Raw genomic sequence first — 57,671 nt, 5'->3', positions numbered from 1 at the left:
TAGATTAAGCCACTAAGCTTGGTGGGCCTTTGTTGGCACAGGATAAGATGTAGGCAATAGGGTGCCCCATTAGGTAAACAGCGCGGTTGCTTCCTACTTCGTTTAAAGGTAACAGCGATAGGGTTGGAATGGGCAATTCGAAAAAGTGCGACCTGTGTTTAACCACTTCGCAGAGTTTACATTTTAGCTTCGCCGTGTTTAATTGTTGTACATCTTTTTGCTTGAAGCCCTGCTTGCTGTAAGTGGTTTTTTCTGCCTCGTGGTGGTGGAGGCTTTCAATCAGCATGGCATTTAAAAATACAGCCAATAGCAATATAGCCCATAAACGGGCAAAAATTTCACTGCGGTATCGAGATGCGGAATTTTTCAATGCAACAAAGTTACATTTAATCGTGTGTAAATAAAAATTTTTAAGTTGATTTGCTTCCTCCAGCTTTGAACTGAATGGACTTAACTGTATTTTTCAGAATTTGATTGCAACGTTAGGATGGTAGCAAATGGCATTTGTGTCCATGCTCTTGATGATCTTAATCTATTAATGGTTATAAGGTAAATTTGATGGCCATTTAGATAATCATTCTCTCCATAGACCTAGCTCTCCGTATTTCTAAATGGTTAATTGCACCCATCCGACCATGATTATTATACCGAATTGTTAAATACATCCCACTCATTTGCCAGTTCACCCTATCTATTTAAAAAATATGTAAATTGAGCCGCTATTTTAGCCCGGCTAAAAATCGCTATTCCCCTAACTGAATGAAACCAGATAATTTACAACTATGGCCTGATAGTTTGCTTGTTAGCGATATGCAAAGCAATGATAGGTCGGCGTTTGAAAAAATCTACAATAAGTATTGGAGTAAGCTATACCTATCGGCCTATCACATCTTAAGGAACAAAGAAGCTGCAGAAGATATTATACAAGAAATATTTGTAAGTCTATGGTTAAAGCGGGCACATACAACGGTTGATAACCTGAACAATTATTTATTTACGGCTGTTCGTTTTCAGGTATTTAAGGCTATAAGAGATGGTAAATTGCGTACTGATTTATTAAACGAAACGGAAGAACTCTTGAGTTATCAAAATGCAGAAAATGCTTTTGCGGAAAAAGAAATTATCAACCACTTGGATAAGAGCATTGAGCAGCTGCCACAAAAATGCAGGGAAATTTTTATCCTCAGCAGAAAGGAACACCTCAGCGTAAAAGAAATTGCCGACCGGTTGAATATTTCGCCAAAAACTGTAGAAAACCAAATTACAATAGCCTTGCGACGGTTGCGTACCGATATGGGCGAATTTTTGTTCTGGGCTATTTTATTGTTGGCTGGTATTTGGGGTAAATAGTTTTTTACCTTATAGTTTATTTAAAGCTGGTGTTTAAATTTTTAACATGTAAGGCATATAAGTTCGCTTAAGTTTTGGTATTCTATTTCCTTTAATTACTTATATGGTTAGTTTAATATTTACAGGCTAATAAATCACTGTGCCACCTAAAATTTATTAAAAATAAAACGCTGTTTATTAGTGTTTTACATAATAATTAAATTTCTTTTGGGGGATAGCCCCCATTTTTGGTACATACACCAAACCATAAGCAATTGAAAAAAGTAGAACTAACCAATTTAACAGAAAAATATATAGCCGGTATTGCCAGTGGAGAAGAACGCCTCGAACTCGAATCTTGGTACGATAAACAATTAAAATTAACCGGATTACCTCCTAATGAAGCCATAGCCGAGCAAGAACACACTCAAACGGGCGAAAGGATTTTCGATAAGATTAACCTGCAGATTTATCAACAGGAGAAAAAGAAACCAAGCAGATACTTCTACCGTGTGGCAGCTGCTGCATCCTTACTATTGGTATTGGGTTTAGGCTGGTATATTTTTAAACAAAGATCCAATACCGCTTCACATAACCACATGGCCTCGTTAATTAAGCCTGGTGGTAACAAAGCTACTTTAACCCTTTCCGATGGCACAAAAATTAATTTAGATCAGGTTAGTAACGGTACCATAGCCACACAAGATGGGATAAGCATTAGCAAAACAGCTGATGGGCAACTGATATATACAATTTCAAACACCAAACCGGCTACATCTAAAACCGGTTTTAATACCATTAACACACCGGCCGGCGGACAATACCAGGTGAGCCTGCCCGATGGTACAAAAGTTTGGCTAAATGCACTGTCATCATTAAAATACCCAACCTCATTCAACGGGGCATACCGAAGGGTAGAGCTGAGCGGCGAAGGTTATTTCGAAGTGGCCAAAAACAAAAATAAACCCTTTAAGCTAAAAACAGCCAAGCAGGAAATCAGTGTGCTGGGTACCCATTTTAATGTAAGTGCCTATGCAGACGATGCCAACATTAAAACCACTTTGGTAGAGGGCAGCGTAGCCGTCAACAATTTTAATCCACAGGCCTCGGGCAAGCTAAAGCCAGGTCAGCAGGCTGTTTTTCAGCGGACTGGTTTTGCCATTTCAAATGTTGATGTAGAAGAATACATTGCCTGGAAAAATGGCTTTTTTGTTTTTAATAACGAAGGCATTAAAGAGGCCATGCAAAAACTGGCACGGTGGTACGATGTTGATATCGAGTATGTTGGTGATTTTGACGGGATTTATTTCGGAGGGTCTTTTTCTAAGCACAACAACCTGCAGCAAACACTGAACATATTAGAATCTACCGATAAGTTTAAATTTAAAATAGAGGGAAGGAGGATTAAAATCTTAAAATAACACCTTAAATTTTAATCTGGAAAACGGATTTCGACTGCAATCGAAACCCGTTTAAAGCTTTAGATTAAAATAGTTCCAACGATAACCAAATAGTTAAAACAAATTAAATGTAATAGCTACTGCTATAAGCATTTAACTAATCTAAAAACCTAACAAATGTATGAAAATTTACGATTTTAATTTATACGGCGCCAGCTGTATGAAGAATAAAATTCTATTATCTATGAAGCTAACCATTCTATTGCTTTTAGTAGCTTTTTTACATGTTAATGCGGCCAGTTTTGCACAAAAGAACATAACGCTTAACGAGAAAAATGCATCGCTGCAAAAAGTGCTTAAAGCAATAAAAAATCAAAGCGGCTATAATTTATTTTTTATCCAGAGCGATTTAAAAAAGGCAAATGCTGTAAATATCGATGTAAAAGATATGCCCCTTACCGAGGCTTTGAACCAGTGTTTTAAAAACCAGCCTTTAACCTATTCTATACAGGCCAACACCATTGTGGTTAAAGAAAGGCCGGCAAACCTTAGCCCTGCCAACAAATCAACAGAAAATACACCTGTAAATAGGGTAATTGATGTAATCGGTACTATTTTAGATGAACTTGGCAAAGGGATACCCGGAGCCAGCATTAAAGTAAAAGGCAAGGAACAGGGAGCTGCCAGCGATGAAAATGGAAATTTTAAACTGGTTGGCGTAAGCGATGATGCCATATTGGTTGTTTCGTATATGGGCTATCAAACCCAAGAGGTTAAAGCAGCAGCTAGCTTAAAAATTACCTTGGTACCACAGGCCAATAATTTAAATGAAGTGGTTGTGGTAGCTTATGGTACACAAAAGAAAGCCAATTTAACCGGCGCCATTGCAACCATTACGCCAAAACAATTAAAGGAGCGCCCGGTAACTTCGCTTCAAAATGCCCTTCAGGGCGTTTCTCCGGGCTTAACCATTTTACAAAGGCCTGGCGATGTAAGCGCAAGTGCTACCGGAAGTACAGCAGTGACTATAAGGGGCAGAAGCAGCTTGGCTGGCGGAGGTACACCATTGTATATTATTGATGGTATTCCGGCCAGTTCGCAAGAATTTGCCTCTTTAAACCCTAACGATATTTCTGGCATGTCGGTGCTAAAAGATGCATCTTCAGCAGCTTTATATGGATCGCGTGCGGCCAATGGCGTAATTATGGTAACCACCAAACGGGGCGGTGGCGAGAAAACCACTATCGAGTTAAATGCCAATTATGGCTGGCAAATGCCCACCCGTATTGCCAAATATCTCGGTTCGGTAGATTATGCCAACCTTTATAACGAAGCTTTGATCAATGTTGGCCGGCCGGCACTTTTTACAGCTGCCGAAATACAGAAATATCAGAGCGGAAGCGATCCTGATCGCTATCCGAACACCGATTGGTATAAAGAAATCCTCCGCACTTCTGCACCACAGAGCGATATTAACCTGAACATCAATGCACCGGGCAAATCCACCAGCAGTTATCTGTCTGCAAATTATATTACCCAAGAATCGTTAATCCCAGATAGGACCCAGCAAAGATTTGTAGCCAAACTGAACACCGATACCAAGGTGATACCTGAGCTTTTAAAAATTGGGACCAACCTTTCGTACATTAACCAGAGCTTCGATCGCAAAGGCAATATGTCGTGGACGGAGCTGAACAGATCGCTTCCAACTACGGTTTTTAAACAAAGCAACGGGGAGTGGGGATCAATAGATAACGGAAAATCGAATGCTTCATTGGCAGGGCGTAACCAGGCCCGGTTAATTGAAGAAAGCAGCAAAGGTTGGAATAGGAACAACTATTTCCAATCGGCAGTTAATGCATCGTTAACCCCACTAAAAGGGCTTTCTATTAATGGATTAGCCTCTTTAAAATTTACCGATGGAAATAATTGGGCCTTTAACAATACCATGGCCCCAATCAACGATTTCATTACCGGACAGCCTTTAACTTCTACACAAAGATTACAGAACGACATGTCTGAGTACTTTTCGAAAAGAAGGGAACTTTTGGTACAGGGAACGGTTGATTATGAGCGTACTTTTGGTAAGCACTTCGGTAAAATTACGGTTGGTGCTACGCAAGAAAGCAACATCATAAGAAGCTCGTTTGTTGGCCGCAGGAATTTTGTAAATAACGATCTCACTACCGTAATCAATGGTTCATCAAACGGCGAAGATATTATTTCGGATACTGATGGAAGTGATGTAATAGGAGGCATCTATGGCTTAGCCAATAGATCGGCTTCGGAAGAGTGGGCGATGAGATCGGTATTTGGCCGTTTAAACTATGCTTTTAACGATAAATATTTATTGGAATTAAACACCCGTATTGATTATTCTTCCCGTTTCCGTGAAGATGTAAGAAGAGCGGTTTTCCCTTCTGCATCTGCGGGCTGGGCAATTTCGAGAGAAGATTTTATGCAGAATGTGAAATGGGTTGATAACCTGAAGCTGCGTGCCTCTTATGGTTCATTGGGTAATCAGGATGTGGTACGTGTCGGAAATTATTTCGATCTGCTGAATACCGGTTATCAATACAGTTTTGAAGGTACTGCTCAGGGCGGTGTATGGCAATCGCAAGGATCTTCGCCAACTACAACCTGGGAGCGTGTGTACATGACCAACTTTGGTGTAGATATGACTTTGTTTAAAGGAAAACTTGATGTAACTGCAGAGTATTACATTAAAGACACCAAAGATTTGTTGCTTAGCAACGCAGCACTGGCAACTTATCCTTTAACCACACCTTTTACCAACTCGGCTTCTACCAGAAATAGAGGTTTTGAGTTAATGGTTACCCACAACAACAAAATCGGGAAAGATTTTAACTTCTCTATCGGTGGTAACTTATCGCTTATCAAAGCAGAAATTACCAAAATTGGCGACAATAACAACGATAGGTTTGATGGTAACTTCATCCAAAGGGTTGGCGAATCAATAGGTTCATTTTATGGCTACGAAGCCGATGGACTTTTTGCAACCGATGCAGAAGTAGCTGCACATGCCTTTCAGAGTGCCAATACTAGAGCGGGCGACATCAAGTTTAAAGACCTGAACGGGGATAACAAGATAGATGCCAACGACCGCACCATTATCGGAAACGACGTACCCTACATCAACTATGGCTTTAATTTTAGTGCAAATTACAAAGGTTTTGATCTAAACGTGCTTACCTACGGTGTGGCCAAGGTTAAAACCAATTTAGGACAGGAAGCTTCTACGCCATTTTTTAATGGTGCAAATGCTAAGGTTCAAATGTTAAACAGGTGGACAACGAGCAACCCTGATCCAAATGCAGATTTTCCGCGCACATTGCTTTCGGCAAACTCTACGCATAATATCAACCAGCTTTCTTCCTTTTATTTATTTAGTGGCGCTTATTTCAGGGTGAGGGGCATTACGCTCGGTTACACCGTTCCACAGTTGTTCAGCAAAAAAATCGGTTTAAATAAATTAAGGATATACGGTACGGCCAATAATCCATTTACCATTATGGCCGATAAACGTTTAGCCGATTATGATCCAGAATCAGCTTCGGGCCGTGGTGGTTATCCGGGTATTAAAACATGGTCGTTTGGATTAAGTGCAGGGTTTTAATAGCATTAATCCTTATGATTTGCCAATCAATTAGAAAAATTACTGAAATGAAGATCGCGATCAATAAAAACAAAGGGATAAGTACAAAAGATTGCGGTCGATAATTAAAAACAGATGAAAAAGATATATATAATTTTAGGGATACTGTGCTTAGCAACAGTTTACTCCTGTAAAAAAGATTTTTTGGAAAGACCTCCCCTTAATCAATTATCAGAGTCAACCTTCTGGAAAAGTGAAAATGATGTTTACTTAGCGGTAAATGGCGTTTATAATCAAATGCCGGGAGAAGGAATTGTGTATGATGACGGAGCAACTGATAATGCTTATGCGCAATACCCTTGGGAAAGTACAGCTACCGATGCCTCATCTGGCGCGTTAAATGCAACTGGCGATGCGGGTTGGAGCTTTGATGCCATAGGGCGGGCCAATTATTTTTTAGATAATGCCGATAAGGTAACCGCGATTGATAAGACCTTATTGGAAAGGTATAAAGCCGAAGTGCGTTTTATCAGGGCGCTTACTTACTTTAACATGCTCAGTAAATTTGGAGATGTTCCATTACTTACCAAAACAGTAAAGCTGGGTGAAGAAAATGTGCCCCGTACCCCAAAAGATCAGGTATTAAAATTTGTTATTGACGAGTTAGAAGCCATATCGAAAGTTTTACCACAAACGTATGCAGGCGGTAAACCCAACGAAAAAGGCCGTGTTACCAAAGGTGCTGCCTTGGCATTAAAAGCAAGGGCACATTTGTATGCAGGCCAATGGGATAAAGCTGTAGAATCATCAACCGCAGTAATGGGCTTGGGTTATAATTTGTTCAAAGTAACCAGCGAATCGGCCTTAGATACCAAGGATGACTACAGCCAATGGGTAAATTTTGCCGATCAGGCCGATCAGACTAAATTCAGGTTGGGGCTGCGCAGTTACGAGGCACTTTTTCAACAGGCTAATGAAGGTAATGTTGAAGTTATTTTGGACAGGCAACAGATTCCGTTGCAGGATGTGAATTCTTTGAACACCTATTTGCCAACAGCCGATTTAGGTGGCTGGGCATCTATTGTGCCTACCCAGGAGCTGGTAAACAGTTATGGCAGTTACAAAACTGGCGAGCCCGTAACCCCGGTTGATGCGGCACAAAGGGCAACTTTATACCTGGCCAACGATCCGGCCTTTGCCAATGAATTTAAAAATAGAGATCCAAGGTTTTACGCTACCATTCTGTTCCCCGGAGCACCATGGAATGCCATTGAAGATGATTTTAGCTTTGTTTGGACTGAAGGTACTTCGAATTACTCTCAAATAGGATATGGTTTCCGCAAATTGGTAGACCCTAAAATTTACAGAGAGCAAATAGATAACCATGCCAATATTATTTTAATCCGTTATGCTGAAGTATTGCTCACCTACGCCGAAGCCAAAAATGAATTAAGCGGCCCAGATGCCAGTATTTACGATGCATTGGATAAGATCAGAAGCCGTGCAGGCATGCCTTTGGTTGATCGTACCAAATACGCCAGCCAGGCCACACTGAGAGAATTGATCAGAAGCGAAAGACGAGTAGAATTGGCACTGGAGGGACAAAGGTACATGGATATCCGCCGTTGGAAAACAGCACCTCAGGTAATGAAATCGATCAACAGCATCAAAAATAAAGAAGTTCAAAAACGGGTTTGGACAGATAAACTTTATTTAATGCCGATACCACAAGAGGAAATAGACCTGAGTAAAGGTGTTTTAAAGCAAAACCCTGGATATTAAGATAAACACAACACCTAATGAATAATTGATAAATAGCGGCCGGTTTTTCTGGTCGCTATTTTTTTTAAAATGGGTTAAGGGTTTAAATCGGTTAGGTGAGAGCTGCAAATTGCCAACTGCAAATTTCCAACTGAGAACTATGTAGAAGTAGGGGCAGTGGGCACCGTGAGTCAGGATTCGAACGATATCCACCTCATCCGCTACGCTGAAATACTTTTGATACTTGCCGAAGCACGTTTTGAGCAGGGTAAACTTACCCAAACGGATATTGATAATACCATTAACAAACTGCGCGACAGGGTGGGGATGAAAAAGATGGTGATTAGCGAACTCGTGGCAGCCGGACTTGATTTAAAAACAGAAATAAGACGCGAGCGCAGGGTTGAACTGGCACTCGAAGGGCAGCGCTATTACGATATTATGCGCTGGAAACAGGGCGCTTTACTGGCAGAAGATGTAAAAGGAATGAAAAAGAGCCTGGTAGAAAGCTTTAATCAGCAATATGTGGCCACCATTGCTACCGATGCAAAAGGGTATTTTGTGGTCAATACAGGGCGTAAATTTATCGATCCTAAAAATTACCTATGGCCTATTCCCATTACGCAGGTGCAGCGCAACCCGGTATTGGGACAAAATCCGGGATGGTAAAATTTATACAGCGCTTCTTTTAGAAGTGCTGTATTTTAAGCATATTTAGCTAAATCTATCAACATGAAATCTTATCATTCACTTATTTTAATCACCGCTCTGCTCTTTTCTGGCTGTTCGCCCAAAATTGGTAGCAATACTGCTACCAAAAGTATCAGCCGTTTCAGGGTAATGAGCTACAACATTCACCACTGCAATCCACCTTCTAAAGAGAAAGCCGGTACCATCGATTTAAATGCTGTGGCAAAGGCCATTGCCGCACAGCACCCCGATCTGGTGGCCCTGCAAGAGGTTGATGTAAATACCAAACGCTCGGGCAATATTAACGAAGCGGTATTGCTGGCCCAAAAGCTTAAAATGAACTTTTATTTCGGTAAGGCCATCGATCATGACGGTGGTGATTATGGAGTAGCCATTCTTTCGCGGTTTCCACTATCTGAGCAGAAAACCTATATGCTGCCTAAAAATAGGGATGCCAAGGCCGAACAGCGCGTAATGGCCATTGCAACAGTAGAAGTGGCACATGGCAAGTACATTCGCTTTGCTTCTACACACCTGGATTCACAGCGCCCTGAAGAAAACAGGATTATGCAGGTAAAAGAGCTGGTTAAATTAACTGCCAATGAAACTTTACCCCTGATATTGGCCGGCGATCTGAACGCTGAACCGGCTTCAGAAACGATCAGGATATTCGATGCCGCATTTACCCGTAGCTGCGGCAATTGCGGCTTCACCATTCCGGTAATCAATCCTAAAAAAACAATCGATCACATTGCCTTTAAGAAAGGTAATCCCTTTAACGTAATTTTTCATGAGGTAGTGGCCGAAAGATACGCTTCAGATCACCTGCCGATTTTATCGGTAATCGATCTTAAGCCTTAACCTTATTCATACCTGCAATGCATTGCCTTTATTGGGTGGTGCATTGTAGGTTTTAAACAATAATTTTGCACTATTAAAATTGGATAAACATCATTAGGGCAATTGCTTTTTTGTAAAACAATAAAATTATTTTCTTCGGGGCCTGTTTATTATTTTTAAATTTAAGGGCTTCATTAATTTTATAGTCTTGCATCCTTTTTTTTTCACCGTTATCGGTGCAATTTTTATTCTCTCGGTAGTTATTGCCAAACTCCTGCTTTACGGAAGGGATAAGTTCTACCTCAATTTTTTGTTAACGCTCGCTATTGTAGGGGTAGCATGGTATGCACTTATTTATCTTTTAACCAATTCGGGGCAGATTAAAAATTATCCCTATCTGTTTAACAAAGGGCTGCCATTCTATTATGCAATTGCGCCCTGTTTGTACCTGTATTTCCGCGGTTCGTTACAGCCACAACATTCGCGTTTTAAAAAAAACGATCTCTTCCATTTTCTGATCGTTATCCCTGCCATCATTTCAATTATACCTTATAACCTGCTCAGCCTGCAGGCGCAGCAGGCAGTTGTAAACCGTGTTGTAGCCGATGTGCAGTTTGCCTTTTCCAATAGCGCGTATATTGTGGAGCCCTGGCACTGGTTTACCTTTCCACTATCGGCCTGTGTTTATACATTTTTTCAGATAAGGTTAACCTATCAGTCGGCAAAGCAGGAAGCACAGCATAAACAGACCATTAACTGGATTTATTTTTTCAGTGGAGTGTGTGCGGTTATTTATTTGGGGATGTTGGTTATTAACATTACTATTTTACAGAACCGTGCCCATATCTGGTTTATACTGCACGAAGGATCGCTTGTACTTTTTTTATGTTTTTGCCTGCTGATTTTGAGCTTCATGTTTTTTATCAATCCCGAACTCATTTACGGCCTCAGCAAAAGAGCCGCGGTGGCGGGCAATAACCTGGAGCAATACCGGCCCCTTTTAGCCGGCGAAAAAGCAAGGCCAAAAACGGTTGATACCAAACTGGCGCAACAGGTAACATTGGCCATTAAAGAACAGGAACTTTTTAGGCGGCCTGGACTAAACCTGAGCGAGCTCGCTTCTGTGCTCGATATCCAGAACCATAAACTTTCCGAACTTTTCAATAACCACTATCAGCTTAATTTCAGTACCTACATCAATAACCTCCGGATTGAATATATCAGGGGCAGGCTGGAGCAGGGCGATTGGAAACAGTTTACCCTCGAAGCCATTGCACTCGAAGCTGGTTTCTCTTCGCGCAATACTTTTTTTAATGCCTTTAAGAAAGTAATGAATACCACTCCATCCGCTTATCTCGCCTCTTTAAAAGCGCTTCAGACTGCATAAAATGTAACGATTTAAGAAATTGATACATCTTAACAGGGGCTAAACTACCACAATGGAAGTAGATTGACCAGATTTGCGGCGCAGCCTTAAACAGGATGTAGATTTTCAGTCTGCAGCATTTCATGTGCCGCACAAAACATTTTTTTATGGAGAAAAGAGAAAGCAGATCGGTAATGATTTTTACCCTTGCAACGAGAAAGTTTAACGAACTGGTTAACTTTATTGATCATGATACCAAATCGCTAACCGTTTTAACTGCTGTACAATCGGTTTCGAGCGGTGCCATTTTTCAGCGCGAAACAGATACCGAAACCTACAGTACCAATATACAATAGCAGATTTGCTGTTTTAAGATAATTAACCCTCAACAGTTTCAGCCGATCAGATTTTATTCATGCCCGTACATTTAACCCCCGGCTTAGATATTCTTGATGCCATCCAACGGATAGATTTTTTTTTAAAGGAAATGAACATTGTACCCGTACTCGAGTACCGGAAAATACGCTACAAATTGAGTATATGCAATGTACCCTTCATGACTATTGCACTAGCTGCAAACCACATTACCAGCGAAAAACTTAGTCAGTTAGAAAATGACGAAAGGCTTAGTGCCGCCTATTACAAAATTGAATCTTTTGTACATTCATTTTCCAATGCAAACGCTGCGGTAAATCTTGGCCATTTGCCCACCTGATTTTTATTGATTAATGCGCTTAGCTAGAAGGCGGACTCATTGGCTGTTCGCTTTCTACTAATATTACCTTATGCATAAAATCATCATGTGCCATTTTTCCCTTTCTTAACTGGCTAATGTTTTTTAAAACCGTTAAGCGGTCCAGCTGTTTCAGGTAGGCTGCTCCATCTCCTGGTGTTAGGGGATTACCGTAAAGTTTCATCCGTATAGCATAGCGGGAAATTTCTTCATCAAGCCGCTCTAACGGACAGTTGGAGAATTCTTTAAAACTGAGTTTTGAAAAACTGATGCGTACCATATGGTAATAATACCACAACAGTATTAGCATCGTTTGAGCTGAATATTAAATGATTGCTAGGTTCCAGTACTCTGTTTTTTAGCAGAATAACAATCGTGGCTGCCAAATTTAAGTCCGAAAGTTTACACAACCATAATATTAACTTAAACCATACGAGTTGCAAAGTGGATAATTTTGCCGCATTAATGGATAAGAACATCATTTCAGAGATTAAATCAGAAAATGTTGCTGCATTTAACGGGGCCTATGCCTGCTACCACAGGCAGATTTATGGTTTTGTACTTAAGAAAACACAATCTGATTATATTGCTACGGAAGTAGTTCAACTCTGTTTTATCCGCTTGTGGGAAAAAAGAAGTACCCTAAATGAAACACTTGACTTAGATATCCAGCTTTTTGGAATGGCCAGGCAGGTGATGATCGATGAGCTGCGGAGAGAATCGATCAGGCTCAAATACAACAATAAATCTGCACAATATCCATTTACCGATAATCTCATGAAAATGATTGAGAGTAAGGATTTACTTAAAAGATTTGAGCAGGAAATTGAAACCATGCCGCCCATGCGCAAAATGGTTTTTAATTTAAGCCGCGATAATGGGATGTCGTATGCCGAAATAGCCGAAATGCTTGGCATCTCTACCCGCACCGTTGAAAGCCATATTGGAAAAGTGCTCTCCAGGCTAAAACACTACATGTTTACTGTATTGCTTTAACGCATATTAAGTTATTGTTAAGCCGTAAGGGTAAAGCCCGCGGCGTACGTAATAACTATATGAAACCACAAAAGGGAGATAGGCGCAAGCTAAATACCAAAACATTCATCCGCGAAAAATTTAGCGATCAGGAATGGAAGTCTTTTAAAAGCAATGAAGAAGAGCTATCTGCAGCTAAATCTGAACAGATGCGGAGCCTCATTTTTGGCCATATTGCCGAAAAACAGGAAAGCAGGCAAGCATTAAAAATTAAGATCGTTCAATTTACAAAATACCTATCTGCAGCCTGTGTGGTAGTATTGTTGGGTATTGCCCTGTTTGTTGGGCTAAACCATAAGCATGCCCAACCTGAGCAGGCTTATGTTAACCGAAAGGTAAATGCCCCGCTGATTGAAAACGCCTGGAAAACAGTCACTAATCCAGGCAGAACGGTTATTAAATATCAAATGCCCGATTCATCACTCATCAGTATATATCCGCACTCGACCATCAAATTTGAAAAACTGTTTAATCAAAAATTCCGCGATGTTTATTTAACCGGGAAGGCAAAGTTTAAGGTTAAAAGAAACACAGAACGGCCTTTTAGTGTGTATTCGGGGGCTTTGAAAACCACAGCTTTGGGTACTTCTTTTACCATCAGCACCATTGGGCCTAATATTTCGGTAAAACTCCATACCGGTAAAATTGTGGTAGCCAATATCCAAACCAAAAAGCCACTCGCTTATATCTCAGAAGTGGGTACAACTTTAGTTTACAATCCATCTGCATCAGCAACCCGGATAATTAAAGCACCTGCAGCAATTATTCCGCCTGCCGAAATTATGAAGAGAACGGGCAATCTTATTAGTATGAAAAATATTCCATTGAGCAAGGTTTTCCATCTTTTAACCGAAGCGTATGGAATTAAAATCAGCGCCGACCAAAAGGAAATTGGCAAAATTACTTTTACAGGCAGCGTAGATACAGCTAAAGATGAGCCTGAAGCTATACTCAATATGATCTGCCTGATCAATAACATGACCTTGAATAAGGTATCAACACAAGAATTTATTATTCAAAAATCCAATTAATAAAACCAAACAGTATCAACACAATTTATGATGTACAGTAAAAGGCTCAAAATGCTCAAAACGATTTTATGCTCAGGCATAATCGGTTGGGCAAGTCAAAGTTTTGCACAGGAACAGCCTGTGAAAGGAATGGTATTGGATATCTCCGGACAGGGAATACCGGGGGTTACCATAAAGGCCGAGCATGAAAAAACGCTTAAATCAATGGTTACCACCTCGTCTGGCAGCGGATTATTCGGTTTTACCAAGCTTGCACAAGGCGGTCCGTACCGTTTTATTTTTAGTGCAATTGGATATAAAACAGATACGCTTTCGGGCTACAATCTTACCACTGGCCAGCAAATAGCACTGAGCATAAAATTAAAGGAAGCAGCAAACGATCTGCAGGAGGTGGTTATCGGTTATGGAAGAAGCAAACGAAACCAGATTACCGGCGCAGTTACCTCCATTAAGCCAGAAGAATTTAACCGTGGGGTGGTTAGCAGTCCGGGGCAATTGCTACAGGGAAAAGTTGCGGGTTTAAACATTACCAGAAGCGGTAACCCTACTGATAAGCCTGCTGTAATTTTACGTGGTCCATCGAGTTTTAGAGAGGGTGCGCAAGAGCCTTTCTATGTAATTGATGGTGTACCGGGTGCATCAATCGATTTGGTGGCGCCAGATGATATCATGAGCATGGAGGTGCTTAAAGATGCCTCCTCAACCGCTATTTATGGCTCGAGGGCTGCAAACGGTGTAATTATGGTAAACACTAAAAATGCGGGCAAAGGACTTGCAAAACTATCGTACAGTGCTTATGCTGCAGCAGAAACCATTTCTAACAGTATTGAAATGGCCAGTGGTGATGAGCTGAGGACATACCTAAAGGATAACGGCAAAACCCTTGATAAAATTAGCGACGATGGAAGCAGTACCGATTGGTTAAAAGAAGTAACCAGAACAGGTATTTCACAGAGCCATAACCTGAATTTTAACGGGGGCGGCGAAAATTCGTCTTACGGTGCAAGCCTTAACTATTTCGATAACCAGGGGATTATCAAAACCTCAGGCATGGAACGCTTTATTGCCAGGGCAAATATGGAGCAACGGTTATTGAATAACCGTTTGAAATTAAATTTAAACCTAACCAACAGCAATACGACCAATGATAGGATTGCAAGCCAGGTTTACAACAATATGTTTACCTACCTGCCTACCGTGGGGGTAAGAAAAGCCGATGGCAGTTTTTACGAAGACCCATCAAGAACCACAGGTACAGGTGGTTATTACAATCCAGTGGCTTTGTTAGAAAACAATACCTTTCAGGGAAAAACAAATCTTTATCTGATTAATGGCGCTGTTAAAGCCAATATTTTAAACGGATTGGATTTTAATGCAATGGTTTCGGTGCAGAGCGAGCAGATTAACGAAAATCTGTACAACAACCGTGCATCTATGTTAAAGCAGGGGTTTAATGGTTATGCAGAACGCTCATCTATCAAAAACACGCAAAAGGTTTTTGAAGGATATTTCAACTACGATAAAAATTTTGGCGATCATGGCCTGAAATTGCTGGCCGGTTATTCATGGCAGGAAAACCGTAATGGCGATGGATTTCAAACTTCAGGACAGAATTTCGTTTCCGACGATCTGTTATGGAACAACATTGGCTTAAGTAATGGCAACGGTTCAACTGTGGTAAACTACGGTAGCATTTACATTTCTACTTTGCGCTTAATCTCCTTTTACGGAAGGGCCATTTACGATTATAAAGGCAAGTACCTGTTGCAGGCCACCATCCGTAGAGACGGATCTTCCGCATTCGGTATCAACAATAGATGGGGAATGTTCCCATCCGTATCGGCAGGTTGGAACATTGACCGGGAAACCTTTATGGAAAATTTATCTTTTGTGGATAACCTTAAACTGCGTGCAGGTTATGGCGTTTCCGGAAATTCAGTAGGTTTTGATGCTTACACCGCCAGATTGGTTTATGGTGCACAGAGCGGATCTTATTTTTATTCAAATGGAAAGTGGTTAACTGCAATCGGGCCAATTCAGAACGATAATCCAAACTTAAAATGGGAGCGTACGGCTACTTTGAATATCGGTTTGGATTTCAGCCTTTTTAAAAATAAAGTATCGGGTTCAATCGATGTTTACAACAAAAAAACAACCGATCTTATTGCACCATATTCGGTATCTACAACCCAGTATCCTTTTAACGTGTTAACGGCTAATGTGGGTGCCATGACCAATAAAGGGATTGAGTTTACATTGAACACCACACCGGTAAAAACCAAGAACTTTAGTTGGAATACGGCCATCAACTTATCGCACAACAAGAACGAAATTACTTCAATCTCGAACGATTTATTCCAGGCGAACGAGTTTTATACCGCCAATGTGGGTGGAAGAGGGCAATCGGGTGCATTGGGCTATCAGATTATCAGAGAAGGGTTACCATTGGGGTCGTTTTACACCCTGAGGTATGCAGGCAAAGATGCCAACGGAAAATCGATGTTTTATGATAAGGCCGGAAACGCCTCGACAGCGAACACAGGTTTCGAAAATTTCGAGGTTACCGGATCGGCACAGCCAAAACTATTATACGGATGGAACAATACGTTCAGGTATAAACAGTTCGATTTCAATTTCTTTATCCGCGGCGTTTATGGCAACAAAATACTAAATGCTACGCTGGCTGATATGACTGCACCGATTTATGCCTTTCAAACCAATATAGCGAAAGATGCTTTAACCGAATCTATTAATGATGATAAGGCACAGTTCGTTTCAGACCGTTACATGGAAAGCGGCTCTTATCTGCGTTTGGATAATGCTACCCTTGGCTATACCTTTAAATTAAAAGGCACCAAAAGCCTGCGTGTATATGCATCGGGCAATAACCTTTTCATTATTACCAAGTATAAGGGCGTAGATCCTGAAATTAGCATGGCCGGCCAAACGCCGGGTATCGATTATAGAAATTTCTATCCAAAAACACGCTCTGCAATTTTTGGGCTAAACTTTAACCTATAAATTAATTCAACAACAGATCATGAAAAAATATATAAAAGTAGCAGCCTTAATGGCCATAACCCTGGCTAGCTGCACTAAACTGGATGTGAATGTAGAATCGCAGCTTACCAGCGAAAACTTTCCGGTAACGCCAGATGCTTTCGTAGCGGCTACAGGTACGGTTTATCAGAAATTTAATGCCGGCTTCGGCGTCGATATCTGGAGAATGTACGAATTAACCAGTGATGAAGCCATCATTACCGCACGCAACGGAGGTTATTACGATCAGGGCCGATACCAAACCCTGCATAAACACAACTGGTTACCCGATCATCCCATTATTCAGGCAGCATGGCAATGGGGCTATGCCGGTATCAGCGATTGTAACAGGGTACTTAACCTGTTAGAGAAATCGGCAAACAGTCCAACCAAAACGCAGTTCTTAAATGAGATCCGTACCATGCGCGCCCTGTATTATTTCTATGTGATGGATATGTTCGGTAATGTTCCAATTACCAGTTTCGGTACTTCCGAAAGTCCAAAACAAGCCACCAGGGCCGAAGTGTTCAGTTATATCGAAAAGGAACTTTTAGCGGTTTCAGAAGGACTGTCGGCACCCACAACGGTAACTGCAGAATATTATGGACGCCCAACCAAATGGATGGCTTATGCCTTATTGCAGAAGCTTTATATCAACGCCGAACAATATATTGGTAAACCCATGTATGCCGAATCTATAACCTATGGCGATAAAATCATCAATGGTACGGCAATGGCTTTGGTAAGCGATTATAATACACTTTTTTCTCCAACCAATGGGGCCAATACCGAAACCATTTTTGCGGCCATTTACGATTCGAACTATTCTGCCGGAAATGCAATTACCCGTTACACTTTGCATGCAAGTTTAAGGGCGAAGTATAATCTTCCATTCAGTCCGAGTAATGCACAATGTACCTTAAAAGAGTTTTATGATACTTTTAACTTACCGGGCGATATCCGCAATGCAACCTGGTTGGCCGGTAAACAATTTCTGGCTGATGGTACCACTCCAATCCTCAACGGTTCGGTTCAATTGAACTTTACACCCGAAATTATCCTTACCAATACCGAAACAATGGATGTGGGTGCAGAGGTAAACGGGATTTCGAGGGGCGTACGTTCCATTAAATTTTACCCTGATCCAAATACCAACAGCAGTACGCGTTTTCAAAATAACGATATGCCCATATTTAGGCTCGCCGATGTTTACCTTTTAAAGGCAGAGGCTTTGTTAAGAACAGGAGGTTCTACAACCGAGGCGCTTAAGCTGGTAAATAAAGTGAAGGCACGTGCCATGGCAGCAGAAGTGACCAGCATTACCTTGGATGGCATTTTGGAAGAAAGAGGACGCGAGCTGGCCTGGGAAGGATGGAGACGTAATGATTTGATCCGTTTTGGCAAATACCAGGGGAAATGGGGCTTTAAAGCAGGGAACGAAGGCGCCACGCGCGATATTTTTCCTATCCCTGCCACCGAAATTGTATTGAACAAAAACCTTAAACAAAACGCAGGCTACTAGAAATGAAAAGAAGAGATTTTGTAAAAGGTACTGCACTCAGTGCAATTGGTGCTAGTGTGCTATCGCCGCTACAATCGTTAGCCGAAATACCGCAAACCCATTTGGAAAGCGATGATGTTGCCCCTCGAAATGACCTTAAGGATGATTACCCGGTTCATTTTATGGCAGTTGGAGATTGGGGAAGAAATGGGGCCGACCATCAAAAGCATGTGGCCGCACAGATGGGCAAGTGGGCTACAGAAAACCCCAATGATTTTATTATCTCGCTAGGGGATAATTTTTATCCAAAGGGCGTAACCAGCGAGCACGATCCACTTTGGCATTATTCTTTCGAAAATATCTATACCGATTTTGCATTGCAATGGGATTGGTATCCTATTTTGGGCAATCACGATTACATCTCAGATCCCGATGCACAGGTGCGGTACAGTAAAATCAGTAGGCGCTGGAAAATGCCTGCCCGCTATTATTCAAAAGAAGTGCCGATTAAAGGCGGTGGAAAGGTTTTGATGGCTTATATCGATACCTGTCCACTTATTCCAGAGTTTCATGAAAGCGAACAGTACAAGCCTTGGGTTCAGGATCAACAGCCCGAAAAGCAACTTGCATGGTTGGATGAAACCCTGAAAAATGCCGGACCAGATGTGAAATGGAAAATGGTAATGGGGCATCACCCGATATATACAGTGGGCCCAAGGATTAAGAATTACGATACCTTGGCGGTAAGAAAGGTACTTGCCGGTATTTTCGAAAAGAATAAGGTGGATGTGTACCTATCGGGCCACGACCACTCTTTGCAGCACCTCAGTACCGGTGGTTATACCCATCAGTTTATTTCTGGCGCCGGGTCTGAAGTTACCCCGGTTACCTCGGGCATACCTTATAGTAAATTCGAAGCCTCCACCCACGGTTTTATGTACTTTTCAATTGATCAGAACCGGTTGAATGCAAAGATCATCGATCATACCGGTAAGAATATTTATGAAACAACATTACGCAAAGCTTAATGGTAAATTATTTTAGAGTTGTAGTAGGGTGGGGTAATAAAATAACCCAATTGTAACAAAACATAAAGAGGCTGTCTCATAAGTACAGAATCTGATTCGGATTTGTCACATTGAGCCTGTCGAAATGCTTTCCAACGCATTTAATAAAGTCCTTCGACAGGTTCAGGATGACATTTGTACTTATAGAACAGCCTCTTTCGTTTAACATCAATCATTTAATCCTTTACAACCGTGTTTCCTTCGTTCCGGCCTTGTAGTACAGCTCGGCCATTGCTTTTTGGTACCCCGCAATCATGCTTTCCTGTTTAATTTTCATATCGATCAGTTTCGTTTCCCTACTGTTGATCAAAAAAAGCGTGCTTTCGCCCAATGTAAATTTTTGATTTTCCCCGTCAACCAGGATCTGCTGATTTTCGATGCTTTTAATCTGAACCGCTAGCTGGGCAGCATAGGCAGAAAGATCGTTATATGCCGTAATCACGTTGTTTTTGATTTCCCTACCATACTGCTGTATATCGTAATCCAGCTCTTGCTGTTTAATCTTTACCGCCCTCAGTTTTCCTCTTTCGGCCCGCAAAAAAAGCGGAAAGGCAAATTCGATACCAAACTTATAATTACTCCAGTTAAAATCGTAATAACCCGGAACATTGCTGTTAAAACCTGTACGGTTAGAAATGAGGTTCCCAATAACATTCAGTTTGGGTTTTAGCATTTCCTGTCGGTAACTTTTCTCTATTTCCAACTGTTCGCCCTTGCTGCGCAGTTTTAACAATTCGGGGTGCTGGTTGGCTGCCTGGCCCAAAAGCGTATCGAGCAACAGCGGACTCGGTTTGCCAATGGCTTCGGCCGTATACTGTGGAAGCGCATCTACCGGAAGTTCCAATGGTTGTCCTTCATCATTCCAAAGGTGATTAGAAAGCACCAACCTTGCATTTTGGAGTTCGATTGCGGATTTTTCTTTTTGAATAATCCTCTCCTGAACAGTAATTTTGGCTTCAACCGAATCGATACCTGGTTTATCGCCCATTAGGGTTTGCGTGCTCAGTGCCCTGAACCTGCGCTGCGCCAGTTCAAGTCCTTCGTTAATCAGTTCGAACTGTTTGTGGGCGTAATACCAGTTCCAGTAATCTTTTACTATGCCGTACCAAACGCTGTTAATCTGTTTCAGCTGATCGGCTTCGGCATATTGAACCATCAGTTTCGATTGCCTCAACGTATTTCTACGCGCATCAATCAACAATCCCTGGCCCAAAGGGATGCTTATTCCAATAGCCGTTAGCCCTTGCCCGCCCGTTCGGTTTTCGGGATTGATATAAGTGCCCACATTCCGGTCGTAGCCTAGCTTTAAATCGGCACCGGCAAGCCAAAGCGGAATTTTGAGTTCGCTGTTCCATTTGTTATAGTATTCGGTATTTCCGAAAAACTTATTGCTAAAACCCGCCTTGAGCGTTGGATCGAAATAACCTAGCGATTGCAGCACATTGGCCTTGGCCGATTCGCTGAGCAATGCCGCCTGCCTGATGATGGGATGATACCTAAAAACCATCATTTGCAGATCATCCAGTGCAAAAACCTTTGCAGTATCTGTAACCTTTTTTACAAACGGTGTGTTTGGGGTTTGGCCAAAACTTAATCTGCCCGATAATAAGGTTAAGGCAAGCAATAAAAATTTAATTAATCCTGATTTCATTTATTCACCTCCAACACTAATTTTTATCCTTACTGTTACTTACAGGTTCTTTATCCAAACTTGGCGGGAAACCATTGAGTTGGCGCCATATTTCATACCAGAGCGGTACCGACCGTAAAATGATGCGGCCATATACACCCGATCCTTGGCGCAGCTGAGGCGGCCAGGGTTCATCTTTGGATGGTACTGGATTGGTTTGGCTGATCAGTAAGCGGTATTTGCCTCCGGCACTGCTCACACGGTCGATAGAGAATACTTTTCCGGCAAAAGTTCCCACTGCTACCGAAGGCCAGCCTGCAAACTGTACCGAGGGCCAGCCTTCAAATTGTAGGCGTACATCACTCGTATCCAATATCAAGGGAACATCCATTGCACTTACATAAAGTTCTGCAGCAACCATTGGCGATTTTGGCTGTAAGGTGGCTACCGATTCGCCTTCTTTAATGTTTTCGCCAATCCCTGCCTTTAAGGTTTTAACCACAAAACCACTTTGTGGCGCCCTTACCACATAAAGGCCGCGCCTGATGCTGATATTCGAGATATCGTTGCGCAACTTGGCAATATCTCCCTGTGCACTTGCACGGCTGGATATAGCTGAGCTCATATCCGATTGCGCCTTTGATAACGATTCCTGGTATTTGGCCCTGATGTTATCGAGTTCTATAGTTGCATTCAGCAAATTTTGGGTGGCATTGTTCAGCTTATTCCGCTGACTGATTACTTTGGCATTATCTTCTTGCAGTTTTAACCTCCGCGTTTCAATATCCGTAAGCGAGAAAAGACCGTTTTTATAGCCTGCTTCATATCGTTCTAAACGTACTTTGGTTGTTTCGTAAAATTTTTGAACCGCCAGCAGGTCTGCGCTATCAATACTCACATAGTTTCTGGCCTGAAGCACCTTATTTTCTGCGGCTTTCATCTGAAAACGCAAACCATCGCTCAGCGCTTTCATTTGTGCTTTGGTGGCATCAATTTTTTGTACGGCAGCGGTTTCGCTTCCCCGTTTGGCATCAAGCTGTTCGTTTAAGCGTGTTGGCAGTTCGGGGTCGAAATAAGATTGACTGGTTTCAGAAATAACGAGTATGGTATCGCCTTTCTTTACTTCCTGGCCTTCGCGCACTGCCCAATGCTCAATACGGCCGCCAATCTGATTTTGTACGGTTTGTGGCCGGTCCTCCGGTCGTAGTGCGGTTACTATGCCGCGCCCAGGTATGGTTTGCCTGTAAGGCAAACAAAGCAAAACTACAATAAAGGCCATGATAAACAGGAGGATTCTTCCCAGCCTTTTTGGCCCACGGGCATCTATAATCTTACGGTTTGCATGTACCGAAAGGCTTTCCCAGTTTTGCAATTGGGCCAAATTGTTATTCATTTTACCCATGGTTAATATCTCCTTCCTCCAGTTCCAGATCAGTAACCACAGCAAGCTTTTCGCTGCCAGTTACCATATCGAAAACGGTATTTAAATTGGTCATGAGTTTTTCAATGGCATAACTGATCTGGACAATAAGCACCTCTGCAGCCACAAACTGGCCGAAGGTCATTTGCCGCTCCACCACAAAATAAGAACCCAATAACAGCAGTGCACCCATCAGTATGGTGCGCATGGCTATGGCACTAACAAAAAACTTTTTCAGAACGCCAAAATGATCGTTGCGGGCCTGGATATAGTTGGCGGTTATTTCATCTGTCCGGCTAATAATTTCTTTTCTCTTGGTGCTGCTGTTGCGATAGGTGTCCAGATCGGCAGCAATTTCTTCCAGATAGCCAACAACTTCATATTTGTAGCCTGATTCTTCCATGCTTGTATTTACCCCTTGGCGGTAGTACAGCACCAAAATCAACCCGATGGCCAAGAGTACAAATGTGCCTATCGCCATAAATACCGGGTGATAGAACGACAATAGTATTACGCTAAAAAATATGAGCACACCCGAGGCAACAATATCTACCAGCAATTTTGTCAAACCTTTCTGTATGGTAAGAATATCGAAAAAACGGTTAACCAGTTCTGTCGGACTTTCTCCTTCCAGGGCCTTCTTTTTTATCCTCGGTAAGCGGAAAGCAAATTCGAGGGCGGCTTTGGTAAATATTTTCTGTTCTAAAAACTCAACTAAAGTTAACTGGCCTATTAACAACAGTCCGCCTACAACAATGCCCGCTAAAATTACGGCAATCAGGATGTAGGTAGAGCTGTACATGGCGCCGTTGGAAAGCAGGTTAAATACTGCACTTGTACCTAGCGGCAGCGATAGGCCGATTAAGCCAATTAAAATGGCGTATACATAGATATAATTGATGGTTTTGCGTTCTAGGTGAAGCATACGCACCAATCTTTGCCAGGGCGTGGGCGCGCTGGCAGCGTGATGATTTTTCATTTTTTTGATTTAAAGATGAAGCAATGGCATACTCATCAGTTAAGTATGGCTTTGCCTGTTGTGGGTTATTCAAATAGTACATTGCATGCTTATACCTATTGTTCTGGGATTTAAAGCACGATGATTGTAATGTTTAAAGAAGCTTACAATGTTAAGAAAGCAGGTTTGGAGGGGGAGTAGGCACGTTTTTGGCAGGCACACTACAGGTACTAAACCTATAGGCGTATTTATTGCCAGAAGCGCTATTTGTTAACAGGGAGCTTAAACCTTCTGTTTTTGAAGTTTCGTAAATGAGCAGTTTTTTCTTTGCCTTATCAAAAGATTCTTCTTCTTTATCTTTGTGCTCTTCGCTGCTTTTTTCGATGGCTGTGGGATGAGTGGAAGATAAAAATATCGAAATCGAAAAGGCACAGAATTTCGCAGCCAAAAGACCAAGAAGCAAGATGCCAAATATGTTTTTCAATAAGTTTTTCCTCAGTAAGCTCATCATGTGTATTACAAATATATGCTTGTAAAACCATCAGGAACAAACATTGATTGGGCAAAACGTCAAATTTGGCCGGCTTTTTAAAAACCTTACTTAAATGTTATAGTAGAATTAAAACGGCATTAGAAAATGCAGGTAATTGGGATGAATTGGGGCAGTCCGAAGTAGGAGAGACCGATGACCGAGGTTTGGTGCATTACCGCGAATAGTTTAAACCATGTGCCCACAGATATCGCTAATTTATGAGGTGGCCGGTTCCACAGTTAACCGCTGAACCAGTTTAAACAGTTAACCTGATTCCTTAAAGCTTGGCATTCCGCTCAAAATAAATAATATTGTGATCATAAATGCCCTGATAGGGATTTCCACATGCACGGAAGCCGTTATTCAACAGAAAACGCTGACTGCTGGGTGTGGCAGTGGTAGAAAAAAGGGTACCACCGTATTGGTTAATCTTTTGAAGCAGCATCCTTTTCAATGTACTACTGATCCCTTTTTGCCGGAAGGCTGAACGCGTATAAGAATAGCCAACTTCCATAAAAGGTTTGTTGATTCTGCTTACCACACCAGCTTTTTGATGCACATCCATTAAATAAGATATTGTGGGCCTTTTGATCGCTGAAATGCCGACCAGTTTTTTATGCTGATAGCAAAAGCCAAGGAATTCGGCATGGAGGATTTTTAATGGCAGATCAATCGGAGATACCTTGTTTCCCTTGCGTAGCATTAGATAAAAATAATGCAGTTCAGTAATGGAGCAGTCTGAAGGTCTTTTGATTTCAAAATAACAATTGTCTAAAAAATTTGAGCCAAGAAAATACTCCCGGTGGGTGGCCAGGCGAATTGCGGTATGTTGTTTCATATGATTTAGAAGTTGATATTATAAACAATCGCTTTAAGAGCGGGCTTTATTCCGCTTTGTGCTTAGTTTAGCGCTTAACGCATTCGATAGGGAAAGCATGTTACACACCTTATCATTCCAATCGATCAAAGCATCTTCCGGAGAAGTACCCATACCCGATATATCATGCTCCTCTTCGAACGAAAGTACGGCATAATAGCAGTCGCCATCTTGGTAAACCGCGGGCTTAAACTGCATAACAAATGTCGGAAGCCTATACCGACCGTAATCAAAATCTACCAGTCTGCCTGGGATTGTTCTGGCCTGTTGTTTCATGAGCTGCTATTTTGTTGAAACCATCCTGTCTATTTTTAGTCTGATAGCCAGCATTCTAAACTTGGCAAACAAACGTATTTCTAAATTAAGCGGTTTATGTTCTCTTAAAGTTAATGGCTTGTTGTCTGTTTGTTAAGGGCCGTTGATTGATGCTTTTTTTGCAAGGCTTATGCAACTGTTTTAAAGTTAACCGATTAACCAATGGAACAATTGCCAGTTTACAATTAACCGATTAACCAGTTGGAACAGTTTACCACTTACAGTTGCCAGTTTACAATTAACCGATTAACCAATTAACCAATTCGAACAATTAACCCGTTAAATTCGCCAGTTTACAATTAACCGATTGTCAAGCTAAACATCAAAACCTAAACACAAACCCCGCATCCTAATATTAGGCATGCGGGATTTGTATAAGTACCAAGTAAGCTTTTATTTGTGTTTAAATACTTGGTTACTACCAACCAAGCCTTACCTGATTTACATACTTGGTGTTATTGGTATTGTTTCCTGATCCCAAAGTGGCCGAAGTACCCTGTGCTGCATTTCCTCCAGAAGTATCTTTAAAATCATAAATACCCGAAGTGATATTGCTGCAATAAACGGTTGATGCGCCCGATGCGGCCCAGGCAGTGCTTGAGCGAAGTTTAGGGGTAGTAACATTATTATATAAAGTAGTGGGTGTGCTGCCGGCAAATAAGCTATGTATACCGCTCGTTGAGCCGTTAAGCCCCGAGCTGGGTGCTTTGATCATCCACATATCCGTTCCGTTGGCCACATCAAAATTTGCTGAGGTGCCGGTATCTTTGGTAAAATAAGTAGTATTGTTGATGTCGAGGTTAAGTGTGCCGTCCGATGGATCAGAATCTGCCGTACTACTGCCCAGCCCATTCCTCAGTACAATTAATGTGCCTTTGGGCAGGTTAGACCAAAAAGTGCTATTAGCGAAAGTGTAGCGCACGCCATTATCTGTTGATCCGTTCGTAAAATTTTTCAGGATCATTCTGCGCATGTCCAAGTGGTTGCGCACAACCAGCAGTTCAACCGCATCATCGGCTCCATTGGCATTGTTCGAATTGTAAATTTCGTTGAAAACCACAGGTATAGGCGAATTTCTAACATCGGCCCTGGCTAAGAAGAGGTTGCCTTCTGCAGTGAAAGTATGTCCATCAGCCGATAATTTATTAAAGGCTCCACCAAAAATCTGGTGACTCAGTGCTACCGTTACGCGGGGATAAGACTCAATGTAATTGGCTAGGCTATCCAATTGAGAAAGATAATTAGTATTCGTATTGGCATTCATGTTGCCATACTCCGTAATCCAGAGTTCTTTATTGCCAGGATTTATGACCACGCTTTCAAAATCAGATTTCTTTTGGATAAAAGTACCGCCATCGGCAATGTAAATATGGTAGGTATAAGCGTTAATGTTAGCCGTGATACCTGAGGTTACCTGCGAATTCCAGTTATACAAACGTGTGTTGGATGCACTTGAAACACGTGGCTGTAGTATTGCTGAGATTTTTACATTCGGATAGGCTGCTTTAATGCGGGGAACCCAGCTGTTTATGGTATCAGCATAGGCGGTTCCAGTTGGGAAAGGAGTTTCATAACCTTTACCAGATGCATATAATTCGTTTCCCATTTCTACATATTCTATAGCAACCCCTAGCGAATGTAACGAATCGAGCATACGGATCTGATTACTACAGCTATGGTTAACCACATCCAGTACTAGCATCATTTTTACGCCTGTACTATCTATCAGCTGCTTAACATCGCCAATAGGATGCACTTCTTCGCTGGGTCGGTGATCGCTTGTCATACCCGTAGTCCATTCCCACCTATGTGATAAAGTACCGCCGGGGAATCTCATCATTTCCGGAGATAATTTATTGATGTTTTTGATCATTAACGCATCATTCAATGCCGGAAACTGGGTCCAGTTTTGGTTAAGGCCTGAAATTACACCATCATCAGGTGTTTGTACGGAGTTCATAAACAACCTTTTTGCCGTTAGGGAGGCAGCTTTTTCATCTTCCACTGAAATTAGTGCTACGTTTTTTTTGCATGCAGATAAGGCCGCAATAAAAATTACGTACAAGATCATTCTTGGGTAATACTTGCTCATTTTTTTCTTTTTTAATGGTTTAAATTTGGATAGTACCTCAGAACGAGGCAATCAAATTTGAAGAAAAGATGAAGCTAAAAGGTTTAATAAATGATCTAAAAGGTTTAAAAAACAGCCTATTGTATGTCTATTTCGACTGTTCTTGTTTCAGTTTTGATTTTTATACTTTCAGCTTTGGTCTCTGAGCTTTAGTCTTGAAGATATTTAGAAATAAAAACGGGACAAACCTGTCTAAAACTGATTTGTCCCGTTAAGTGCTCCCGACGAGATTCGAACTCATATCGATGGTACCGGAAACCATAATTCTATCCATTGAACTACGGGAGCAAGGCTGCAAATATAGAAAAATCAAAATCATTTTTCCGAAATATATAGGCTATTTTTAACCCAATGAAATTACATCGTTATAAACCTGATGGTGTTGAGGTGTTTCCATGTTAAAAAATGGTTAAATGATTGCGCAGACACCTTGTTTAGGCACTTAATTCCAATATCCCGGTAAATTAAAGTAGGCAAAGCGCTAATTTTAAAGCTTCACAATTGGCTTTTTAAGAAATAAAAATGCACCTTTGCGAACCGTTAATTAAGGTTTTAGGCATGTAATAAAAATAGTTGTTTATGGAAGAAATGGTTGTGGAAGAGATTCAGGAACTGCTTGAAAAAGAAAATGATAAAGCACTAAAGCAATATCTCGATCAACTGAATATTTCGGATGTTGAACAACTAATTGATGAGCTTCCCCAGCATGCGGCCAAATTTATCGAAACCCTATCGTTAAACAGGGCGGTAAATGTATTCAGGATTCTTGATTTTCCAACCCAGGAGCGTATTATCAAAAAACTTTCTGGCAATAAGCTAAACCAGATTATCAAAGATCTGCCACCTGATGACCGTACGGCACTTTTTAGCGAGCTAAAAGGCGATGTGGTAAAAAAAATGATTACGCTTTTGCCGGCCGAAGAACGCAAAGAATCGCTGGCCCTATTGGGCTATAACGAATATAGTATCGGCCGTTTAATGACGCCAGATTACATTGCCGTTAAGCCCGAATGGTCTATTGCGCGGGTATTGGCACACATCAGGCGTTACGGTAAAAACTCCGAAACCATCGATGTGGTATATGTGATTGATAAAGAAGGCGTACTGCTTGATGATATCAGGATCCGTGAGGTTTTACTGGCCGATCCGGAAGCGATTATTGGAGAGCTTACCGATAGGCGTTTCATTGCCTTAAAAGCCAACGATCCGCAGGAAGATGCCATTAATATCTTCAGGATGAATAACCGCGTGGCGCTGCCCGTGGTAGATGAAAATAATATTCTTTTAGGTATTGTTACCGTTGATGATATTTTGTGGATTGCCAACGAAGAATATACCGAAGATATGCATAAAATTGGGGGTACCGAGGCTTTGGATGAACCTTACCTGGATACTTCTATTTTTAACCTGGTGAAAAAACGCGTAGGTTGGCTGGCCATTTTAATGGTGGGCGAAATGCTTACTGCAACCGCGATGGGCTTTTTTGAAGGACAGATACACAAGGCTACTGTTCTGGCCCTGTTTATCCCATTAATCATTTCATGCGGTGGAAACAGTGGTTCGCAGGCTTCTACGCTGATTATTCAGGCCATGGCCCTCGGCGAAGTAACCATTAAAGATTGGTGGCGCGTAATGAACCGCGAAATTACTTCGGGCTTCCTTTTGGGCCTATGCTTAGGCTTAATCGGCTTCCTGCGTATTTTTGTATGGCATGTAGCCGCCCCTAATGTTTATGGCGAACACTGGATCTTAATTGCCGCAACCATTAGTGTTTCTTTAATATTTGTAGTGCTTTGGGGTTCGCTCAGTGGCTCCATGTTGCCCATATTGCTTAAGAAATTAGGTGCCGATCCGGCCACATCTTCAGCCCCATTTGTAGCCACCCTAGTTGATGTTACCGGACTGATTATATATTTCAGCTTTGCTGTACTGTTTTTAAAAGGAGTATTACTTTAGATCTAAATTATGCAAAAGAAAATTACTACACTTTTTACCGATATTGGCGGTGTATTGTTAACCAATGGCTGGGATAGAAAAGCAAGGGGAGAGGCCGCTGTATTGTTTCACCTCGATTCTGTTGATCTGGAAGAACGCCATCACCTCACTTTCGATACCTACGAGGTAGGAAAACTAACCTTGGATGAATATTTGGAGCGTATTGTTTTCTTTGACGAACGCAGTTTCAGTTACGACGATTTTAAGGAGTTTATGTTCAAGAAGTCGCTTCCTTATCCCGAAATGATCCAGTTCATTTGTGATTTAAAAAAGAAATACAACCTTAAGGTAGCCGTAATCAGCAATGAAGGGAGGGAGCTTAACCAATACCGCATCAATACCTTTAAACTGAATGAGTTTGTCGATTTCTTTGTGTCATCAAGCTTTGTTCACTTCCGCAAGCCCGATGCCGATATCTTTAAAGTAGCCATTGATATTTCGCAGAGCGATGTTGAAACAAGTTTGTATATAGATGACCGTATGTTGTTTGTTCAGGTTGCAGAGCAGTTGGGCTTAAAAGGCATTCATCATACCGATTACGAAGATACCAAAATACAACTGGCCGCATACGGGCTGGTTGTTTAATCAATAACATTTCGAGTTGCCAACTTTGCAGGCAGCCATGCCTGTAAGTTGTCAACTCTCAATAAGAAGTACATTACTGGTCTTAGCGTCTCGTTATGACCTTATTTTTTTACTTAGCTGTACTCAGGTACCCAAGGTAGTGGATTAATTAGTGAAGTTATTTTTTTTAATAACCACCTTAAACATATTAATTCATCTGAGGGCAAAGCCACAATGGTTCTCCGAAATGCTTTTCCGTGTAAATCTGTGCATCTGTGGTATTTTTTTGTAACTAACGTGCAAAAAAAAGCCACTCTTTTGAGTGGCTCCGTATTACTTATTACTTAAAGGTTAAACATTAAACCTGAAGTGCATGATATCTCCATCTTCCACTACGTAAGTTTTTCCTTCTACACCCAGTTTACCCGCATCTTTGCAGGCATTTTCCGAACCCAGGGTTACAAAATCGTTGTATTTAATTACCTCAGCACGGATAAATCCCTTTTCGAAATCGGTGTGGATTACACCAGCAGCCTGAGGCGCTGTAAAACCTTTGGTAATGGTCCAGGCCCTTACTTCCTGTACACCAGCCGTAAAGTAGGTGTATAAGTTTAATAATTTATAAGCAGCACGGATTAATTTATTCACCCCAGATTCTGTTAAGCCCAAGTCAGCTAAAAACTCCTGACGTTCTTCATAACTTTCCAGTTCTGCAATTTCTGATTCAATTTTGGCCGAAATAACCAAAACCTCTGCATTTTCATCCGCAACGCTAGCCTTTACCAGGTCAACATATTTATTGCCATTAATTACCGAAGCCTCATCAACATTGCACACATACATTACAGGCTTTTGTGTAAGTAAGCCTAAATCCTCGATAAAATCGAAATCCTCTTGGGCCAATGGTGCTGTACGGATAGATTTACCACTTTCTAAATGCGATTTAACTACCGTTAAAATTTCATAGGTACGTTTTGCATCCTTATCGCCACCGGTCTTGGCCATCTTTTCAACCTTTTGGATACGCTTATCCACGGTATCCAAATCTTTAAGCTGTAATTCTGTGTCGATAATTTCCCTATCGCGGATCGGATCAACAGAACCATCCACATGGATTACATTGCCATCATCAAAGCAACGTAGAACGTGGATAATGGCGTTAGTAGCACGGATATTTCCTAAAAACTGGTTGCCTAAACCTTCACCTTTTGAAGCACCTTTTACCAAACCGGCAATATCAACAATCTCGATAGTGTTAGGTTGAACTTTGTTCGGTTTAACCAATTCTGCAAGTTTGGTTAATCTATCATCAGGTACTGTAATTACGCCAACATTGGGCTCAATTGTGCAAAAAGGAAAGTTTGCCGCTTGTGCCTTTGCATTTGATAAACAGTTAAAAAGAGTCGATTTTCCAACATTTGGTAAACCAACTATACCACATTGTAATGCCATTTATATTTTAATATTTATTTTATTAGTCAATAGTTTTTTAGTCAATAGTTCATAGCTCAATATCCTATGCCCCATGCGCCCCGCCTTCCGCCTAAAAATCGGGCAAAGATAAGCTTTTAAAGTTGGTAATTAAAGGCTGTAATTTGTGGTAACTGGATATTTTATCTAAGTTTAACGAAAATTATAGATTGTATCCATGGAAGATTTAGAACAGGAAGTGCCCCAGGAAGTAAAACTTGTAGTAACCGAAGAAATGCGCAGCTACCTTTACGACATTACGAAATGGGCAAGGTTCCTATCCATAGTCGGTTTTGTGTTTGCCGCCTTGTTAATTCTTGTTGCATTGAGCATTCCATCCATTATAGCCGGAAACCCAGGTTTGGCAAAACAGTTTGCTCCCTTAGGACAAGGAGGTTCAATCGTTTTAACCATTATCTATTTATTGCTGGGTTTGTTTTATTTTTACCCGAGCATATTGCTGTTTAGAGTGGCAAACAGGGGAAAACAAGGAGTGCTGTTTGGAGATCAGGAAAGCTTAGATGTAGCAGTACTGAGTTTGAAATCGCTTTTTAAATTTTGGGGAATTATGACAATCGCTGTTATTGTAGGATATTTTTTATTGGTATTTGTAGTTGGAGCAGGTATGGTAGCCCGCTAAAATTGACCCAATAAAAAGAAAGCCTTTGCAATTGTTAAACTGCAAAGGCTTTTTTATTTGAAATTATATTACTTAAAAAGTAAAATCATCACTTGATTTGGTGCTATGTTCTCCGTTTTCAGAATATTCATAGCGTTTTTCAACAACATCCTGGTGGGTTTTGATATAATCTACAGTTTCGTTAAGTCCTTCTGCAAATTTCTCGAAATCCTCTTTGTATAAAAAGATTTTATGTTTTACAAATACACCGTCTTCTAATCTTTTCTTGCTTTCGGTAACTGTTAAATAATAATCACCCGATCTTGTAGCCTTCACGTCGAAGAAATAAGTTCTCTTACCTGCTCTTACTTTCTTTGAAAAAACTTCTTCTCTTTCCTTGTTGTCGAATTCTCCCATGGTTGGTATTGATGTTGGTTTTTGGTTTCGGTAAATATAAAGCAAATATTTAAAGTTCAAAATACAATTTTAATACAATTTAAATAGTTCGGGTTTCCTCCTCCAAAAGTTGGTTGTTATAAAGCTCCGTATAACTGCCGTTTTTGCTAAGTAATTCATTGTGTGTGCCTTGTTCGATGATTTCTCCGTTATCCAGCACTAAAATCTTATCCGCATTTTTAATCGTAGAAATTCGGTGGGCAATTAAAATACTGGTCTTTCCGTACATAATTTTACCCAGGTTTTGTAGAATTTCTTCTTCTGTTTTCGTATCAACAGCCGAAAGACAATCGTCAAATATTAAAATTTTAGGTGATTTGATCAACGCCCTTGCAATAGAAACACGCTGCTTCTGTCCGCCGGAGAGTGTAATGCCGCGTTCGCCAAGCATGGTTTCAAACTTTTCTTCAAAGTCGATAATATTGCCATATACAGAAGCATTTTTCGCAGCCGTATGAACTTCATCATCGGTAACGCTATCTAAACCGAAAGCAATATTGTTTTTAATCGTGTCGGAAAATAGGAAAACCTCTTGCGGTACAAATCCGATCTGGCTGCGGTAGTTTTTAAGGTTTAAGGCCTTGATATTTTCGCCATCTACCGCCAAAGTTCCATTTTCTACATCGTACATCCGCATAATCAGATTGGCCAACGTCGATTTTCCCGAACCAGTTTTCCCGATAATGGCCACAAATTCGCCGCTTTTAATTTCGAAACTCACATTTTTTAAAGCCTCAATCCCCGTATCCGGATAAGTAAAGCTTACATGCTCAAATTTAATGTTGCCCATTAAATCCTTTTCTTGGCTTTGTGTAGATTGTATATCAGATGGGATATCCAAAAATTCGTTTATCCTTTTCTGCGAAGCAGCAGCCCTTTGAATCAGCGAAGTAACCCAGCCCAACATGGTTACCGGAAAAGTTAACTGGTTAATGTAGATGATAAATTCGGCAATATTGCCTGCCGTAATGCTGCCGTTCATTACCTGTATACCGCCAATGTAAATGGTTAAAATAGTGCTTAGGCCAATTAAAAGCAGCATGGTTGGATAAAATAATGCCGATACCTTAACCAGGCCCATCGAATCCTTTTTATAATCGTTGCTCTGGATCTCGAACATGTTCCGGGTATAATCTTCCCGCACGTACGATTTGATAATCCTGATCCCCGAAAAACGCTCCTGTACAAAACTAGATAAATCTGATAGCCGTTCCTGTATCTTTCCGCTCTTTTTAAAGATCAGTGTATTTACATAATAGATAATAATAACCAGAAAGGGGAGAGGGAGCAGACAATAAACAGCCAGTTTGGAGTTTACATCGAACATCGACCAGATAATGAGTACCGATAAAACAAATGTGTTAATGGTATACATAATGGCAGGGCCAACGTACATCCTAACCCGGTTTACGTCTTCAGTGGCCCGGTTCATTAAATCTCCCGTATTGTTGCGGCGGTAAAAGCCAAGGCTCAGTTCCTGGTAATGCTGGTAAATATCGTTCTTCATATCAAACTCTATATGCCTCGACATGAGGATAATGGTTTGGCGCATAAAGAACAAAAACAGTCCACGCAAAAGGTACAGCGCAATAACAAGCAGGCCAAAGTACAGTAAGTTGCTGCTAAAAATATCGTAAACAATTTCCTGGCGGTTAAAGCCATTAAATAAATTAAAAATCTGAATGTTTTCGGTAATCAGATCAACCGCATAACCAATTACCTGGGCTGGTACAACACCAAAAATGTTCGATATTACCACGAAAATACTTCCCGGAATGATCCACCATTTATATTTAATAAAGTATTTGTTTAATCTGCTCAGATGTTTCATGCTGTACAAACTTAGCTAAATTTGTAATTCCGTAGGCTATATTTATCTTTTAGTGCTTAAGCTTTAAAGAATGATGACAATTTTCCAAACCTCGCAGTTCCCAAACCCCGCAGGTTTTTAAAACCCGCGAGGTTTAAAGATTAACCGCCTCCGAATTAATTTTGTTATAGTTTAGTTAAATAGGTGTAATAATGGTTTTTTATTTTAATTTTGCAGCAGGTTAGCCGAACGTTCAATATGCCAGCAAATTCTCAGTCAGATTCATCAATTTTAGATCAATTAAGTGCTTATGGGCATAAAAAGTTGGTTTTTTGCAATGATCCAGATACAGGTTTAAAAGCAATTATTGCTATACACGATACCACATTGGGCCCAGCTTTAGGTGGAACCAGGATGTGGAGTTATGCAACAGAAGGCGAAGCGCTGGAAGATGCACTCCGTTTATCGCGCGGTATGACCTACAAAGCAGCCATTACAGGTTTAAACCTGGGTGGTGGCAAAGGCGTAATTATTGGCGATTCGCGAAAAGACAAAACCGAAACTTTAATGCGCAGCTATGGCAGGTTTATCAAAAACCTGAATGGCGAATTTATTACTGCTGAGGAAATGGGTACCAACACGCGCGATATGGAATATATCCGTATGGAAACCAATTATGTTACCGGCGTGCCCGAATCAATTGGTGGTGCAGGTAACCCTGCTCCATTTACGGCCCAAGGGGTTTATTTGGGTATTAAAGCCAGCGTTAAAGAAGTTTTTGGTACCGATATGCTGGCCGGAAGAACTATTGTGGTGCAAGGTATTGGCAATGTTGGCGAGCACCTGGTTGCTTTATTGAGAAAAGAGAATGCCGAAGTTTTGATCAGCGATATTAACCAGGAACAGTTAACCTATGTGGCCCGGAAATATAAGGCAAAACCCATAGAGGCCGATAAAATTTTTACAACTGATGCTGATGTTTATGCGCCCTGTGCAATGGGAGCTACCGTAAACAACAGAACCATAGAGAAGATGAAATTTGCAATTATTGCAGGTTCAGCAAACAATCAGTTAAAAGATGAGGTTTTAGATAGCGAATTGCTTTTGAAAAAAGGAATTTTATTTGCGCCCGATTATCTGATCAATGCAGGAGGATTAATTTCTTGCTACTCAGAACTAACTGGATTTGGTAAAAAACGTACCGTACAGCTTACAGAGAATATTTATGATGCTACCCGTAGCGTAATTAAGTTAAGCAAGGCCGAAAGTATATCAACAAATATTGCTGCAAACCGCATTGCTGAAAAAAGGATTGCAGACATTAAAAAAATTAAATCGTCATATTAAATAATAATTATTAAAAAACAGGTTTTAAAAAAACCGCACTCGTTCTTACATTCATGTTAAACAGAAGGCACTTAAGAATCAAAGCTTTGCAAAATATTTTTGCTTGGCACATGGCAGACAAAAAAGACATTAAAGGTGATTTGAAAACTTTAATGCAGAGCATCGATAGCGTGTACGAAATGTACATCTGGATGCTATCTTTAATGGTAGAAGTTACCGAATTTACTGCTAACGACGCAGCTGAGCGTCAGAATAAGTTTATCAAAACAGCAGAGGATATCAATCCGAACATGAAATTGCTACACAATAAGTTTAGCGTTTTATTGCAACAGAACCCTGAGTATGTTTCTGCAGTAAAAAAATATAAAGTAGACTGGGGTTTCGATCCAGAAATCCGTAAAACCGTTTACAATTCCCTAAAAGCATCTAAAGAGTATGCCGAATATCTTGCCGATACAAACGAAAGTTTAGAATCATCAAAAGATATCATCAAGTACATTTTCAGAAAAATTATCCTGAAAAACCAGGCCATTATACAGGTTTTTGAAGAAAAATTCATCAACTGGCAGGTAGATCACGAAGTAATGAAAGGCATGGTAGCCAAAACACTCAAAAACTTTACTTCCGAAGATCCTTTCAAAAACAAACTGACCGAAATCAGTGCCGATTGGGTAGAAGACAGCAAGTTTGTTCAGGATCTGTTTGTACACACCCTGCAGAACGATGCCAAATACCAGGAAATGATTGCCGATAGAACCAAGAACTGGGAATCGGAACGTATTGCACTAATGGACACCATTTTAATGAAAATGGCCATCTGCGAACTGCTAAATTTCCCATCTATTCCGGTTAAAGTAACCATTAACGAATATTTAGAGCTATCAAAAGATTACAGTACACCGAAAAGTAATTCGTTTATAAACGGTATTTTAGATAAAATTTTAGGCGATCTTAAGAAAAACAACACCATTAAAAAGATTGGCCGCGGTTTAATTGAAGATTAAAAATGAAGAAAATATTTATCCTGGCTGTAGCTGCTCTATCATTTGCCGCTTGCCGCAACGCCAATACGCAAACCCCAGCAGAAAGCAGCAATGTTTCTGTAGGTAACGATACGTCAAAAACAACAAAAATTGCTCCGGCAGATGCATCTGTTATTGTTTTCGAACGAGATGTATTCGATTTCGGAAAAATTGAGCAGGGTGAAAAGGTGATCCACGATTTTAAACTTAAAAACACAGGTAAAAGTCCGCTAATTGTTTCAAACGCAACTGCTACCTGTGGCTGTACAATTCCACAAGTGCCAGGCGAACCAATTTTGCCGGGCAAAACAGGTATTATCAGCGTAGTTTTTAATAGCGAAGGTAAAATGGGCATGCAGGATAAAGTAGTAACCATTACTTCTAATGCAAACCCTACCGTAACAACAGTACATTTGGTAGGAGAGGTTCTAGCCAAAAAATAAATTGATGAATGGTTTTATACCTTAAACCAACTATACACAAAACACAAATAAAATAAGAAATGACATTAACAGTAATTTTACAGGCAGCAGCCGGCAGTAACATGCTAAGTACAATTGTACCAATGGTATTGATCATGGTAGTTTTCTACTTTTTCATGATCCGTCCACAGGTTAAAAAAGCAAAAGACCATAAAAAATTAGTAGCAGAATTAGGTAAAGGCGATAAAGTAATTACCACTGCAGGTATCCACGGAAAAATTGTGGATTTAAATGAAACCACTTTCTTAATTGAAGTAGAAAGCGGTGCCAAAATCCGTTTCGATAAATCGGCAGTTTCTTTAGATGCAACTAAAGCAGTTGTAGCGCCAAAAGCTTAATCATTTAAATGAGAAATAATGAAAAAGCCATCCTCTGGATGGCTTTTTCTCGTTTAGCGTGTAGGTAAATTAATGTTAATCGTATATTTTACCCTCACCGGGATGCCGTGCTGCATTCCAGGTATCCATTTTGGGGAATTGTTTAAAACCCTCACCGCTTCTTCCTGGGTGCCATAGCCCAAATTATTCCGAAATTCATAATCGGTTAAACTTCCATCTCTTTCTACCACAAAAGTGATATACAGCTTTCCCCGAACCCCATTTTCTTGTGCTTCATTAGGGAATTTATAGCTCCAGTTTACATACTGAAAAAATTCTGCCATTCCCTTTTTAAATTCTGGCTTTTGCTCTATTTCACGGTATTTTATCTGCTTGCCATTTGGTAAAGTACTTTTACCTGATTTAAAAATCCCTTTTTCATATATTTCTTCATAACTGCCCTTATCGCTGGTTCCTTTCCATATACCGTTTTTATTACCGTCAAGGTAATTTCCTTCTTCTGTTAGCCCTACATTATCAGTTCCTTTATAGGCTCCATTGCCATCTTTTATAAACTGATTACCTAAGGAATCTATTCCTGTTATCCATTTTCGCTGTTGTACGCCCATTTCGTTCGTCGGTCCATCATATAGAAAAACATTTTCAAGTTTTCCATTATCATAGTAATAAGTACATTCCCCGCTGAGGTTTCCGTTTATGAAATTGACTTTAGAAGTTAAGATGCCTTGTTTATTATAGCTCTGGAAAAGTCCTTCATAAACAATATATGGATCAAATTTTGAAATTCTGGCTGATGTTTTTTCTACATTATTGGGGTAAAACTCTAATAACCTGTATATCGAAGGGGTGTCGGTTTCCTGAATAACTCTTTTGTAATCATAATCATCTTTGTTTACAGTAAGCGTGTCATTTTTGAAGTAAGAGACCAGTGTTTGTTTTTGAGCATTGGAGCTAAGAAATAATGTTGTTGCAAGTAATGATAATATATACTTTTTCATGTTGTTTGTTTATCTCCTGCGAATATAGTTATCAGTTTATGCTCTTGCCATAGCCTTCATTAATTTATCATTAAGTATATTAGTTTTTGAGCAGCTATTTAGTTTTGTTACATTTGACATTATTGGTTCAGAGAAGAAAAATTTCGGTGCTGATTTACCTTATATTGTGCTATGCCCTTTATTAGATTAACTAAAATTGAAAAAAGACGTGTATTTAGCTTACTGGCCTGTTTGCTGTTGGCTATAGCTGCATGGCTTTTTATGGCATTGAACAATAAATATATCTATACGGCTAAAACTGTGCTGGTGTTCAAAAATACGCCCACTAAAAGAGCTTTTTATCCACTACAGTCCGATACCATCGATCTTCAGGTAGAAGGAACCGGCTGGCAACTGCTGTTTGCAAGGTTAAGGATTAGTCCACCATCTGTTTCTGTTAATTTAAGCCAGCTGAACACCAAAGACTTTATTGTTTTTTCCGATCAGCTATTTAACATTAACCGGCAGCTGGAAAGTACCCAGAAAGTAATTTCGGTTAAACCAGATACACTCTACTTTGATTTCACCAAGCGTGTGGTAAAAAAGGTGCCGGTAAAATTGGTAGATAAGCTCGATTTTGTAAAGCAATATGGTATTTCGAGCGAGGTGGTGTTAAACCCCAAATATGTTAAGGTAGCCGGACCAACTGAAGAACTGGCCAAGATTAAATTTTGGCCTACAGACACCTTAAAATTAAATAAAATACAGGGCAGTACAACATTAAGGGTAGCACTGCAGCACAGCATCCATAAAAATGTGAGTATTTATCCTTCTTCTGTTGAGGTGAAGTTACCGGTTGATGAGTTTACCGAAAAAACAATAGAAGTTCCACTTAAAATTATAAACAATAGGTATTACAACAGCATTAAGCTATACCCCAAAAAGGTTAAGGTTACATTTTTGGTAGCTTTGAGCAATTACGATCAGGTAGATGAAAGCTTTATTACCGCAACAGTTGATGCGGATGAATGGCAAAATTTAAAGCACCATCAGTTTACGGTTAAAATAACCGAGTTTCCTGATTATTGCAGGCTGGTAAGTGTAATTCCTTCCAAAATAGATTTCATTGTAGAAAAATAATGTATAAAGTAGGTATAACAGGCGGAATTGGGAGTGGAAAAACTACGATCTGCAAAGTTTTTGAAGTATTGGGCATACCTGTTTTTTATGCAGATACCGTAGCAAAAGAGATCATGTGCCAAGATGCATTATTGGTTGAAGGCATCAAAACAGCATTTGGAAACGAAAGCTATTTCGAAGATGGGAAGCTGAATAATAAACATATTGCGGGCATTGTTTTTAACAACGAAAAAGCCCTTGCACAATTGAACGCTTTGGTTCATCCTGCAGTTTTTAGGGCTTTTGATACCTGGGAACAAACTATTCCACTCAATACACCTTACACCTTAAAAGAAGCGGCCTTGCTGTTCGAAAGTGGTTCGTATAAAATGTGCGACACCACAATTTTGGTTACAGCACCCTACGAAATTAAGCTGAAACGGGTAATGGAACGAGACCGCGTTGCGGCAGAACAGGTTATAGCACGGATGGATAAACAGCTTAGCGACGGAGAAAAGTCTAAATTGGCCAATCATTTCATCGTTAACGACGAGCAGCAATCCATAATAGAACAGGTTTTGGCGCTGCATCAGGAATTTATTAAGTCGGCAGAGAAACTTAAAGGCACCAAGCTCTAATTTACTAGAATCATACCATCCTTAAACCTTTTATCCTAATCATGATTTTAGCAGATTTTATTACGATTACCCCAACGGGTTTATATTGTATTTACGGCGATTTCTACCTCGATCCACAACAGCCTGTTAAAGAAGCTGTAGTTTCGCACGCTCATGGCGATCACGCCATTGGTGGGAGTCAGAATGTTTACTGCACGGCTGCTACGGCAAGTTTTATGAAACACCGTTACCGGAAGTTTGCCGCGGTTGATTTTCACCTCAAAACCTATCACGAAGTTTTTAAAATAAAAGAGGTAAGCATTACATTCTTCCCTGCCGGACATATTCTAGGCTCTGCGCAGGTTTTAATGGAATATAAAGGAATAAAATACCTGTACACCGGTGATTATAAGATCGAACCAGACAATAGCTGCGAAGCTTTTGAATTCGTTAAGGCGGATGTGCTGATTACCGAGAGCACCTTTGCTAATCCCGATACCAAGCATCCATCGCCCATTGATGAGATTAAAAAACTGAATGAAACCAATGTAAATATCATGCTTGGCGCCTATGCGCTGGGTAAAAGTCAGCGGATAATACAATTGCTTGGCGAATATTGCCCAACCAAAAATGTAATGGTTCACCACAGCATTATGCCTTTTGTTAAAATTTATGAAGATTATGGCATTAAAATCGGTAACTATAAGATGTACGATAGGAAAGTGATGAAAAACAACCTTGAACATCAGGTGTACATTGTACCACCGATGGTTTTTCACAGTTACCATAAGGCCATTAACGTAGTACGGGCATTTGCTTCGGGCTGGAAAAACCTGCAGCAGCAAAATGGAATTTCACTGTATATTTCAGATCATGCCGATTGGGAGGCTATTTTAGAAACAATTGAGAAAGTACAGCCTAAACAGGTGTGGACTTTGCACGGTGATGGCAAACAACTTAAAGATTACTTTAAAGATAAACTGGAAGTTAAAATATTAAATTAGAGAAAGATGGAGTTATAGAAGGATGGAATGAGAGAAGGATGGAATGATAAAGGTATAGAATGAATGAATGATGGAATTAGAGAATGGAAGTATAATTATTGAAGTGTTAATGGTAACGTGATCGGTATTTAAATCCATATTTCAACATTAAAAGCATTGTTCAATATTTACCAATCATTCATTAATTCTGTCATTCAAAATTTAGTCATTCAAAACTCAATCATTCAAAATTCACTCATTACAATGAAAGAAGGCGAAGATTTTTACTTTAACGAACAAGGACTGATGGTTTTTACCGAAGCCTATCATCTTAAAAGGGGGTATTGCTGTAAAAATAAGTGCAAACACTGTCCTTGGGGTTACGGAAACAAGAAGGTAAAGAAGTAATTCAGTTAACAGTTGGCAGTTTTCGGTATTTGCAAAGAAGTCAAGTTTTAATTTGCAATTTTTCCTGTTCAAACTTGACTTCTTTTATCGATCATTTGTTTTGCACTAAAGTTAACATACTCATAAATATCGGCTAATACCATATTAAATCCCATCGAAATAAAGCTTACAGTGTCGGTAATTTCCTGGTGTTCGTTGAGTATCCAGTTTCTTTCTTCATCAATATGATAAGCCCTCACCGAAACAGATTGGGAATCAATCATGATATATTCTTTTAAAGAAGGGATATCTTTATACAGGTTAAATTTTTTGCCCCTATCGTAATTTCTGGTAGATGGAGAAAGGATTTCGATGATTATGGATGGTAAAATTGAGGTGTCTTCATCCATATCCGAGTGTGTTATGCCATTACAATAAATAGATATATCGGGATAGGTGAATAAGGTATTTTCTGGAATGTGCATGCGTTTATCGCTTCCGTAAGGCCTACATGGCGTACCTTTTAGTTTATAAGCTATTTCGCCAAAAACATTACTGAAAATCTCATTGTGGTTATCTCCCGCGCCCGACATCGCAAATATCTCGCCCTGATAATATTCATGTTTCACTGTTGCTGCTTTTTCCAACTCCAGATATTCCTGAATGGTATAATGTCTTTTTTGGTAAGCTACTGCAGGTTCATTTATATTCTCATCCATATACTAATTTACTGCGTTTTTTTCTAGGACAGAAAAGAATAAACGATTAAACGTTTAAAACGGCTATTTGGAATTGAAGCGGTTATGCTGTTAACTGAAAACTACAAACTGCCAACTAAACTAGTGTCCGGCGAAGAACCCTACCAGAGCCACACCAATGCCCAATAAAACGGCAATCATTTTACGGGTATTTATTTTATGGTCAGCACTCGATTCGAACAGGATCGTGGTAGAAATGTGCAAGAAGATACCGATCACAATACCCATTATTTTATTAAAATAAGCATCTATACCGCCAATTGTACCATTGCTGATGCCCACGCTTACATAAAAGCCCAGCGGAGCCATGATGGCAAATAAAATCAGATAAAACACAATGCTGCTCTTTTTAAAATGGTTTTGCATTAATATGCTGGCCAGTGCAAAAGCTGCTGGGATATGGTGTAACGAAATGCCGAAGATCAATTCGTTATGTTGCTCTTTCGCGAGAGGCATACCCTCTAAAAAGGCATGCAGGCAAAGGCTGATCATGATGCCGTAGGGAAAAGCGTGCCCATCGTGGTGTTTATGGATATGGCCGTGCTCAACACCTTCTGAAAACTGTTCAAGAAAAATCTGCAATAAAAACCCGATAAGGATAAAAATACCGATCTGCCATTTGTCCGGGCCACTGTAAGCATCAGGAATTAAATGCAAAACCGTAATGGCAAATAAATATGCACCACTGAACGACAGGATCAGTTTCAGTAATTTGGATTTATCGCTTTTTACCAAAAAAATCGCTGTTCCGCCCAAAAAGGCACAGAAGAAAAGTACACAGAGTTTCCAGATTTCCATAAGTTAAAAATCAGGTTGTAATTTTTTAAATATTCTCGAACAGATAATGCCTATTGTAATGCCCAATAAGGCTCCGGTGGTTACATCAATAGGATAATGAACGCCTACATATACCTGTGCAAAACTGATGATAAAGGCCCAAAACAAGCCAATAGGTAAAATCGGTTTCCAGCGGCGATAAAAAACGCAGATTAAAAAAACAGCTATTGCAAAATGATTGGTAGCATGTGCCGATGGAAAACTCAGGCCGCTTCCACAGGGTACACGGTGTATAATCTCGTTTGCCAGGCTTAAATCGTTGCATGGCCTTACCCTCGAAATTAATGGTTTTATCACCCTCGAAGCAATTAAATCGCCCATTGCAAAGGTAAAAAGCACCATCCCAATAATGTAATACCCCTGTTTTTTATATTGCTTAATGCAAAAAACAAAGATAAAAAGGTAAAGCGGCGACCAAAAAAAACGGTTGCGCATTAAGGGCATCAGCCAATCAAAAAAGCTGTTTGAAAGTCCGCGGTGAATTTTTAAAAACAATTCAACATCAAATTGCTGTATGCTTTCTATCATGCTTTTTTACAAATTAAAATTAACCTATCCGAGCTGCATTCATCAAAATCATCGAGGGCATAGCTGCCAAAAGTTTTTTCAATCACCATTCCGGCCTTGGTAAGCATGCGCTCAAAATCTTCGAAACTAAAAGCCTGAACCCGCTCTTCGAAATTGTAAACCTTTTGCTTGTCTTCGAAATTTATCTTTTTGATGATTTTACCGTCAACAACGTTTTTGGTGATATTAAAAGTGATTCCGTCCAGCGATTTTGTTTCGCAAGAATTTAAATTGCGTATAATCTTTGCGGTATTGAAATAATCCAGAACTAAAATACCCTTGGCCGTTAAGCACTTGCGGAAAGTTTTGAGTGCATTTACATGGTCTTTTTCGGTGTCGAAATAACCAAAGCTGGTAAACAGGTTCAAGGCTACATCAAAATAATTAATGTAGAACAGCCTGCGCATATCGTGCACCAGAAAGTGTAATTTATTGTTTTCGAACTGCTTGGCGTATTTAATGCTCTGCTCAGATAAATCTATGCCGGTAACATCAAAGCCCTTTTTGTTCAGATAAATAGAGTGGCGGCCTTTTCCACAGGCAATATCCAACATTTTCGCATCGGCTTCAGGATGGAGGAAATCCGTAAGCTTATCGATGAAAAACTCGGCTTCAGCATCATTTCGTTGTTGATAAAGGATATGATAATATGGCGAGTTAAACCAATATTGAAACCACTTGCGTTGCATATAAAAAGCCGTTTGTATCTTAAAAAGATGCAAATATAAGCTTTTACAACCGCTAGTAAAGTTAGAATATATTTTTATGCAATAAAGTTGCAAGAATATTATGGTTTGATTTTTTTACCGGCTGAAAATGAACGGCAGAAATCGAAAATATTCTTTTCAATTAAACACACGTTTGATTTGGATAGCGCAGCTAATTTCTATCCAATACATCGTATAAATAGATATAAAAACAATGTAAATTAACTTGCACAAACGCTTTAGAATAGCAGCTATCTTGTTTTTTTTCTTATTTTTGGGCCTCAAATAAAATATAAACTGTGACTTTAATAAAATCGATTTCAGGAATACGAGGAACCATTGGCGGACGGGCTGGAGACGGCTTAACCCCATTTGATATTGTGAAATTTACAGCTGCTTTTGGTAGCTGGGTAGTACAAAAAACAGGCAACAAGAGAATAGTGCTAGGTCGCGATGCGCGTATCTCAGGTGAGATGGTGAACAACCTGGTTATTGGAACCCTGCAAGGCTTGGGCATTGAGGTGATAGATTTAGGTTTATCTACCACACCAACAGTTGAGGTAGCCGTACCCGATGAAAATGCAGGCGGCGGTATTATTTTAACAGCGAGCCACAACCCAAAACAATGGAATGCATTGAAATTGTTAAACGGAAGCGGCGAATTTATCAGCGATGCAGATGGTAAAGAAGTTTTAGATCTGGCCGAAAGCGCTGATTTTGATTTTGCCGATGTTGATAAACTGGGTAAGGTAATTAAGAACGATAACTACCTTCAAAAACATATTGATAAAGTCTTGGCATTGCCATTGGTTGATGTAGAGGCCATTAAAAAAGCCGATTTCAAAGTGGTAATCGATTGCGTAAATTCTACAGGTGGTATTTTTATTCCAGCTTTATTAAAGGCATTGGGCGTAAACAAAGTTGTAGAGTTGTATTGTACACCGGATGGCCATTTTCCGCACAACCCTGAACCGTTACCTGAAAACCTAACCGAAATATCAAAAGAAGTTCAGAAACAAAATGCCGATTTAGGTATTGTAGTTGACCCAGATGTGGACCGCCTTTGCTTTGTAAACGAAGATGGCAGCATGTTCGGCGAAGAGTATACCTTGGTAGCTGTTGCTGATTATGTGCTGAAAAATACCCCGGGAAATACCGTTTCCAATCTTTCTTCAACACGTGCACTGCGCGATGTAACTGAAAAAGCAGGTGCCGAATACAATGCATCTGCAGTAGGAGAGGTGAATGTGGTAAATAAAATGAAAGCTACAAACGCCATTATCGGCGGTGAAGGCAATGGCGGTATTATTTATCCTGAATCTCACTATGGTAGAGATGCTTTGGTTGGTATTGCCTTATTCTTAACACATTTAGCTAAATTTGGCAAATCAATTTCCTTGCTAAGAAGCAGTTATCCTCAATACCATATTTCGAAAAATAAAATTACCCTTACGCCAGAAATGGATATCGATAATTTATTGAAACAGGTAGAAGAGAAATATAAAAACCAGCCATACAGCACAATTGATGGTTTAAAGATAGAATTTGATAAAACTTGGGTACATTTGCGCCGCTCTAATACTGAACCGATCATCCGGATTTACAGTGAGGCAGAAAATGAAACCATTGCTGAGAATCTTGCAAACAAGATTATTTCAGATATTAAAGAAATATTGCACCTATAATTTTAACGGTCGGCTTAAAGCTGATTGTATAATGAACGGTAAAAACGTTGGGATTTATCAGCACGGTAAATCCCAGCTATTAAAAAAGGAGCTGCAAAGGCTTCAAAAAAAACTAACTGATAAATATTCGTAGAAATGAAAAGGGTCTATTTAGATAATGCGGCCACTACGCCTTTAGATGCGGCAGTAATTGCGGAAATGACAAACGTGATGGAGAATTATTTTGGTAATCCGTCAGCTATTCACGCGCTTGGCCGTGAGGTGCGCACACTTGTAGAGAAAGCCCGTAAAACCGTTGCAGGTTTGTTAAATGCATCACCTTCTGAGATATTTTTTACCTCTGGAGGTACTGAGGCCGATAACACGGCTATCCGCTGTGGTATTGCTGCTTATGGCATTAAACACGCCATTACTTCTAAAATTGAGCACCATGCGGTTGAGCATACCTTAAACACCATGCTTAAAAATGGTGAAATTGATAAATTGAGTTTCGTAAATATCGACGAAAAAGGAAATGTCGATTACAGCCATTTAGAGGAACTACTTCAAAATAACGAGCGCACATTTGTTTCGCTTATGCATGCCAATAATGAACTGGGTACCCTAACCGATATGGTTAAAGTAGGCGATATCTGCGAGAAATACAATGCAATTTATCATGCCGATACCGTACAGACCATGGGGCATTATCCGCATAATGTGAGAGAACTGAAAGCCCATTTTATTGTTTGTGCTGCACACAAGCTCCACGGGCCTAAAGGCGTTGGTTTCTTGTACGTAAACAGTAACATTAAAATTCCACCGATGATTTACGGTGGGGCACAGGAGCGTAACATGCGCGGTGGTACCGAAAATGTATATGGAATTGTAGGTTTGGCCAAGGCACTCGAAATTGCCTATGCCGAAATGAGTGCGCACCAAGCTCATATCCAGGGTTTAAAAGATTATTTAAAAGAACAATTGGTAGCCGAAATTCCTGGTATTGCATTCAATGGCGAAACCGATGCCGATAAAAGCCTTTATACCGTATTAAACGTATCGTTCCCAGAAATGGATATGGCCGATATGTTATTGTTTAACCTGGATATCAACGGGATCTGCGCTTCTGGCGGCAGTGCCTGTTCATCGGGCTCTAACATTGGCTCTCATGTACTAAATGGTATCAAAGCCGATCCAAACCGCCCGGCGGTGCGTTTTTCATTTAGCAAATACACCACTAAAGAAGAATTGGATTACGTAATCGAAAAAGTTAAAATGGTAGTGAAGCAGAATGCCTTGGCATAAAAAATATCATTAACCAAATAGGAGAGTCCCGATGCAAATCGGGACTTTTTTGCTTCTAAATAAATTTTTGAAAAGCAAGGGCAGTATTTCATTTTAACGTTCGTCCTGCTTTCCGCTTATACGCCTGCAGGCCTTAAGCACATGGCCGGTATCCGCTTCAATCAGGTTTTTTGATATCGGCTGGTTTTGCTATTAGGGATGAATGGCCTGATGGAAAAAATGATCAATTCTTGGCCTATTGCAAGTCTAAATCTTATTACAGGCTGCGCCACCTAAACCTGATCCGATAGTTATCGGATGGAACGGGCACGGAACATAGCGGAGTAAAGTTTAGAGCAATACTGCATTGCCTTAAAAGCTACAATATTTGATTTCCAGAACACATAAATCTTATTTTTAGCACATCCTTATCCAAAGCCTAAAAAAATAACTTGCAAAAGCCGAAATTTTAACTTATATTTAATTAAGATAAAGGCAATCCGCGCCATTTTAATGTAGTTCCTAAACGAAACCTTATCAAATTCTCCCCATGGTATAAGGTTGGGCAAATTTTAAAAAAGCTTTTTATAAGTGTTAAAATTGTTAACCCTGAAAGCCCACCGGTTTTCAATAATCTATATCGTCATGGAAAAGAGCCAAAACAATCAAAATCTAGAAAACGCGAAGCTGGAAGAAAAATTAAATGAAGAAAGGAAACACATTTACAAGTTTATCCTGAACCCATTTTCTTTTGAGTCTTCAAACCATTTCAATAAAATCCATAAAAGAAGGTTTCATTCTTTCGGCTGCATTCATGAGTTAGGAAAACTTCCTGGGGCAATGCTGTAAATGCAGGATTTAGTTATTCAACATTAATTTTAGCTTTTCTAAAGAAGGCCAGGTGGTGCTTTGTGTTGGTAGGATGGCTCAATCGCTGTTCATAAACCTTGAAGGAGCTATGCTATGCGCGGCTAAAAACACATTCCGAAAACAACTAAGCCAAAACAATCCTATTTTTTGCTTGTTCCTCTATTACATCAATTTACAATAGCTATGGAAACAAATAAAGAAAAAGGTAAAATTGTTGAGAACGATTTACTGGATAAAAAAACAGAGGACGTAGGGGAACATGATTCGTTGGATGAAAATAAGTCGTCTAAAGTAACCACAAACCTGTTTAACAAAGACGATAAACGTAAAAACAATCCATTAGGCCCAGGCCACGAACCAGGTCCAACACCGGGCTCAGGAATATAATGCTGTTGTCAGATAGATTTACAGTCAAAATTATTAAATTTAAACCACAGCAAATACTGTGGTTTTTTTAATGAATATTAAAAATGGAAAGAAGAAACTTTATCAAAAACTCGGCATTGGCTATGGCCTTGCTTTCAATGTATAAAACAGATGTTTTTGCCCAGCAAGAAATATTAAGGGCTTATAACTTTAAGGCATTGCGCAATAATGTTGGCATATTTACCGAACAGGGCGGTACCATAGGCTGGTTAAACTCGAGCAACGGTTTTGTGGTTGTAGATGCACAGTTTCCAACATCGGCACCACATGTAATAGAAGAACTGAAAAAACTGGGCGAAAAACCTTTTAAATACCTGATTAATACCCACCACCATGGCGACCATACGGCCGGAAACATTGCCTTTAAAGGCTTGGCCGAAAAGGTTGTAGCCCATCAAAACTCGCTGGTAAACCAAAAAAGAGCAGCAGAGAAAGCAAATAACCTCGATAAACAGTTGCTTCCCGAAACTACATTTGGTACAGGATGGAAAGCCAAGATAGGAGATGAGAAAATCAGTGCCTATTACTATGGTTCTGGTCATACCAATGGCGATGCAGTTTACCACTTCGAAAATGCAAACATTGCCCATGTTGGCGATCTGGTTTTTAACCGCCGCTTTCCGTACATAGATCGGGAGAATGGTGCGCACATAGGCAACTGGATTAAGGCCTTGGATAAAATTATGAACCAGTTTGATAACGATACGCTCTTTATTTGGGGACATAGCTTAGATCCAGAAAAGGTAACAGGCAACAAGGCCGATATTAAAGCCTATCAAAACTACCTCCAAAACCTGATGGCTTTTGTTGGTGGCGAAATTAAGGCAGGCAAAAGCAAGGAAGATATTTTAAAAGCAACCACTATTCCAAATGCTCCTGAATGGAAAGGAGATGGCATAGAAAGAAGTTTAACTGCTGCCTATGATGAGCTGAAGGGAGCTTAGTTGGCGAAAAATTTTTAACCACAGATATACAGGAAGAACACAGATGAGCTAATAATTCGTTGCATCTGTGTTTATCTGTGCGCAGCTATAGTTAAATAAAGTAATTATCTCTGCTTCAAAAACATCCAAATCTTTTTTCAATTTATAAACGTTCTATATTTAAAATAATTCTAAACTAGGGGGTTAAAACAACTACAAGTAAACATGCTTCTGCTATATTTGTGTTACACAAAATCCAATATCAGATATGGATGATTTTATAGCAGCACGTTCCCAGATGGCCTTATCTTTAGGCTTTCACATTATTTTTTCTTGTATTGGCATGGTAATGCCTTTCTTCATGGCCGTATCGCATTACAAATGGCTTAAAACAAACAACGAAATTTATAAAAACCTAACCAAGGCCTGGAGTAAAGGTGTGGCTATATTTTTTGCTACAGGAGCGGTATCGGGTACCATGCTATCTTTCGAACTGGGCTTACTCTGGCCAAAATTTATGGACCATGCAGGTCCGATTTTCGGAATGCCATTCTCCCTCGAGGGCACTGCTTTTTTTATTGAAGCCATAGCACTCGGATTTTTTCTGTATGGTTGGAATAAGTTAAATAAGTGGTTCCATTGGTTTACGGGCATGGTTGTAGGCGTAAGCGGTTTAGCCTCCGGTATATTGGTGGTAGCGGCCAATGCCTGGATGAACAGCCCGGCGGGTTTTGATTTTGTAAACGGACAATACCTTAATATCGATCCTATACAGGCCATGTTCAATAAGGCCTGGTTTAGTCAGGCTTTGCACATGTGTTTAGCGGCATTTACGGCTACAGGCTTTGCGGTGGCTGGTGTACATGCTTTAATGATTTTAAGAGACAGGAATAAGGAATTTCATTTAAAAGCTTTTAAAATAGCGGCTACATTTGCCTGCATAGGCGCTTTATTACAGCCATTAAGTGGCGATATTTCTGCAAAAGATGTTGCCAAAAGACAACCTGCCAAGCTTGCGGCCATGGAGGCGCTCTATCAAACAGAAAAACCGGCACCTTTGCTTATTGGTGGTATTGTAAACGAGAAAGATAAAACAGTAAAGGGCGCAATTAAAATCCCCGGGGCTTTGAGTTTTCTGGCGCATGGCGATTTTAAGGCAGAAGTGAAGGGTTTAGATCAGATTCCTGAAAATGAGCATCCACCGGTGGCGATTACGCACTACGCTTTTCAGGTCATGGTGGGTATTGGTACATTATTGCTGCTGGTATCGCTCATATATTTCTTTGTTCTGTTTAAGAAGAAGCCCTTAACCGAAAAACGCTGGCTGTTAAAGCTGTTTGTGGTGGCCATTCCGCTTGGTTACCTTGCTTTAGAGGCTGGCTGGGTAGTTACAGAGGTTGGGAGACAGCCCTGGATTATTTATGGCATCATGCGCACTAAAGATGCGGTTACGCCCATGCCAGGCATTGCCTATTCATTTTATATCTTCTCGGCAATTTATTTTTCTTTAAGCATTATCGTAACGTTTTTGCTTTACCGGCAGATTAAAATGGTACCAGTGCTGTATAATCAAACGGAACAGAATAATCATTAACTACAGATCAAAAGGATGAACAGGGATAAAAGTTTTGGCGTATGTTGCTTAATTTCTTTAAAAATCTGTGGCAAAAAATAAATTATGGAACAAGTTGTAATTACATTTTTATGCATGGCCATTCTGCTCTATTTTTTATTGGGCGGAGCCGATTTTGGTGCCGGAATTATCGAACTGTTTACTTCAACCAAAAATAGGAGCCGAACACGTAAAACCATGTACCATGCCATTGGTCCGGTTTGGGAAGCTAACCACATGTGGCTCATTATTGCCATTGTAATACTTTTTGTTGGCTTTCCGCACATTTATACTACCATGTCGGTTTACCTGCATATTCCGTTGGCCATTATGCTGATTGGGATTATTGCAAGGGGCACTGCCTTTGTTTTTCGCCATTACGATGCCGTTAAGGATGATATGCAATGGCTATACAACCGGATATTCAGGTATTCGAGTTTTGTTACCGCACTGTTTCTTGGCATTATTGCAGGTAGCTTAATTTCGGGCCATATCGATACGCAAGCGGGCGATTTCTACGCGGCCTATATATCCGGCTGGTTAAACTGGTTTTCTGTTGCTGTGGGCTTGTTTACGGTTGCATTATGTGGTTTCTTGGCGGCCATTTATCTGATTGGCGAAACGAAAGAAGCGCATGATAAACGCCGATTTATTAGAAAAGCCGAATTAATGAATATTGCAGCGGTTGTTTTTGGTGCCATGGTATTTATTGCAGCCCAAAGAGATGGCATCCCGTTAATGGATTGGGTTTTTAAAAGTAACGTAGGCTTATCGGCCATTGTGCTGGCCAGTTTATCGCTTGTATTGTTATGGTACCTGTTGATTAAGGGTAAAACCAAGGTTTTACGCATTTTGGCAGGCTTCCAGGTTACGATGATCCTTTTGGCCATCAGTTATGCCCACTTCCCGAATTTTATCCGTTTAAAAAGCGGAGATGCGATTTCATTGATGGAAACTGTAGGCCCCGAGAAAACAATTTACAGTTTAGGTTTGGCGCTTTTATTGGGAAGTGTGCTCATTTTACCTTTTTTGGGGTATCTGTTTTATAAATTTCAAAAGAAAGAGGAGTAGGGAGTAAGTTTGGAGTGGAGAGTTGTTAGTTAGGAGGGGACATATTGGATAAAAAAACTCCTATAATCAGCGTGTAAAATATCCATAGATATAATATCCTATAAAACCCTGGAAAACCGCTATTATCATCATCGATATTACCATTTTAGTATTTCTTTTTATAAGAGCGATATTTTCTGAATTAGCCTTTAATCTGATTGATAATTTTAAACCTATAGTACTGTCATATAATCCTAAAAGTGCGCTTGTTGCTAAAATAATGATTAATTCGAAGTGCTTAGATAGGAGGTACCCAATGCCAATGTACACCGCAAAAGATAATATGCTTAGGTAAGTATATTTAAAATTAAATTTCCTGGAGGCTACTGCGCCTAAAGTATCGATTAACGTGATGCAGGTTAATCCAATAAGAAAGTAAATCGTTAATTGTATGTAAGTGCCGGTCATTGGTGATTATTGCGTTAATAAACGCAAAGCTAAAAAAAGAGCACCTGTTTCCAAGTGCTCCTTTAAACGATTCAAAACTTTACTTACAAGCCGCCTTTTCTGTTCGATTTGGTCTGAACTGGCCATGTTGCAGGTTTGCCCGTACGTTCGTTAACCGGTAAATCTGTAGCTTTTTCGGTAGATGTTTTTTCAGGATCTTCTGAAGCCATATAAACCATAATGGCCGCTAAAATGACATTGCTTTTAATTTCATCGAAAACCAGTTTATCATAGCTGTCGCGGTTGGTGTGCCAGGTATAAGTACCGTAATCCCAACTGGTAGAACTTAACGAATAACCCAAGGCTCCAGCAGCTACAAATGAAGCAAAATCAGAACCTCCAGCACCAGGCGTACCAGGGAAACTGGTTTTGATCTGATTTTTAATCGTATCTGGAACAGCTGCTAACCAGCGGGTAATGTAATCTTTCGATTTGGCAAAACCCTGTCCGCCAATATTAACCACACGGCCGGTACCGTTATCCTGGTTAAACAAAGCCTGTAAATTGCTTACAATTTCTGGATGATCTTCTACAAATGCACGCGATCCGTTTAAACCCTGTTCTTCGCTTCCCCAATGACCAACCAAGATGGTACGTTTTGGGTTAGGATAAATTTTCTTCAAAATGCGCATGGCTTCCATCATCAAAATGGTTCCCGAACCGTTATCGGTAGCACCACTTGCGCCATCCCACGAATCGAAATGCGCAGATAGCATTACGTATTCGTTTGGTTTTTGTGTTCCTTTAAGCTCTGCAATGGTATTAAAAGTAGGTACAGCACCTAGTTTTTTAGAATCGGCTTCAATTTTTAGTTTTGGCTTATCGCCATTTAAGGCCAAACGGTAAACCAGACCATAATCTTCTACCGATAAATCTAAGGTTGGCACTTTTGTGGTATTTGCGCCAAAAATCTTGTCTACACCAAAGCCCTGCGACCAGTTATTGATGACTACAGCAACAGCTCCTGCATTTTCTAAAGCAATTGGAAGGGTTTTAGCACTTAAACCTGTTTTAGCAATGCTTGCCGCCCATGCTTTTGCTGCTTCGGCTTTTTCTTTTTTAAACTTCTCGAAAAGATCTTTCGTAGCAAATTCTTCCCAATTTTTTTCTGGTCGGCCAGAAAGCTGGTTCATTGAAATTAACACAATTTTACCTTTAACGTTGGGCAACCACTTTTGAAAAGATACCGAATCTGTAATTTGTGGTAAAATAATGGCTTCAGCGTTAATGGCTTTGCCATTGGTAGATGGGCTCCAGGCCAATTGCGTACCTTCTAAAGTGCGCACACGCGGACTTATCAAATCGATATGGGTAATTCCCCGTTCCCAGCCTGCCCATTCGCCCCATTTCTCGTTCTTTGCAGAAATACCCCAATCGCTATATTTTTTTACTGCCCAATCGTTGGCCTGTTTCATTTGTGGCGAACCTACCAACCGCGGACCAACCACATCAAGCAGTTCGTGCGCAAGTTTCTCCAATTGAGAGTTTTCGTTCACTTCTTTAACAATATTGTCGATTATTTTCCTGTCTTGCGCAAAAACACCAGCAGAAGCGCACATAAATAATGCAGAAAACAGTAGTTTTTTATTCATAATTAGTTAGGGTTGATTATTGATGAGCTAATTTATGGAATAAGGGGTAGGATTAAGGGATTTTAATAGAAATGTTGCATGAGTTGATGTGAAATCTCTATCCATAAATTTAGTGTCTGCGGACTTTGTCACGTTGAGCTTGTCGAAACGCCTTTAAAATTATTATGGCAGGCCTTTCGACAAGCTCAATATGACAACTCTTTATGGTATATATATTCTCCTCTGTGAAAACTTCTCCGTGTTTTCTGTGCATCCCTGTCTAACAAGTCTAGAAACTACTTTTCTGTATCTTATCGTGATAGGGCAAATATTCAGAAAGTGCGGCTGATCCATACCAATTGTAAAGCTCTGGCTCAAGCAATTTTGCTTTTATGGCCGGGTCGCTTTCCAATAATTGCTTAGCTTCTTGTATTGATTTTGTATTTAGAACAAAAATCCCACGGTAGTTTTTATCATTTTTACCCATCGGGCCAGCAACTACCAGCTTTTGCATTTCTACCATTTTACCCATGTTTGCCATGTGGCCGGCAAATAAACTATCGGTTTTGGCCTTTGTTTCCGTTGTATTTGAACCTGATTTAAGGATCACCAGTACATACATTTTCATACCGTAATTATCGGCACCGAGTTTTTTGGCCAGGGCTTCATCATAAGGTGCTTTGGCTTTTTTATCTTGGGCTTGAACAGAAATAATAGTGGTGATGAGGAAGGAGAGTAATAATAGCTTTTTCATCTGATTTTTTAGTTTGGTTTAACTAAAAATACGAAAAATTGTGACATTCCCCTCCCTCGGAAGAGTGCCCTCAGGTGGTGTGGGTTTTTAGCTCCATTAGTGAGCTTCTTTTCTTAATAGCCTATTGTCTCGAAGTAGACTCAATTGGCTTTTAAGGCACTATTTCTGGCGAAAAAGATCGCTTCGTCGTTCCTCCTCGCAATGATGAAAACTGAGGGAAAGCAAAAAGCAGGACTGAATAACCAATTTATTCTAGCCCTGCTTTTTTTAATATTTGTTTATTGGTCATTTGTTTATTAGTCAGTTTGTACTAATGAACAAATGCCTAATGAACTAATGAACCAACTAGTTATTCATCATTTTGATAAAAGCGCCCAATTTAGCTTTCATGGCTCTTCTATCTACAATGAAATCAAGGAAACCATGCTCCAGTACAAATTCTGAAGTTTGGAAACCTTTCGGTAAATCTTTTTTAATGGTTTCTTTAATAACCCTTGGGCCGGCAAAACCGATCAGTGAACCTGGTTCGGCAATGTTAATATCGCCCAGCATGGCATAAGAGGCTGTTACACCACCAGTTGTAGGATCGGTTAATAAAGAGATGTAAGGAACTTTAGCCTGGCTTAGTAATGCCAGTTTTGCCGAAGTTTTGGCCATTTGCATCAACGAGAATGCAGCTTCCATCATACGTGCGCCACCCGATTTCGAAATCATCAGGAATGGAACTTTATGTTTAATGCTGTAATCGATTGATCTGGCAATTTTTTCGCCCACAACCGAACCCATCGAACCGCCAATAAAGGCAAAATCCATACAGGCGATAACAAGATCTTGACCTTCAATTTTACCAACACCTGCACGGATAGCATCTTTTAGGCCGGTTTTAGCCTGACTTTCTTTAATCCTGTCGGTGTAAGGTTTGTTATCGTTAAAGTTTAGCGGATCGCCCGAAGTAAGGTTAGGGAAGAGCTCTTTAAACTCGTTGTTATCAAATAAAACCTCGAAATATTCTTTTGAGCCTACTCTCAGGTGGTAATCGCAGTAATGACAAACGTATTTGTTTTCCTGAAGTTCTGCCTGATGTAGCGGTTTTTTACAATTTGGACATTTATTCCACAAACCATCTGGTGCTTCTTTTTTCTCTTCTGTTGTGGTGATGATACCTTTTTTTTCTCTCTTAAACCAAGCCATATAATTTTTTGAAGAATTGGATTGCAAAGAAACGAAAAATATAATTAAGATAAAGAATTACTCACCATTAATAACCAATCACCAAATCACAATGATCAATTAATCAATAACCAATAATCAAATTTCAATGATCAGACTAGCAAAGCGAACTAACAATTCTTAGAACCCAATATATAGATCAAGCGTAGGCAGTATGTTTTTTCTAAAAGTGTTGTAAGGTTTGATTATTGGTTATTGTGATTTGTTTATTTCCACAAGTGTGTCTTTTTTACACTAAGGATAATGTGTTTTTTACACTAAATAGGCCTTATTTTGCTGTGGGGCAAATAATTCTGTTGTTACAAAAGCTTGGAATGTTAATTTTTTTTTTAACTTCGGACTTAATAAAATTAACAAGAAATGAGTTTAAAAGGCTACAAAGGCGTAATTTACGGAGATGCCGTTCAAGAATTGTTTGAGCAGGCTAAAAAACATCAGTTTGCTTTACCAGCAGTAAACGTAACCGGTACAAATACGGTTAATGCGGTATTGGAGACTGCTAAGGCAGTAAATTCGCCTGTTATGATTCAATTATCTAATGGAGGTGCACAGTTTTATGCTGGCAAATCTTTAGATAACGAGAAATTGCAAGCATGTATTTTAGGTGCTGTATCGGCAGCTAAACATGTACATTTATTGGCAGAACATTATGGTGTTGCTGTGGTTTTACATACCGACCACGCCGCTAAAAAATTGTTGCCTTGGATTGACGGACTTTTAGATCACGGTGAAAAATTCTTCGCTGAAACTGGAAAACCTTTGTTTTCATCGCATATGTTAGATTTATCAGAAGAATCTATCGAAGAAAACATGGAAATTTCTGCTAAATATTTTGCCCGCATGGCTAAAATGAACATGACTATCGAAATCGAGCTTGGTGTAACCGGTGGCGAAGAGGATGGCGTGGATAACAGCGATGTGGATAGCTCTAAATTATATACCCAGCCGAGTGAAGTGGCTTATGCTTACGAAGAATTAAGCAAAGTTTCTCCACGTTTTACAGTTGCTGCTGCTTTTGGTAATGTACACGGTGTTTATAAACCAGGTAACGTTAAACTGCAACCGGTAATTTTGAAAAATTCTCAGGATTTTATCAAAGAAAAATTCAATTTAACTGCAGAAAAACCAATCAATTTCGTATTCCACGGTGGTTCGGGTTCTTCTCAGGAAGAAATCAGAGAGGCTATTTCTTATGGTGCTATTAAAATGAATATCGATACCGATATGCAATGGGCATTTTGGGAAGGTATTTTAGGATACTACAAAAAGAACGAGGCTTATCTTCAAGGACAGATCGGAAACCCAGAAGGCGACGATAAACCTAACAAAAAATATTACGATCCACGTGTATGGTTACGTAAAGCTGAAGAAGCATTTGTTAAGCGTTTAACTGTAGCTTTTGAAGATTTAAACTGCGTAAACGCAAACGATAAACTTTAATTGTGAATAATTTT

At 40.1% G+C, this 57,671-nt stretch carries 52 protein-coding genes and 1 tRNA gene; 32 read left to right on the top strand and 21 right to left on the bottom strand.

What is annotated here, in order from left to right:
- Positions 1-4: 4 nt before the first annotated feature.
- A complete protein-coding gene (locus ACS5PU_RS20165; protein WP_439460967.1) occupies positions 5-370 on the bottom strand; it encodes a hypothetical protein in 366 nt (121 codons plus the stop codon).
- A 389-nt stretch (positions 371-759) separates the two neighbouring features.
- Here ACS5PU_RS20165 and ACS5PU_RS20160 point away from each other — a divergent pair, with 389 nt between their 5' ends.
- The 9 genes from ACS5PU_RS20160 to ACS5PU_RS20120 all read left to right on the top strand — a co-directional run bounded on the left by ACS5PU_RS20160 (position 760) and on the right by ACS5PU_RS20120 (position 11,717).
- Complete coding sequence (locus ACS5PU_RS20160) at positions 760-1,350, top strand: RNA polymerase sigma-70 factor (protein ID WP_439460966.1); 591 nt, start codon at positions 760-762, stop codon at positions 1,348-1,350.
- A gap of 254 nt (positions 1,351-1,604) precedes the next feature.
- Positions 1,605-2,750, top strand: a complete 1,146-nt coding sequence (locus ACS5PU_RS20155) for a FecR family protein (protein ID WP_439460965.1) — start codon at positions 1,605-1,607, stop codon at positions 2,748-2,750.
- A gap of 223 nt (positions 2,751-2,973) precedes the next feature.
- Positions 2,974-6,366 (top strand): TonB-dependent receptor, encoded by a 3,393-nt coding sequence (locus ACS5PU_RS20150; RefSeq protein WP_439460964.1) that lies wholly within the window; start codon positions 2,974-2,976, stop codon positions 6,364-6,366.
- Positions 6,367-6,480: 114 nt separating this feature from the next.
- The gene (locus tag ACS5PU_RS20145; protein WP_439460963.1) at positions 6,481-8,127 is read left to right on the top strand and encodes a RagB/SusD family nutrient uptake outer membrane protein; all 1,647 of its coding nucleotides are present in this window, start codon (positions 6,481-6,483) and stop codon (positions 8,125-8,127) included.
- 156 nt (positions 8,128-8,283) lie between these two features.
- Positions 8,284-8,775, top strand: a complete 492-nt coding sequence (locus ACS5PU_RS20140; RefSeq protein ID WP_439460962.1) for a RagB/SusD family nutrient uptake outer membrane protein — start codon at positions 8,284-8,286, stop codon at positions 8,773-8,775.
- Positions 8,776-8,838: 63 nt separating this feature from the next.
- Positions 8,839-9,657 carry an endonuclease/exonuclease/phosphatase family protein gene (locus ACS5PU_RS20135; RefSeq protein ID WP_439460961.1) on the top strand — a complete coding sequence of 273 codons (819 nt, stop codon included), beginning with the start codon at positions 8,839-8,841 and terminating at the stop codon, positions 9,655-9,657.
- A gap of 187 nt (positions 9,658-9,844) precedes the next feature.
- Positions 9,845-11,023, top strand: a complete 1,179-nt coding sequence (locus ACS5PU_RS20130) for a helix-turn-helix domain-containing protein (RefSeq protein ID WP_439460960.1) — start codon at positions 9,845-9,847, stop codon at positions 11,021-11,023.
- Positions 11,024-11,169: 146 nt separating this feature from the next.
- A complete protein-coding gene (locus ACS5PU_RS20125; RefSeq protein ID WP_439460959.1) occupies positions 11,170-11,358 on the top strand; it encodes a hypothetical protein in 189 nt (62 codons plus the stop codon).
- A gap of 59 nt (positions 11,359-11,417) precedes the next feature.
- Complete coding sequence (locus ACS5PU_RS20120) at positions 11,418-11,717, top strand: hypothetical protein (RefSeq protein WP_439460958.1); 300 nt, start codon at positions 11,418-11,420, stop codon at positions 11,715-11,717.
- Between the two features lie 19 nt (positions 11,718-11,736).
- Here the strand turns inward: ACS5PU_RS20120 and ACS5PU_RS20115 are convergent, their stop codons facing one another.
- Complete coding sequence (locus tag ACS5PU_RS20115; RefSeq protein WP_439460957.1) at positions 11,737-12,045, bottom strand: hypothetical protein; 309 nt, start codon at positions 12,043-12,045, stop codon at positions 11,737-11,739.
- A gap of 134 nt (positions 12,046-12,179) precedes the next feature.
- Here ACS5PU_RS20115 and ACS5PU_RS20110 point away from each other — a divergent pair, with 134 nt between their 5' ends.
- From ACS5PU_RS20110 to ACS5PU_RS20090, 5 genes are read left to right on the top strand one after another with little or no spacing between them, the layout of a single operon-like run.
- Complete coding sequence (locus tag ACS5PU_RS20110) at positions 12,180-12,731, top strand: sigma-70 family RNA polymerase sigma factor (RefSeq protein ID WP_439460956.1); 552 nt, start codon at positions 12,180-12,182, stop codon at positions 12,729-12,731.
- Positions 12,732-12,790: 59 nt separating this feature from the next.
- Complete coding sequence (locus ACS5PU_RS20105; protein WP_439460955.1) at positions 12,791-13,801, top strand: FecR family protein; 1,011 nt, start codon at positions 12,791-12,793, stop codon at positions 13,799-13,801.
- A gap of 27 nt (positions 13,802-13,828) precedes the next feature.
- Positions 13,829-16,822, top strand: a complete 2,994-nt coding sequence (locus tag ACS5PU_RS20100; RefSeq protein WP_439460954.1) for a SusC/RagA family TonB-linked outer membrane protein — start codon at positions 13,829-13,831, stop codon at positions 16,820-16,822.
- A gap of 19 nt (positions 16,823-16,841) precedes the next feature.
- Positions 16,842-18,362 (top strand): RagB/SusD family nutrient uptake outer membrane protein, encoded by a 1,521-nt coding sequence (locus ACS5PU_RS20095; RefSeq protein ID WP_439460953.1) that lies wholly within the window; start codon positions 16,842-16,844, stop codon positions 18,360-18,362.
- Positions 18,363-18,364: 2 nt separating this feature from the next.
- Positions 18,365-19,369: a metallophosphoesterase gene (locus ACS5PU_RS20090; protein WP_439460952.1), complete on the top strand. Its 1,005-nt coding sequence runs from the start codon at positions 18,365-18,367 to the stop codon at positions 19,367-19,369.
- A gap of 223 nt (positions 19,370-19,592) precedes the next feature.
- Here the strand turns inward: ACS5PU_RS20090 and ACS5PU_RS20085 are convergent, their stop codons facing one another.
- From ACS5PU_RS20085 to ACS5PU_RS20050, 8 genes are all read right to left on the bottom strand, one after another.
- On the bottom strand, positions 19,593-21,059 hold the full coding sequence (locus ACS5PU_RS20085) for a TolC family protein (protein ID WP_439460951.1): 1,467 nt from the start codon (positions 21,057-21,059) through the stop codon (positions 19,593-19,595).
- A gap of 16 nt (positions 21,060-21,075) precedes the next feature.
- Positions 21,076-22,431 (bottom strand): HlyD family secretion protein, encoded by a 1,356-nt coding sequence (locus ACS5PU_RS20080; protein WP_439460950.1) that lies wholly within the window; start codon positions 22,429-22,431, stop codon positions 21,076-21,078.
- A 1-nt stretch (position 22,432) separates the two neighbouring features.
- Positions 22,433-23,437 carry an ABC transporter transmembrane domain-containing protein gene (locus ACS5PU_RS20075; protein ID WP_439460949.1) on the bottom strand — a complete coding sequence of 335 codons (1,005 nt, stop codon included), beginning with the start codon at positions 23,435-23,437 and terminating at the stop codon, positions 22,433-22,435.
- 151 nt (positions 23,438-23,588) lie between these two features.
- Entirely contained in the window at positions 23,589-23,900 is a 312-nt protein-coding gene (locus ACS5PU_RS20070; protein WP_439460948.1) for a hypothetical protein, read from the bottom strand.
- Between the two features lie 325 nt (positions 23,901-24,225).
- Positions 24,226-24,786 (bottom strand): hypothetical protein, encoded by a 561-nt coding sequence (locus tag ACS5PU_RS20065; RefSeq protein WP_439460947.1) that lies wholly within the window; start codon positions 24,784-24,786, stop codon positions 24,226-24,228.
- Between the two features lie 33 nt (positions 24,787-24,819).
- Positions 24,820-25,101, bottom strand: a complete 282-nt coding sequence (locus tag ACS5PU_RS20060) for a hypothetical protein (RefSeq protein WP_439460946.1) — start codon at positions 25,099-25,101, stop codon at positions 24,820-24,822.
- Positions 25,102-25,558: 457 nt separating this feature from the next.
- On the bottom strand, positions 25,559-27,232 hold the full coding sequence (locus tag ACS5PU_RS20055; protein WP_439460945.1) for a glycosyl hydrolase: 1,674 nt from the start codon (positions 27,230-27,232) through the stop codon (positions 25,559-25,561).
- Between the two features lie 255 nt (positions 27,233-27,487).
- Positions 27,488-27,559, bottom strand: a tRNA-Arg gene (locus tag ACS5PU_RS20050).
- Between the two features lie 291 nt (positions 27,560-27,850).
- Between ACS5PU_RS20050 and mgtE the strand changes: the two genes are divergently transcribed.
- Together mgtE and ACS5PU_RS20040 are read left to right on the top strand one after the other, a co-directional pair.
- Complete coding sequence (gene mgtE, locus ACS5PU_RS20045) at positions 27,851-29,227, top strand: magnesium transporter (protein ID WP_439460944.1); 1,377 nt, start codon at positions 27,851-27,853, stop codon at positions 29,225-29,227.
- Positions 29,228-29,236: 9 nt separating this feature from the next.
- Entirely contained in the window at positions 29,237-29,851 is a 615-nt protein-coding gene (locus tag ACS5PU_RS20040; protein WP_439460943.1) for an HAD hydrolase-like protein, read from the top strand.
- A 330-nt stretch (positions 29,852-30,181) separates the two neighbouring features.
- Here the strand turns inward: ACS5PU_RS20040 and ychF are convergent, their stop codons facing one another.
- Entirely contained in the window at positions 30,182-31,282 is a 1,101-nt protein-coding gene (ychF, locus tag ACS5PU_RS20035; RefSeq protein ID WP_439460942.1) for a redox-regulated ATPase YchF, read from the bottom strand.
- 196 nt (positions 31,283-31,478) lie between these two features.
- Here ychF and ACS5PU_RS20030 point away from each other — a divergent pair, with 196 nt between their 5' ends.
- Complete coding sequence (locus ACS5PU_RS20030) at positions 31,479-31,940, top strand: hypothetical protein (protein WP_439460941.1); 462 nt, start codon at positions 31,479-31,481, stop codon at positions 31,938-31,940.
- Positions 31,941-32,012: 72 nt separating this feature from the next.
- Here ACS5PU_RS20030 and ACS5PU_RS20025 read toward each other — a convergent pair whose 3' ends face one another.
- Positions 32,013-32,336: a DUF3276 family protein gene (locus tag ACS5PU_RS20025; protein ID WP_439461064.1), complete on the bottom strand. Its 324-nt coding sequence runs from the start codon at positions 32,334-32,336 to the stop codon at positions 32,013-32,015.
- Between the two features lie 79 nt (positions 32,337-32,415).
- Positions 32,416-34,206, bottom strand: a complete 1,791-nt coding sequence (locus tag ACS5PU_RS20020) for an ABC transporter ATP-binding protein (protein WP_439460940.1) — start codon at positions 34,204-34,206, stop codon at positions 32,416-32,418.
- Positions 34,207-34,443: 237 nt separating this feature from the next.
- Here ACS5PU_RS20020 and ACS5PU_RS20015 point away from each other — a divergent pair, with 237 nt between their 5' ends.
- From ACS5PU_RS20015 to yajC, 4 genes are read left to right on the top strand one after another with little or no spacing between them, the layout of a single operon-like run.
- Entirely contained in the window at positions 34,444-35,532 is a 1,089-nt protein-coding gene (locus tag ACS5PU_RS20015) for a Glu/Leu/Phe/Val family dehydrogenase (RefSeq protein ID WP_439460939.1), read from the top strand.
- 53 nt (positions 35,533-35,585) lie between these two features.
- On the top strand, positions 35,586-36,536 hold the full coding sequence (gene nusB, locus ACS5PU_RS20010) for a transcription antitermination factor NusB (protein WP_439460938.1): 951 nt from the start codon (positions 35,586-35,588) through the stop codon (positions 36,534-36,536).
- A gap of 2 nt (positions 36,537-36,538) precedes the next feature.
- Positions 36,539-36,997 (top strand): DUF1573 domain-containing protein, encoded by a 459-nt coding sequence (locus ACS5PU_RS20005; protein ID WP_439460937.1) that lies wholly within the window; start codon positions 36,539-36,541, stop codon positions 36,995-36,997.
- Between the two features lie 59 nt (positions 36,998-37,056).
- A complete protein-coding gene (gene yajC, locus ACS5PU_RS20000) occupies positions 37,057-37,374 on the top strand; it encodes a preprotein translocase subunit YajC (protein ID WP_439460936.1) in 318 nt (105 codons plus the stop codon).
- A gap of 53 nt (positions 37,375-37,427) precedes the next feature.
- Here yajC and ACS5PU_RS19995 read toward each other — a convergent pair whose 3' ends face one another.
- Positions 37,428-38,372 carry an energy transducer TonB gene (locus ACS5PU_RS19995; protein ID WP_439460935.1) on the bottom strand — a complete coding sequence of 315 codons (945 nt, stop codon included), beginning with the start codon at positions 38,370-38,372 and terminating at the stop codon, positions 37,428-37,430.
- 171 nt (positions 38,373-38,543) lie between these two features.
- On the opposite strand from ACS5PU_RS19995, the gene ACS5PU_RS19990 reads away from it, so the two are divergent.
- From ACS5PU_RS19990 to ACS5PU_RS19975, 4 genes are all read left to right on the top strand, one after another.
- On the top strand, positions 38,544-39,491 hold the full coding sequence (locus ACS5PU_RS19990; RefSeq protein ID WP_439460934.1) for a CdaR family protein: 948 nt from the start codon (positions 38,544-38,546) through the stop codon (positions 39,489-39,491).
- Positions 39,491-40,108 (top strand): dephospho-CoA kinase, encoded by a 618-nt coding sequence (gene coaE / locus ACS5PU_RS19985; protein ID WP_439460933.1) that lies wholly within the window; start codon positions 39,491-39,493, stop codon positions 40,106-40,108. The genes ACS5PU_RS19990 and coaE overlap by 1 nt, the downstream gene beginning before the upstream one ends.
- 41 nt (positions 40,109-40,149) lie before the next feature.
- Positions 40,150-41,091: an MBL fold metallo-hydrolase gene (locus ACS5PU_RS19980; protein WP_439460932.1), complete on the top strand. Its 942-nt coding sequence runs from the start codon at positions 40,150-40,152 to the stop codon at positions 41,089-41,091.
- Between the two features lie 243 nt (positions 41,092-41,334).
- Positions 41,335-41,478 carry a DUF5522 domain-containing protein gene (locus ACS5PU_RS19975; protein WP_439460931.1) on the top strand — a complete coding sequence of 48 codons (144 nt, stop codon included), beginning with the start codon at positions 41,335-41,337 and terminating at the stop codon, positions 41,476-41,478.
- A 68-nt stretch (positions 41,479-41,546) separates the two neighbouring features.
- Here ACS5PU_RS19975 and ACS5PU_RS19970 read toward each other — a convergent pair whose 3' ends face one another.
- The 4 genes from ACS5PU_RS19970 to ACS5PU_RS19955 all read right to left on the bottom strand — a co-directional run bounded on the left by ACS5PU_RS19970 (position 41,547) and on the right by ACS5PU_RS19955 (position 44,308).
- Positions 41,547-42,176, bottom strand: coding sequence for a Uma2 family endonuclease (locus tag ACS5PU_RS19970; RefSeq protein WP_439460930.1), 630 nt, complete (start codon positions 42,174-42,176; stop codon positions 41,547-41,549).
- A gap of 120 nt (positions 42,177-42,296) precedes the next feature.
- Positions 42,297-43,013: a ZIP family metal transporter gene (locus tag ACS5PU_RS19965; protein WP_439460929.1), complete on the bottom strand. Its 717-nt coding sequence runs from the start codon at positions 43,011-43,013 to the stop codon at positions 42,297-42,299.
- A 3-nt stretch (positions 43,014-43,016) separates the two neighbouring features.
- Positions 43,017-43,580 (bottom strand): phosphatase PAP2 family protein, encoded by a 564-nt coding sequence (locus tag ACS5PU_RS19960; protein ID WP_439460928.1) that lies wholly within the window; start codon positions 43,578-43,580, stop codon positions 43,017-43,019.
- Complete coding sequence (locus ACS5PU_RS19955) at positions 43,577-44,308, bottom strand: class I SAM-dependent methyltransferase (protein WP_439460927.1); 732 nt, start codon at positions 44,306-44,308, stop codon at positions 43,577-43,579. The genes ACS5PU_RS19960 and ACS5PU_RS19955 overlap by 4 nt, the downstream gene beginning before the upstream one ends.
- A gap of 317 nt (positions 44,309-44,625) precedes the next feature.
- Here ACS5PU_RS19955 and glmM point away from each other — a divergent pair, with 317 nt between their 5' ends.
- The 6 genes from glmM (at position 44,626) to ACS5PU_RS19925 (ending at position 52,176) form a co-directional block, all read left to right on the top strand.
- The gene (gene glmM / locus ACS5PU_RS19950; protein ID WP_439460926.1) at positions 44,626-46,011 is read left to right on the top strand and encodes a phosphoglucosamine mutase; all 1,386 of its coding nucleotides are present in this window, start codon (positions 44,626-44,628) and stop codon (positions 46,009-46,011) included.
- Between the two features lie 135 nt (positions 46,012-46,146).
- Complete coding sequence (locus ACS5PU_RS19945; RefSeq protein WP_439460925.1) at positions 46,147-47,295, top strand: cysteine desulfurase family protein; 1,149 nt, start codon at positions 46,147-46,149, stop codon at positions 47,293-47,295.
- Between the two features lie 1,032 nt (positions 47,296-48,327).
- Complete coding sequence (locus ACS5PU_RS19940; protein WP_439460924.1) at positions 48,328-48,531, top strand: hypothetical protein; 204 nt, start codon at positions 48,328-48,330, stop codon at positions 48,529-48,531.
- Positions 48,532-48,614: 83 nt separating this feature from the next.
- Positions 48,615-49,514 carry an MBL fold metallo-hydrolase gene (locus ACS5PU_RS19935; protein WP_439460923.1) on the top strand — a complete coding sequence of 300 codons (900 nt, stop codon included), beginning with the start codon at positions 48,615-48,617 and terminating at the stop codon, positions 49,512-49,514.
- 247 nt (positions 49,515-49,761) lie between these two features.
- On the top strand, positions 49,762-51,087 hold the full coding sequence (locus ACS5PU_RS19930) for a cytochrome ubiquinol oxidase subunit I (protein WP_439460922.1): 1,326 nt from the start codon (positions 49,762-49,764) through the stop codon (positions 51,085-51,087).
- An 84-nt stretch (positions 51,088-51,171) separates the two neighbouring features.
- Positions 51,172-52,176 carry a cytochrome d ubiquinol oxidase subunit II gene (locus tag ACS5PU_RS19925; RefSeq protein ID WP_439460921.1) on the top strand — a complete coding sequence of 335 codons (1,005 nt, stop codon included), beginning with the start codon at positions 51,172-51,174 and terminating at the stop codon, positions 52,174-52,176.
- A 530-nt stretch (positions 52,177-52,706) separates the two neighbouring features.
- Here ACS5PU_RS19925 and ACS5PU_RS19920 read toward each other — a convergent pair.
- From ACS5PU_RS19920 to accD, 3 genes are all read right to left on the bottom strand, one after another.
- Entirely contained in the window at positions 52,707-54,254 is a 1,548-nt protein-coding gene (locus ACS5PU_RS19920) for a M20/M25/M40 family metallo-hydrolase (protein ID WP_439460920.1), read from the bottom strand.
- A 268-nt stretch (positions 54,255-54,522) separates the two neighbouring features.
- The gene (locus ACS5PU_RS19915; protein ID WP_439460919.1) at positions 54,523-54,987 is read right to left on the bottom strand and encodes a YciI family protein; all 465 of its coding nucleotides are present in this window, start codon (positions 54,985-54,987) and stop codon (positions 54,523-54,525) included.
- Between the two features lie 345 nt (positions 54,988-55,332).
- Positions 55,333-56,178 (bottom strand): acetyl-CoA carboxylase, carboxyltransferase subunit beta, encoded by an 846-nt coding sequence (accD, locus tag ACS5PU_RS19910; protein WP_439460918.1) that lies wholly within the window; start codon positions 56,176-56,178, stop codon positions 55,333-55,335.
- Between the two features lie 399 nt (positions 56,179-56,577).
- Between accD and fbaA the strand changes: the two genes are divergently transcribed.
- Positions 56,578-57,657 (top strand): class II fructose-bisphosphate aldolase, encoded by a 1,080-nt coding sequence (gene fbaA, locus ACS5PU_RS19905; protein ID WP_439460917.1) that lies wholly within the window; start codon positions 56,578-56,580, stop codon positions 57,655-57,657.
- Positions 57,658-57,671: the final 14 nt, after the last annotated feature.

Origin of the sequence: Pedobacter sp. GSP4 (assembly GCF_051857575.1) — a bacterium.
GTDB lineage: Bacteria > Bacteroidota > Bacteroidia > Sphingobacteriales > Sphingobacteriaceae > Pedobacter.
Note: the sequence above shows the minus strand (reverse complement) of the source record. Positions and strands in the feature narration are given on the sequence as shown.

Coding starts and splice junctions, on each gene's coding strand:
- ACS5PU_RS20115 (WP_439460957.1), bottom strand. CDS start 12,045: ATGCTAATACTGTTGTGGTATTATTACCATATGGTACGCATCAGTTTT.
- ACS5PU_RS20005 (WP_439460937.1), top strand. CDS start 36,539: ATGAAGAAAATATTTATCCTGGCTGTAGCTGCTCTATCATTTGCCGCT.
- fbaA (WP_439460917.1), top strand. CDS start 56,578: ATGAGTTTAAAAGGCTACAAAGGCGTAATTTACGGAGATGCCGTTCAA.
- ACS5PU_RS19965 (WP_439460929.1), bottom strand. CDS start 43,013: ATGGAAATCTGGAAACTCTGTGTACTTTTCTTCTGTGCCTTTTTGGGC.
- ACS5PU_RS20030 (WP_439460941.1), top strand. CDS start 31,479: ATGGAAGATTTAGAACAGGAAGTGCCCCAGGAAGTAAAACTTGTAGTA.
- ACS5PU_RS19925 (WP_439460921.1), top strand. CDS start 51,172: ATGGAACAAGTTGTAATTACATTTTTATGCATGGCCATTCTGCTCTAT.
- ACS5PU_RS19930 (WP_439460922.1), top strand. CDS start 49,762: ATGGATGATTTTATAGCAGCACGTTCCCAGATGGCCTTATCTTTAGGC.
- ACS5PU_RS20060 (WP_439460946.1), bottom strand. CDS start 25,101: ATGAAACAACAGGCCAGAACAATCCCAGGCAGACTGGTAGATTTTGAT.
- ACS5PU_RS19915 (WP_439460919.1), bottom strand. CDS start 54,987: ATGAAAAAGCTATTATTACTCTCCTTCCTCATCACCACTATTATTTCT.
- ACS5PU_RS20135 (WP_439460961.1), top strand. CDS start 8,839: ATGAAATCTTATCATTCACTTATTTTAATCACCGCTCTGCTCTTTTCT.
- ACS5PU_RS19970 (WP_439460930.1), bottom strand. CDS start 42,176: ATGGATGAGAATATAAATGAACCTGCAGTAGCTTACCAAAAAAGACAT.
- ACS5PU_RS20160 (WP_439460966.1), top strand. CDS start 760: ATGAAACCAGATAATTTACAACTATGGCCTGATAGTTTGCTTGTTAGC.
- ACS5PU_RS20025 (WP_439461064.1), bottom strand. CDS start 32,336: ATGGGAGAATTCGACAACAAGGAAAGAGAAGAAGTTTTTTCAAAGAAA.
- ACS5PU_RS20040 (WP_439460943.1), top strand. CDS start 29,237: ATGCAAAAGAAAATTACTACACTTTTTACCGATATTGGCGGTGTATTG.
- ACS5PU_RS20150 (WP_439460964.1), top strand. CDS start 2,974: ATGAAGCTAACCATTCTATTGCTTTTAGTAGCTTTTTTACATGTTAAT.
- ACS5PU_RS20125 (WP_439460959.1), top strand. CDS start 11,170: ATGGAGAAAAGAGAAAGCAGATCGGTAATGATTTTTACCCTTGCAACG.
- ACS5PU_RS20095 (WP_439460953.1), top strand. CDS start 16,842: ATGAAAAAATATATAAAAGTAGCAGCCTTAATGGCCATAACCCTGGCT.
- ACS5PU_RS19975 (WP_439460931.1), top strand. CDS start 41,335: ATGAAAGAAGGCGAAGATTTTTACTTTAACGAACAAGGACTGATGGTT.
- ACS5PU_RS20085 (WP_439460951.1), bottom strand. CDS start 21,059: ATGAAATCAGGATTAATTAAATTTTTATTGCTTGCCTTAACCTTATTA.
- ACS5PU_RS19995 (WP_439460935.1), bottom strand. CDS start 38,372: ATGAAAAAGTATATATTATCATTACTTGCAACAACATTATTTCTTAGC.
- ACS5PU_RS20015 (WP_439460939.1), top strand. CDS start 34,444: ATGCCAGCAAATTCTCAGTCAGATTCATCAATTTTAGATCAATTAAGT.
- mgtE (WP_439460944.1), top strand. CDS start 27,851: ATGGAAGAAATGGTTGTGGAAGAGATTCAGGAACTGCTTGAAAAAGAA.
- ACS5PU_RS19940 (WP_439460924.1), top strand. CDS start 48,328: ATGGAAACAAATAAAGAAAAAGGTAAAATTGTTGAGAACGATTTACTG.
- ACS5PU_RS20120 (WP_439460958.1), top strand. CDS start 11,418: ATGCCCGTACATTTAACCCCCGGCTTAGATATTCTTGATGCCATCCAA.
- ACS5PU_RS20145 (WP_439460963.1), top strand. CDS start 6,481: ATGAAAAAGATATATATAATTTTAGGGATACTGTGCTTAGCAACAGTT.
- ychF (WP_439460942.1), bottom strand. CDS start 31,282: ATGGCATTACAATGTGGTATAGTTGGTTTACCAAATGTTGGAAAATCG.
- accD (WP_439460918.1), bottom strand. CDS start 56,178: ATGGCTTGGTTTAAGAGAGAAAAAAAAGGTATCATCACCACAACAGAA.
- ACS5PU_RS20090 (WP_439460952.1), top strand. CDS start 18,365: ATGAAAAGAAGAGATTTTGTAAAAGGTACTGCACTCAGTGCAATTGGT.
- nusB (WP_439460938.1), top strand. CDS start 35,586: ATGTTAAACAGAAGGCACTTAAGAATCAAAGCTTTGCAAAATATTTTT.
- ACS5PU_RS20075 (WP_439460949.1), bottom strand. CDS start 23,437: ATGAAAAATCATCACGCTGCCAGCGCGCCCACGCCCTGGCAAAGATTG.
- ACS5PU_RS19980 (WP_439460932.1), top strand. CDS start 40,150: ATGATTTTAGCAGATTTTATTACGATTACCCCAACGGGTTTATATTGT.
- ACS5PU_RS20100 (WP_439460954.1), top strand. CDS start 13,829: ATGATGTACAGTAAAAGGCTCAAAATGCTCAAAACGATTTTATGCTCA.
- ACS5PU_RS19955 (WP_439460927.1), bottom strand. CDS start 44,308: ATGCAACGCAAGTGGTTTCAATATTGGTTTAACTCGCCATATTATCAT.
- ACS5PU_RS20105 (WP_439460955.1), top strand. CDS start 12,791: ATGAAACCACAAAAGGGAGATAGGCGCAAGCTAAATACCAAAACATTC.
- ACS5PU_RS20065 (WP_439460947.1), bottom strand. CDS start 24,786: ATGAAACAACATACCGCAATTCGCCTGGCCACCCACCGGGAGTATTTT.
- ACS5PU_RS20020 (WP_439460940.1), bottom strand. CDS start 34,206: ATGAAACATCTGAGCAGATTAAACAAATACTTTATTAAATATAAATGG.
- yajC (WP_439460936.1), top strand. CDS start 37,057: ATGACATTAACAGTAATTTTACAGGCAGCAGCCGGCAGTAACATGCTA.
- ACS5PU_RS20055 (WP_439460945.1), bottom strand. CDS start 27,232: ATGAGCAAGTATTACCCAAGAATGATCTTGTACGTAATTTTTATTGCG.
- ACS5PU_RS19935 (WP_439460923.1), top strand. CDS start 48,615: ATGGAAAGAAGAAACTTTATCAAAAACTCGGCATTGGCTATGGCCTTG.
- ACS5PU_RS19960 (WP_439460928.1), bottom strand. CDS start 43,580: ATGATAGAAAGCATACAGCAATTTGATGTTGAATTGTTTTTAAAAATT.
- ACS5PU_RS19990 (WP_439460934.1), top strand. CDS start 38,544: ATGCCCTTTATTAGATTAACTAAAATTGAAAAAAGACGTGTATTTAGC.
- ACS5PU_RS20080 (WP_439460950.1), bottom strand. CDS start 22,431: ATGAATAACAATTTGGCCCAATTGCAAAACTGGGAAAGCCTTTCGGTA.
- coaE (WP_439460933.1), top strand. CDS start 39,491: ATGTATAAAGTAGGTATAACAGGCGGAATTGGGAGTGGAAAAACTACG.
- ACS5PU_RS19920 (WP_439460920.1), bottom strand. CDS start 54,254: ATGAATAAAAAACTACTGTTTTCTGCATTATTTATGTGCGCTTCTGCT.
- ACS5PU_RS19945 (WP_439460925.1), top strand. CDS start 46,147: ATGAAAAGGGTCTATTTAGATAATGCGGCCACTACGCCTTTAGATGCG.